The sequence below is a fragment of the Flavobacterium suncheonense GH29-5 = DSM 17707 genome, assembly GCF_000430025.1.
GTDB lineage: Bacteria > Bacteroidota > Bacteroidia > Flavobacteriales > Flavobacteriaceae > Flavobacterium > Flavobacterium suncheonense.
On the sequence record NZ_AUCZ01000016.1, the window covers coordinates 1 to 47,064 of the forward strand.

Consider the following 47,064-nt stretch of genomic DNA (forward strand, 5'->3'; position numbering starts at 1 on the left):
TCGCCGAAAACAAAGGGATTAAACTTAGTAACACTCAAAACTCCGATCCTTATGAAAATGCAATTGCAGAGAGAATTAACCGTACAATCAAATACGAATACGGATTAAAACAAAACATCCCAGATTTAAAAACAGCCGAAAAAATGGTCGAAAAAGCCGTGGAATTGTACAACAACAGACGACTACATTTAAGCCTAAATTACCAAACTCCTGCATTTGTGCATACATCGGAAAATGTAATTTACAAATCCTATAAGTCAAATAAGAAAAAACGTATATTAGCTTAAATTTTTAATCTAAATTTTATCAACTATTTTAGGACAATACACTGACTCTAATTTTATTTGACTAGAATTCATTATTGATTTCTCTTGACCAAAAAGGTTAGAAACAAAAACAAGAAATAATATTATGTATAATTTTTTCAATTGCACTTTTTGTTTAAAGTTAAGCACAAGCTAATAGATAAATATCCCTAAAACTAACGATAAAAATCCACCCCTACAATCCCTAAATTTAGAGATATTTAAAAGTTTGGAACAACCCTGTTGCAAATCATTATTTTTTTTTCGTTTGCAACAGTTTTCGTTGCAAAACGATTTTTTTCAGCAATTTGCAACAACGCTGAAATACTTCTAAAAAAATCGCGGCTATCACTACCGATACCCGCGATTGTTGTTCTGCTGAAAACGGAGACGGGAAACTAGACCACGCCTTGCGCCAGCATCGCATCGGCCACTTTTACAAAACCGGCAATGTTGGCGCCCTTAACATAGTCGATATGGCCGCTGCCGTCCGCGCCGTATTTTACACACGCTTCGTGTATGTCGTGCATGATTTTTTTCAGACGGTCGTCTACTTCTTCCCGGGACCAGCTTAAGCGCAGGGAATTTTGCGACATTTCCAGACCCGAGGTGGCTACGCCGCCCGCATTCGAGGCTTTCCCGGGTGCAAAAAGAATTTTTGTTTTATGGAATACCGCAACGGCTTCGGGGGTACACGGCATGTTCGCGCCTTCGGCTACACAGCTACAGCCGTTACTCGTTAATACTTTTGCATCGCTTCCGTCCAATTCGTTTTGAGTGGCACAGGGTAGTGCAATATCACATTTTACTTCCCACGGGGTTTTTCCGGCTATGAATTTTGCCTTTGGATATTTTTTCACGTATTCGCTGATTCTGCCGTACTGGACGTTTTTCAGCTCCATGACAAACTCCAGTTTTTCGGCATCGATACCCGCTTCGTCGTAAATATAACCCGAGGAATCCGAAAAGGTTACAACTTTACCGCCCAGCTGGATTACTTTCTCCGCCGCATATTGCGCCACATTTCCGGAACCAGACACCACCACCGTTTTTCCGTTGATGTTCTCCCCACGGGTTGCCAGCATGCTTTGGGCAAAATACACGCAACCGTAACCGGTCGCTTCGGGACGGATTAACGAACCGCCGTGGGAAATGCCTTTTCCGGTTAACACGCCCGTAAACTCGTTGCGGAGTTTCTTGAATTGCCCGAACATATAGCCTACTTCGCGTCCGCCTACGCCGATATCGCCGGCCGGAACATCGGTATCCGCACCGATATGGCGGGAGAGTTCGGTCATGAAGGTTTGACAGAAGCGCATGACTTCATTGTCGGATTTGCCTTTGGGATCAAAATCAGAACCGCCTTTTCCGCCGCCCATCGGTAAGGTAGTCAGACTGTTTTTAAAGACCTGCTCAAACGCCAGAAACTTCAGGATGCTCAGGTTTACGGACGGGTGAAAACGCAACCCGCCTTTATACGGCCCAATCGCCGAATTCATCTGGATGCGGAAACCGCGGTTAATCTGTGTCCGGCCTTTGTCATCCACCCATGCCACGCGGAACATGATGACCCTTTCCGGTTCGACCATGCGCTCCAAAAGCATCTTGCCTTTGTACTTTTCGTGGGCTTCGATAAAAGGAATAACGGTTTCGGCCACTTCATGGACCGCTTGCAGAAATTCGGGTTCGTTGGGGTTTTTCAGGGCTACTGCCGCAAGGAAATCGTTTACTTGTTTTGACATAAATGGATTGGTTAGTGTGTTGATTTCCATAAATGTACAAAAAAAGCGAACCGTTTGGTTCGCCTGTTATTTATTTTCCGGGAAATTCCGGTTTGCGTTTTTCCAGAAAGGCGGTAGTACCTTCTTTAAAATCTTCGGTACCGAAACACTCGCCGAACGCTTTGATTTCGGAGGCGAAGCCGTTTACACCGTCTGTATAGTTATCGTTAATCACCTTAATCGCTTTGGCAATCGCCACACTCGAATTTTTGGCGATGCGCGCTGCAATTTCTTTGGTAAAGTGCAACAATTCTTCCTGGGTAACCACATGGTTGACCAAGCCGTAGTTCAACGCGGTTTTGGCGTCGATCATCCCGGCGGTCATAATCATTTCCATCGCGCGGCCTTTCCCGATTAACTGCGGTAAACGCTGGGTTCCGCCATACCCCGGAATCACACCTAAAGTCACTTCCGGCAAGCCCATTTTAGCGTTTTCCGAAGCCACACGGAAATGAGAAGCCATCGCCAGTTCCAGTCCGCCGCCCAACGCGAATCCGTTTACGGCGGCAATGACCGGTTTCTTAAGGTTTTGCACAAAATCAAACAGTTTTTCCTGCCCTTCTGCGGCCAAAACGGTTCCTTTTTCCACCGAAAAATTGGCAAATTCCGAAATGTCGGCACCGGCCACGAACGCTTTTTCCCCGCTTCCGGTAACGATAATCACTTTTACAGTGGTATCGTGTTCCAGGGTCCCGAAAGTGTGGTGCAGTTCTTCAATAGTAGCTTTGTTCAAGGCGTTTAACTTCGCCGGACGGTTGATGGTAACCACCGCAATGCCGTTTTCTTTTTCAATTAGGATGTTTTCGTAGGTCATGATTGTTATGTATTTATAATGGGAAGCGTTACGGTAAATTCGGTACCGGCTTCCGGTTCACTTTCAAAATCGATGGTGCCGTGGTAACTTTCCACGATATTTCTGATAATCCCCAAGCCCAAGCCCATACCGCTGGTTTTGGTGGTGAATTTAGGTTCGAAAATACGATTTTTATTTTCAATACTGATGCCTTTTCCGTTGTCTTTCACAATGATTTTGGCATTTTCTCCTTCGCGGAAAACCGTTACCACCACCAACGGGTTCACTTTGTCTTCCGGGATGGCCTGAATCGCGTTTTTCACCAGATTGGTAATGATCCGGATGAGTTGGGTACGATCTATTTTGGTGATAATTTCCGGTTCGGAAGCCTCAAAACGGATAAAGTCTTCGGTAAAAATATCGAGTGCCAGCTGCACCACATACACGATGTTGAGCGTTTCGTTCTGTTGTGCCGGCAAGGAAGCAAAATTTGAAAAAGCCGAAGCCACCGAACTCATGGTGTCGATTTGCTGAATCAGGGTTTTGGAATAATCGTCCATTTTCTGCTTTACGTTCGGATCGTTCGGATCGAATTTCCGCTGAAAACTCTGCACGGTCAACCGCATCGGCGTAAGCGGGTTTTTGATTTCGTGCGCCACCTGTTTGGCCATTTCGCGCCAGGCTTCTTCCCGCTCACTCTGCGCCAGTAACGCGGCACTTTCTTCGAGTTTGTCGACCATCGCATTGTACGCCGATACGAGGGATTTGATTTCTTTACTGGTGGATTCCAGCTGGATTTTTTCGTTCTTTTTGTAGAACTGTGTCTGTTGTAACTTCTCGCTGATGGTTTGCAGCGATTTGGTGATGTAACTCGACAAAAAGTACGCAATCACAAAGGAAATCAGCAACATAAATCCGTATACCTGACTGAACCGCATCAGGAAATTTTTTACTTCATTTTCGTAAAAACTGGTTTCTTCCACATACGGCAAATTGATGATACCCAGCGGTTTGAACTTGGTGTCTTTCAGATAACTGTAGGACGAACGGTATTTCTGTCCCTGAACCATCTGCAAATCCACGAACCTTTTGCTTGGAGAAGACTGTATGATTTTAAGGATAATCGGCTGAATGGGTTTGGCCACTTTATCAATCGTAAAGGCGCCTTTGGAAGAAATGAGCAGCTTCCCGTTCAGGTCATAAATATTGATTTCCAGACTGTGGATGTTGGCCAACTCGTAAATTTTGTCCTTAAAAATCAGCGGTAAGTTTTCCGTTGTGAGCGGATAGGTCGTGGTAGACAGGATGTAGTTGATGTGCTCGGTAATGGCATCTTCTTTGCGCTCCAGACGGTCCTGATGGTAGTCGCGGGCTTCTTTCCGGAACTGATAAATCGATACGGCCGCTATTAAAACCGACGCAATCAGGGTTAAGAAAATCATCGAAAGGAAAATTCTCAACCTTAGGGAAAGCTGCGTTATTTTAAAAGCATCCGGCATTTACTGCTGATTTTTCTCGCGTATCTTTTTATAGAATTTATAGCCCAACATCAGCAGCACGGAAAAAAGGATGATTCCAATCACGCCGTACACCCAGTTGATTGCATCTTTCAAAATCACCAGAAAAACAACGGCAAATAGGATAATCGTGGCCCCTTCATTCCACAAACGGAAAAAGGACGACGAGTACTTAACCTCATCTTTTTGCAGCTGCCTGAAAATCTGATGGCATTTCAGATGGTATAAATATAGTAAAAAGACAAATCCCAATTTTACATGCATCCACGGCATTTTTAGCCAGGCATTGCCCAACGTGGTTCCGAAAAGCATCAAAAAAGCAAAAATACTGGCTAAAACGGCACTCGGCCAGGTGATAATGTACCAAAGGCGATACGCCATCAGCTGGTATTGTTTTACCAAAATGCTTTGTTCGGGCTCGGGCTTCAGTTTCGCTTCCGCATGGTACACAAAAAGCCGAACGATGTAAAAAAGTCCGGCGAACCACGTGATTACAAAAATCAAGTGGAGGGATTTTATGTAGTTGTAGTACTGATCCATTGTCCGTTTTGCTCCCAATTGTTAATCCAGTTGGCCACTACCTGACACCATTGGTCGTCGTCGTTTAAACACGGTATGGTTAAAAACGACTCGCCACCGTTTTCGAGAAACTCTTCGTTGGCACGAATGGCGATTTCTTCCAGTGTTTCCAGACAATCCGTTACAAAGGCTGGGGTTACCACCGCTACTTTTCTGATGCCCTGTTTCGGATAGTTGTTTAACACTATATCGGTGTACGGTTCCAGCCATTTGTCTCCGGCTAAGCGGGACTGGAAGGTTACATAATATTTGTCTTTCGGAATTTGTAGCTTCTCGGCTACCAGACGCGTGGTTTCATAACAGTGGGTACGGTAACAGAATTCAGCTTCGGGCGTTCCAACTTCGCAACACATTTTGTCGGTTTCAAACTTTTTGTGCTTTTTGGTGGCGTCGGTTTTACGGACATGACGCTCCGGGATGCCGTGGTAGGAAAACACCAGTTTATCGTAGTCGTAATTCCCCAAATGCTTTTTCATGGAATTCGCCAGGGCTTCGATGTAATCGGGCTGGTTGTAAAACGCCGGCACGTCAGTAATTGTCATGTCGGGAAATTTCTTTTTGCGGATTTCTTCCGCCAGCACCAAAATGGTTAAGGTAGACGCCATCGCATACTGCGGATACAACGGAAACAGCAACACCTCGCGCACGCCTTGATCGTAAAGCTCCTGCAAACCGGTTTCGATGGAAGGTTTTCCGTATCGCATCGCCAAAGCTACCGGCACTTTTGCCTCTTTTTTAACTTTTTCGTGCATTTTCTTAGAAAGGACAATCAGCGGGGAACCTTCTGGGGTCCAGATTTTCTGATAGGCTTCTGCCGAATTCTCAGGACGCTTTCTCAGGATAATCCCGCGAACCAGCAATGCCCGCAGCAAATACGGTACATCGATTACGTATTTGTCCATTAAAAATTCGTCTAAATATGGCTTAACGTCTTGTGGCGTCGGACTCTCTGGCGATCCTAAATTGACCAGTAAAACTCCCTTCATTTTGTAATTTTTTTCAAAGGTAAGACAATTATCGGCAATTTAATTTCCGCTGCTTTATTTTTCCTTTCCTACAATAACGCTTTTTTGCAACTCGTCGAAACTATTCAGCATTTCATAGAATATCGCTGTTTTTTTGTTAATGTTTGAATTTTTTGTCAATAAATTTAGCTTTAAATAAAAAATGTGCAACGAATATCATTTATGGGTTATCGTTTTGTAAGAGTGAATTCGACACCTTTTTTGTTTGGAAAGATTACCAAAAACAATAATGCATTTTCAGGATGATTCTTTGTATCTGATTGTAAAATTATTGACGGTAATTGTGGCTAATACGTGAATTCTTTTTTAACATTTTGATCTTACAAGGAGTAATAATTAAAATCCCAAATGCATGAGAAACTTTTACACCCTAAGTACATTCCTATTGTATTTTTCTCTTAGCGCTCAAACCGGGGCCGTGGGTATAGGAACTTCCAATCCGCAGCAAAAACTTCATTTAGACAAAAGTATCGGTACGCTTCGGATCGAATCGCTCGATAAAGACAACAATACCCGCAACGGAGGCAATCTGGAACCCGGAGGAACCTATCCGCTTTACGCAGATAGTAACGGCGTACTGACTTTAGCTTTGCAAACCCTGGCAAACAGCGACGGCAGCGATGCCATCGACCATGCCACTATTCCTACCGCTTCCCTAAAATTAACAACCGGTGATGCAGACGGCAAAATTGATGCAACATTTTTTACGTACACCATTACAGTTAACCGGGCGGCCACTTTAGAGGTAAAATACAGTTTGAGCTTTGAAGTATATCAAACCGATCTTCTGCTGACCATGATACGCGACGGTGGCGCCAGAAGAATTTCCACCTATTACACCCTTAATAACGGAACCCGAAGATACGGTCAGGCTTCCCGTTGTTACCTAAACCGAAACATTAACAATCCCGCACCTTATAGTTCTACAGACCGGATTGGAGCTACCGGACAACTCTACAATTCCAGCACTACCTATGTACAATTAACGCCTGGCACCCATACCCTGAATTTTAAAGCCGAAGTCTCATCCAATCTGCCTTCCCAAGCGACTTATGTAAGGCTTGCGATCGATACGGATTCTGTCTTCATGCGTCTTTACTAAACCTTATCAACTATGAAAAAAATTGTTTTTTTATTGTTTCCGCTTGGGCTGACCGCTCAGGTGGGAATCGGGACTGCAAATCCGCAGGCGACTTTACATGTGGCCGGAAACAGTTCTACCATACGAATTGAGAGCTTAAACGCTGTAAACAGTCCCGCATTTAACGACGGCATCAAACCTGCTCATGCTTTTGTTACCGCTTCGGGAGATGTTACCCTAAACCCTTCTTCGGAAAACGAAATAGGACCCGGCGGCATCATAGCACCTATCAACTTCTTATTTACCGACAACAATTTCATCCCTAACGGTGTTGCCAACCGCGGGTTGATTGTAAACAATCCCACCGCTTCAACCACCGCTACCGGATTGATTTCGAAAGTTAATTTCAGTGCGGCTGCCACGGCGCTTATTGAAGTGAAATACAGTATTTCCGTGTTGCTTTCCAGTACTGATTTAAACGTATCGCTTACGCCTTTTAACGATATCTCGGCGAGAATCTATAAAATCTATTTCTGCATCGATATTAACAACGACGGCCTGGACGCTACGGAACTTTCCAAAAAATACGGTTTAAACGCCCAGAATTATTCTTCTGACAATCAAGGAATTTTAGGTTATACATATACCAATGGTCACGGTTATACCACTATCCCCTCCGGAAACCATTCCTTGCATTTCTTTGCCGAAACTATAGATGGTGTCAGCAAATTTACCAGTGCCGGTTTTGGCGGTGCGGAAGATCTTTTGAGAATACGAATCTATAATTAATGTCCTATGAGAAAATTTTACACTTTTTTATTACTAACGCCTTGCTATTTCTTTGGACAGGTTGGGATTAAAACCAACAACCCGCAGCAAGGTTTGCACGTCGCAGGAGCAACTTCAACGGTTAAAATAGACGGTTTAAAGTATCCCGACAATCCGAACAATTTAGGACCGGGCAATTCCAGCCGTGTTTTTGTCGACGCAAATGGCGATTTGGTATTAGGCACAGCCCAAAACAATATTGCGGTGCTTTTCGATTCGGAAAATTATCTGAAAGACGAGCGCGATCCAAGCAGAAATCAAATTACGCAACACGGTTATGGCGACGGATATTCTTATGCCGGTATTCCGAATGATATTCCCAATTCAACCTTTACCTTAACAGAACCTGCAATCGTCGAGATTAATTACGCGGTTTCCTGGAACATTGAAAAAAATGCCAGTACACGCATAAGCGATGGTCATGCAAGAACCGTACAAACACTTATGTATTTCCGTTCCGGAAGTTATTTAGGCCCTGTTGTTACCCATGATTTAGACGGGAATCTGATTGGTGGCAGCTTTGAAATCGACAACGGTACTTCAACTATTGGCGGCGGTCTTGGGATATCCGGACAATACTATACCAACAACGACGCTTCAAGAGGGGAAACAGACGACTTTCACAACACTGGCAGCGATTATGTTAAACTCCCGCCAGGGACATACTGTCCTATGTTTTCGGCTCAATTGGCAGTTTCAGATACAAGTGGTTCCGGATCGATGAAATTGTATTTGGGAACCGGGAAGGATGAAGTCCAGATTATTGCACATTATTACAATTAAAAAAACCTTTTACAGAAGCAACCCTATATGGGTTGTTTTTTTTTATTTTCATTAAATCAAATTGTTATAAAAATGTAATTTAATTTGTTTTTATAACTGTCATTTATAAAACAGTGTTTTTTTCTTTGAAAAAAAATTTTTAAAAAATATTTCCATCCGGTTGTTATAAAGTTTAATCCCCTCAGTTTTTTCCTTATAATTTTTTTATTGACATTTGGAAAGCCCTTAAATCACTCTCTTTTTAGAGATATTTTGCATGTTTTACAATTGCTATTTTTTTAGGTTTAATGCTTTAATTTTGTTATTTATTTTAATTATTCTGTTTTTTGTTGTTTTTTCTTCAAAAAATTAATATTTTTAATAAATAATCACGCAACCTAATACCCAAATTTGTATCTAATATGTAAAAGCCCTCTAATACTAACCCAAAAAAACCAAAGAGCATGAGAAACACCTACATTCTATTTACACTGCTTCTTTGCAACTCACTACTTTCCCAAACCGGATCTGTAGGGATAGGCACCACCAACCCACAACAAAAGTTACATTTAGGTAACAGCGTTGGAACGTTACGCGTGGAAAGCCTAGACAAAGACAACAACATTTACAACGGAGGGAATACAGAGCCCACAGGAACTTATCCCTTGTATGTAGACAGCAACGGCGTACTTTCTTTACATTTGGAAACCCTAGCCAATAGTGACGGAAGCGACGCAATCGACCACACTACAATTCCCCAATCCAACATTCGCCTTACCACGGGTGATGCAGACGGGAAAATTGAAGCCACCTTTTACACCTACACCATTACAGTAACCCGTCCAACCATTTTAGAAGTTAAATACAGTGTTAGCTTCGAAGTTTTCCAGACAGACACCCCACTAACAATGATTCGTGATGGTGGAGCACGTCGCGTTTCCACTTATTACACACTTGACAATGCCCCTCGAAAATATGGCCAGGCATCCCGATGCTACATGAACCGAAACATTAACAATCCTGCCCCATACACCTCATTAGAACGAATTGGCGCTACCGGGCAATTGTACAACTCCAGCACTACTTATGTTCAGTTAACAACCGGTACACACACCCTGAACTTCAAAGCAGAAGTTTCTTCTAATTTACCTTCCCAGGCTACTTTTGTCCGTATGGCAGTAGATACCGATTCTGTATTCATGAGATTATACTAAAACCGTATCGCTATGAAAAAACTACTACTTCTTTTTTTTCCTGCGGTGCTGAATGCACAGATAGGAATCGGAACAGCTAACCCTACTGCAGATTTACATGTGGCGGGCAATACTTCAACCATTCGCATTGAAAGTCTGAATGCCGTAAACTCCCCTGTTTTTAATGACGGGGTTAAACCTGCCCATGCCTTTGTGACAGCTTTGGGAGATGTGACCATCAACCCTTCTATCAATAACGGTGTTGGACCCAATGGTGCTATTGCTCCAATCAATTTCTTAATGACCAATCAGAATTTTATTCCTAACGGTCCTAACAACAGAGGGGTAATCGTTAACAACGACACTTCTGTTACCACTGCAACGGGTTTGATTTCAAAAGTAACTTTTTCCTCTCCGGCTGCTGCATTAATCGAAGTAAAATATGGCATAACCGCTATGGTATCCAAAACAGACTTAAATGTTGCGTTGACTCCTTTTAATGATATTTCTGCACGGGTATTTAAAATCTACTTCTGCATTGACATCAACAACGACGGACTGGACGCCACAGAATTGTCAAAAAAATACGGATTAAACGGTCAATGCTATGCTTCTGATGATCAAGGAATTTTAGGTTACTCCTATACCAACGGTCACGGTTACACCAATATTCCTCCCGGAAATCACGCGTTGTACTTCTTTGCCGAGATCATTGACGGAATCAGCAAATACACCAGCATCGGATTTGGCGGTGAAGCAGACCTTTTAAGAATTCGCATTTACAACTAAACCCAAAGCTAACCATGAAAAAATACCTCTACTCACTATTTTTACTACTCCCTGCGTTCCTTTTGGGACAAGTGGGAATTAAAACCACCAACCCACAACAGGGATTGCATGTAGGTGGTGCTAACTCAACTGTTAAAATTGACGGGCTTAGTTACCCAACCAACCCCAACAATTTAGGACCAGGAAATTCCAGCCGTGTGTTCGTGGACGCTAATGGAGATCTGATTCTTGGTACCGCTCAAAACAACATAGCCATTCTGTTCGATGCGGAAAATTATCTGAAAGACGAGCGCGATCCGAGTATTAATCAAATTACCCAACACGGTTATGGCGACGGATATACCTATGCCGGAATCCCGCGGGATATTCCAAATTCTACGTTTACCTTAACCGAACCTGCTATTATAGAAATCAATTATTCCGTTTCCTGGAACATTGAAAAAAATGCAAGCACAAGAGTTGGAGACGGACAGGCCAGAGCCGTACAAACATTAATGTATTTCCGGTTAGGCAGTTATCTTGGCCCGGTTGTAACCCATGATTTAGACGGCAACCTGATTGGAGGGGCTTTTGAAATTGACGGAGGCACTTCCACAATCGGTGGCGGTTTGGGAATTACCGGACAATACTACACCAACAACGAAACAGGCAGAGGCGAAACCGAAAACTTCCACAATACCGGCAGTGATTATGTAAAACTTCCTCCGGGTACGTACTGCCCTATGTTTTCAGCACAGTTAGCGGTTTCCAACACCAACGGAGCGGGAGCGATGAAAATGTATTTGGGAACCGGGAATGATGAAGTACAGATTATAGCACACTATTACAATTAAAAAAAGCGGTCAACTGACCGCTTTTTATATGTTTTATATGCTTTTCTCCAACAAATACTTTTTGGGCGTCGTCCCGAATTTCTTCTTAAACGCCGCAATGAAATGACTCGCAGTACTATACCCTATCTTTAAACCAACCTCGTTTACATTGTACGAACCGGAATCCAACAAACGACGCGCGTATTCCATTTTATAATCAAACAAAAAGCCGTAAACGGTATCGCCGTAAATCTGTTTGAAGCCCATTTTCAGTTTTTTCAGATTTAAGCCTACCTCATCGGCCAACTCCTGTAATCCAGGTGGTTCGGCCATATTGGCAATTACGATTTCTTTCGCTTTTTTCAGTTTCTTTACATTTTCTTCGTCGATTAGAAACGGACACTGTTCGGCATTCGGATCTTCGTTGCGGTTGAAAAACAAACTCAGCAATTCATACCCCTTGCCCTTATAATACATGTTTTTTATCGACGGATTCAGCGTATAATGAAACATCTGATTCAGCACAATGGCCATCGACGGACTGATGTTTTCTTCTCCGTAATACTTCTTATCGCTGTTTTCCTCGCTCAAAAAAGGTATATGTTCCGCCTGTTCCGAAAACAGACCGTGAAACTTCTTAATCGACACCAAAACGGTAATCACCCACGACTTGGGGGCGATTTCCATCTGAAGCGGCAGTTCTTTCTGCGGATTGTACAGTAAAAGCGATTTTTCTTCCTTCAGCTCCAGCGCATAATTGCCCTGATTGAAGATGAATTTCGCACTGCCCTTCAACCCGAAATGAAACTGAATCAAACCCGTATGTACCTGACGTTCAAAACGAACCGTTTCTTCCGAATCGTTCTGAAAACGCAGCAGTATAAAATCTTCCTCAATTTTTATCTCTTCGGTAGCACTCATAGCGGTATTTTTTTGCAGCATTCTTCAAAGTAATATGAAATTTTTATTTAGAATCACTCTAAATAAAAACTTTCTGAAGCCTTGATTTTCATACAAATTTAAAAGAAATAACGCGAAAAAGACAAATTTGTCCAAAAAAATCCCTGAGCGACATAAAAAGAACTTCCAGCGTTATTTTAATAAAAATACAGCGAGTACATTTGTTTAACTTTTAAGGAGAAAGTGAAAAAGAATGGAAAATAACACGATATCAAAGCCTGCTTCGTTCTATGTTGTTGGATTGAGCTATAAGAAAGCAGACGCCGAGATTAGAGGTAAATTCAGCCTGGACCCCGAGGCCAAAGCCAACTTACTAAAGCAAGCCAAAGATAACAATATTAGCAGTTTACTGGTTACTTCCACCTGCAACCGTACCGAAATTTACGGTTTTGCCGAACATCCGTTTCAATTAATCAAATTGCTTTGCGACAATTCGCAGGGCACGGTAGAAGATTTTCAGAAAGTGGCTTACGTCCATAAAAATACCGAAGCCATCAGTCATATGTTCCGCGTGGGAACCGGTTTGGACAGCCAGATTTTAGGCGATTTTGAAATCATTAGCCAGCTTAAAAACAGCTTCATCGAAAGCAAAAACGCCGAATTGACCAACAATTATCTCGAAAGGCTTACCAATGCGGTCATTCAGGCCAGCAAACGCATCAAGAACGAAACGGAAATTTCTTCCGGAGCCACCTCGGTATCCTTTGCCGCCGTTCGCTATATTTTTAACAACGTCGAAGACATCCCGAACAAAAACATTCTGCTTTTCGGAACCGGAAAAATCGGGCGAAACACCTGTGAAAATTTGGTCAAACACACCAAAAACGAGCACATCACCCTTATCAACCGCACCAAAGACAAAGCCGAAAAAATTGCCGGCAAATTCAACCTGATTGTAAAAGATTACGCCGATTTGCAACTGGAAATCCAGAAAGCCGACGTTTTGGTGGTGGCTACAGGCGCTCAGAACCCGACCATCGACAAAGCCATCCTGAATCTGAAAAAACCTTTGTTGATTTTAGATTTATCGGTACCGAAAAACGTACACGAAAACGTGCAGGAACTGGAAGGCGTGACGCTGGTACACATGGATCATTTATCGCAAATGACTGACGAAACGCTGGAAAACCGCAAAAAACACATTCCGGCCGCCGAAGCGATTATCGAAGAAATCAAAGACGAATTCATCAGCTGGACCAAAGCCCGGAAATTTGCGCCAACTATTCATGCCTTAAAGGAAAAACTGAACACCATCAAGGATAAAGAGCTGACCGCGCAACGCAAAAAAATCAGCAATTTTGATGAAGAACAGGCGGAGCTCATCAGCAACCGCATCATTCAGAAAATCACCAACCATTTTGCCAATCATCTGAAAGACGACAACACTATGGTAGACGAAAGCATCCAGTGGATCGAGAAAATTTTTCAGATAGCAACCGTAAAAAATGACTAAAAAAATACGCATCGGAACCCGTGACAGCGAACTGGCGCTTTGGCAGGCACACACTGTACAGCACCAGTTGCAGCAATTAGGGTATGCCACCGAAATAGTAGCCGTGAAATCTACCGGTGACATCATCCTGGACAAACCTTTGTACGAACTGGGCATCACCGGAATTTTTACCAAAACCCTTGATGTAGCGATGCTTTCCGGGAAAATCGATATGGCCGTACATTCCATGAAAGACGTACCGACGGCTTTACCGCAAGGCATAGTGCAGGCCGCTGTTTTAGAACGCGCCAACACGGTTGACCTTCTCGTTCACAAAGGAAATTTAGATTTTCTAAACGGCGAAGGAACCGTAGCTACCGGAAGTTTACGTCGTCAGGCGCAGTGGCTGAACAAATATCCGCAACACCAAGTGGTGGATTTGCGCGGCAACGTGAACACCCGCATGCAGAAATTGCAGGAAAACGACTGGAACGGAGCGGTTTTCGCCGCGGCTGGTTTGGAACGCATCAATTTAAAACCGGAAACGTATATTAATCTGGACTGGATGGTTCCGGCTCCGGCACAAGGCGCGATGGTGGTTGTTGCCATGGAAAACGACGAATTTGCCTTAGACGCCTTAAGTCAGCTGAACCATATCGAAACGGAAATCTGTACCTATATCGAACGCCAGTTTTTGAGAACTTTGGAAGGTGGCTGTACCGCTCCGATCGGGGCATTGGCCAAATACGACGAAGAAAACGATACCATCAATTTTCACGGCGTTCTGTTTTCCATTGACGGACAACAGAAGTTCGAGATCCAACGCACATTCGATATTTCCGAATGGAAAAAGCTGGGCTTCAACTGTGCCAAAGAAATTTTAGACAACGGCGGTTCGGAATTAATGGCCGACATCAAACTGAAACTGAAAAAATAATGAGTGCTTCCGTTCGCATACTGTCTACTAAAAAATTGCTGCCCAATCAGAAGCAGTACCTTTTGAATGCCGGATTTTTAGTAGTGGAAGCGGATTTCATCACCACCAAACCCCTCGCTTTCGATTTAAAAAATATAAATGACAAGTTGATTTTCAGCAGCCAAAACGGCGTGGAAAGCATTTTACAGCATCCGAACGTTGCCGAACTGAAAGGAAAAGACGTTTTCTGCGTCGGTCTCAAAACCAAAGCGTTACTGGAAGCCAACGGTTTCAACGTGGTAGCGTATACCGGTTATGCGGAAGATTTGTCCGAAATCATCACACTGGTCTATCCGCACAACACCTACACATTTTTCAGCGGAAATTTACGTCGCGACACTTTACCGGAAACTTTGAAAGCTGCCGGAGTGGTTTTCAACGAAATCACCGTGTACGAAACCGTTTTAACGCCGCAAAAAATCGACACGAAACCAGACGGCATCCTGTTTTTCAGCCCTTCCGGTGTGGAAAGTTATCTGAAACAGAATAAAATTACCAAAGAAATCGCTTTCTGCATCGGAAACACTACTGCAGCAGCAGCGCAACAATCGGGATTCAAAAATATCGTAATCGCCAATCAACCTACCGTTGAGAACACGATTATCCAATGTATAAACGAATATAAATAATACTTAGCAATTTAGGCACTTTGTCACTTTGCAACTATATTAAGAAAACATGATTAAAAACGACCTATTTCTAAGAGCTTTAAAAGGAGAAACCGTAGAACGCCCACCGGTGTGGATGATGCGTCAGGCGGGAAGATATTTACCGGAATTTCGTGCGTTACGCGACAAATACGATTTTTTTACCCGTTGCGAAACCCCGGAACTGGCTGCTGAAATCACCGTACAACCGATTCGCATCGTAAAACCGGATGCCGCTATTTTATTCTCGGATATTTTAGTAGTCCCAAGAGCGATGGGTATTCATGTGGAACTGAAGGACAATATCGGACCGATTATTCCTGATCCGATCCGTTCGATGGAGCAGGTAGAAAAAGTATTTATTCCAAATATCGAAGAACGTTTAGGCTATGTGATGGACGCCATCAAACTGACCAAAGAAATGCTGAACGACGAAGTGCCGTTAATCGGTTTCGCCGGTTCGCCCTGGACGATTTTCTGCTATGCCGTGGAAGGAAAAGGCTCCAAAAGCTATGATACCGCGAAAGGATTCTGTTTTTCCAATCCGGTGGCGGCGCATGCTTTATTACAGAAAATTACCGATACCACCATCTTATATTTAAAAGAAAAAGTAAAATCCGGAGTGAACGCCGTACAGATTTTCGATTCCTGGGGCGGCATGCTATCACCAACCGATTATCAGGAATTCTCCTGGCAATACATCAACCAGATCGTGGACGCTTTAGCCGAAGAAACAGAAGTAATCGTGTTCGGAAAAGGCTGTTGGTTTGCTTTGAATGAAATGTCGAAATCGAAAGCGTCGGCTTTAGGAGTAGACTGGACGTGTTCGGCCAGAAATGCGCGTTATTTAACAGGAGGAAATATCACCTTACAAGGAAACTTTGACCCTTCAAGATTGTTGTCACCAATTCCGACCATCAAAAAAATGGTACACGAAATGATCGACGAATTCGGCAAAGACAAATACATCGTAAACTTAGGCCACGGTATTTTACCGAACATTCCGGTAGATCATGCCAAGGCGTTTGTGGAAGCAGTGAAGGAATATAATCAGTAGGCAGTCGCAGTTTTTAGTTAACACTCATGAGAAAAAAAAGTATAGCATTAATCATTTTAAGTAGCCTTTTGGGTGGTTGCTTGATTTCTCACGGACAAAATCTGGAAAAAGATAGCCTTAAAATTCAAAAATATATTAATAAAAAATTCAGTACACCAATCGTTTTTAGGATTACTGAAAAGGCAAAGGTGGATCAAATTGATGCTTACATCACTAAAAAAATAGCCCTTAAAGCAAAAAAAGAAGCGGACGAAAAAGCAAAGTATGATGCGGCAATCGGCAGGCGTTATATGCTTGGAGATAAATCTACTATTCCTGCAATTGTTGAAATTCTCGAAAGTAAAAACAAAGACAGCATCGACAATTTGTTTGTCGAGATGGACAGGGGCTACAAGGAAATCAGAACTTCGTTTCAGCTTGACCAGCCTGTTAAAAATGCTGTTTTTAATCTAATTACAAACGAAGAACTTGAGCATTTAGTAGTACAATATTTAGGTTACAACAACATTGAAGGGCATACCGCTTTATTTGAAGACAGACTGCTTTCCGGAAAATCCACCGATAACGAAAGGCTTTTTTACTGGTTAGGAAATGAAGCTAAAAGCGAAAAAGCGATAGATTATGTTATCAAACTATCCCAAAACAGCAATGCTTCTCCCGAATTGCATTGGATAAGAGAAGGAATCTCCGGTTATATGGAAAAAGGTTCTGAAAACTCAAAAAAGAAAATCTTAAATCTGGCTTACGATTATATCGACAAAAACCCTATAAAAAGAGAAGATTTTAAAAAACCTAGCGAGGAAAATTTTTATTCTGCTTATGTTTTAAAACTTGTATTAGCACAAATAATCGTTGAAAACGGAGACGGTGAAAGAGCCAAAAAAATCATTTCTTCTTTAGAGCAGTTAATTCACAACGAACCAGGTGATGAAGACACGAAAAGAGTTTTGCTCAAAGGAATTGATTTATTCAAATTGCGTTACAAAACGGACCCGGAAAAAGTCGAAGCAATCAAACCGTTTCTTAGCGATTCTGAGCTTTATTTTGAAGCCTTAGAAACTATAAAAAAAGATAAATTTCTTTTTGAAAATGAAACCATCAAAAATCTTGTTCTTTCAAACTTTGAAAAATTAGGTTTTCAGGATGATTACTACTCTCAAAAACTTATTGACTTTTACAAAGGCCTTGAGAAAGCATACTTTTACAACCTTGCTGACAAGAACATTCAGTCCGAACCTCTTAAAATAAGACTGAAAAAAGAATTTGATATCGACAATAAAACTTTTGAAGAAATAAATAATGATTTGCACATGATAGGAATAATTGACAGACCTATCTCCCAAGAACAAATTGAAATCTACAAGCAAAAGGAATTTGCCAATGACGATTTAAATTCTATTCACACCTGCCTGGATATTGCTAAAATAAGTCTTGCTTTTGATGTCGAAGCAAGTACGATTCCTGTCGATTACGATGTGCTTTTAGCAGATTTTGCATCCATTTCCAACCATAAAATTTCAGGAATTAAATCGTATCTCCAATTTAAATGGAATGAGGATGAAAACAAAGGATATTATCAGTTTTTAGTACACTATAAAAACAATTGTTATGTAATGATTCCTGAAGATTCCGGAGACTGGTATGACATGGAAACCTTTAATAAATTATTGGATCTAATTGTGGAAGACACCGGCATCAAGGAAAATTTCTATTCCGTTTACACCGGAGATCAAACCGCTTTTTACTTATTTGGGGAGAAAGAAAAAATAAATCTCCTTAAAGAAAAATACAACCTTGAAGCAAATGATGAAGAAGGCTTAAACTTCGATGAAAATGAAGAATAAATTTTACCAATACATACAAACCCTCCAAGACCAAATCTGTAAAGGTTTGGAAGACATGGACGGCCAAACGAAATTCCGTCAGGACTTATGGGAACGACCGGAAGGCGGTGGCGGAAGAACCCGTGTGCTTGAAAACGGTAACGTTTTTGAAAAAGGCGGCGTAAACATTTCCGCGGTACACGGCGCGTTGCCGGTAGCGATGCAAACCTATTTCGGGGTGGGCGAAGTCGATTTTTTTGCCTGCGGACTGAGCTTAGTAATTCATCCGAAAAACCCGATGGTACCGACCGTACATGCCAACTGGCGCTATTTTGAAATGTACGACAAACAGGGGAATATCGTGAACCAATGGTTTGGCGGCGGTCAGGATTTAACGCCATATTATTTGTTTGAAGAAGATGCCAAACACTTCCACCAAACCTGTAAAACGGCCTGCGACAAACACAACCAGGACTTCTATCCGAAGTTTAAAAAACAGTGCGACGAGTATTTCTGGAATGCGCACCGTAACGAAGCAAGAGGGATTGGCGGTTTGTTTTTCGATCATCTGAAAGCAACTGAAGAAATGAGCATGGAAAACTGGTACACTTTCGTAACCGAAGTCGGCAACAGTTTCTTATCGGCGTATATACCAATCGTGGAAAAAAGAAAAGATTTACCTTATACAGAAGCCAACCGCACCTGGCAGGAAATCCGTCGAGGGCGTTACGTGGAATTCAATCTGGTACACGACAAAGGCACGTTGTTCGGTTTAAAAACCAACGGAAGAATCGAATCGATTTTGATGAGTTTACCTCCGCATGTGCAGTGGGTATACGACCATCATCCGGAAGCGGGAAGCGAAGAAAAAAAGTTAATTAACGTATTAAAAAAACCAATTGCATGGATTTAATCGTCCATTATCAATTATAAATTATTAATTGCTATGTATCCATTACACAGAGGAAGAAGACTGAGAGTCAACGAATCCATACGTAGTATCGTACGCGAAACCAGTTTAAGTTCGGCCGACTTTATGTTCCCGATGTTCATCGCGGAAGGCGAAAACGTAAAAGTAGAAATCCCTTCCATGCCGGGGATTTACCGTCGTTCGATTGATTTAACGGTGGAAGAAATAAAAGAATTGTTCGCTTTAGGCATCCGTGCGGTAAACATTTATGTAAAAGTAAACGACAACTTAAAAGACAACACCGGAAAAGAAGCCTGGAACCCGAACGGCCTAATGCAACAAGCCATTAAAGCCATTAAAACGGCTTGCCCGGAAATGATCGTAATGCCGGATGTGGCGCTGGATCCGTATTCGATTTACGGCCACGACGGAATTATCAAAAACGGTGACGTAGCCAACGACGAAACGGTGGAAGCGTTAGTAAAAATGGCCGTTTCCCATGCACAGGCCGGAGCCGATTTCGTAGCCCCAAGCGACATGATGGACGGACGCGTGCTGCGTTTGCGCGAAGGTTTGGATTCGGCAGGTTTTCAGAATGTAGGGATTATGAGTTATTCGGCGAAATATGCCTCGGCGTTTTACGGCCCATTCCGTGATGCGTTGGACAGTGCCCCGAAAGAAGCTGATATCGAAGTGCCGAAAGACAAAAAAACCTATCAGATGGATTACGCCAACCGCATCGAAGCAGTGAAAGAAGCTTTAATGGATGTGGAAGAAGGCGCTGATATGGTGATGGTAAAACCGGGAATCGCGTATTTGGACATTGTTCGCGAAGTGAAAAACGCCGTGAATGTTCCCGTAACGGTTTTCCATGTTTCGGGTGAATATGCGATGATTAAAGCCGCATCCGAAAGAGGCTGGCTCGACCACGATAAAATCATGATGGAACAGCTGATGTGTATCAAACGGGCCGGCGCGAGTTTGATTTCGACCTATTTTGCCAAAGAAGCCGCGATTTTGTTGAACAAATAAATTCACCGCAGATTCACAGATTTTAATAGAATCTGCGAATCTGCGGTAAAACTAAAAAAATGAAAAATACTATTCCTTTTTTAATGTTGTTGATGGCCACCTTCTTACTGGTGTCCTGCAAAAACGAAAAAAAAGAAAAAGCAGCTTTGTATCCGGAAATTAAAAAATCACCCGAAGAAGTCGCTTTGGCTTTAGGAAAAGAAATTTTCGACGGCAAAGGGATGTGTTATTCCTGCCACAAACCTAACCAAAAAGTGATTGGTCCGAGTGTAGCGGATATTGCTAAAATCTACAAAGAAAAAGGCGCCAGTATCACAGATTTCCTTACGGAAAAGAGCGGCCCGATTGTGGAACCGACGCAATACAGTGTGATGAAAACGAATTTCGCCATCACCAAAAACCTACCGGAAGACGAACTGAAAGCGCTTGAAACCTACATACTGAGTTTCTCGAAATAATATATTGTCCTCTTCGGAGGACTTTTTTGTTTTACAAAATGTAATGTTTATTTGTCTTTTTGGAAATTATGTTTTACATTTGATATCATCATTTAAAATCAATCATCATGAAAACGAACTTTTTATTTCCGAATGCTTTAAAAAAGCCAAGCCTGCTGGTATTGGTACTTTCCTTTCTGGGGCTGGTTTTTGTTTTAAACTTTAACGACGACGAGGCGGTACAATGGCAAGCCAACATATTTGCGCTGATGAACGACGAAGGTTTCAAAGGCCCTTTTTATTTCCGCTGGATTCAAAACAACATCCTCGACGAACTGGTGATGCTGCTTTTTATTGCCAGCGGTTTGGTCTTTGCCTTTTCCAAAGAGAAAACCGAAGACGAAATGGTCGCCAAAATCCGTTTGGAAAGCCTGGTTTGGGCCACCTATCTGAACTATGGCATTTTAGCGTTTTGCATCCTTTTCATCTACGGATTGCCGTTTGTGAATGTGATGCTGTACAACATGTTCACCTTACTGATTTTCTTCATCATCCGCTTTCACTGGATGTTACACAAATCCACTAAATTTGCCGAAAATGAAGAATAACGTAAAAGTACAGCGCGCCATTTTCAACCTCACTCAGGCAGAACTGGCGGAAAAAATCGGGGTAAGCCGACAGACCATCAACGCGATTGAGGCGGGAAAATATGTTCCTTCCACAGTCTTAGCACTGAAGATAGCCAAGCTGTTTGAAAAATCCGTAAACGACATCTTTGAATTGGAAGCCACGGACTAATTTGCTATCTTTAGCAGATGCAAACCGTCTTTATCAATACTCCGTTGGGCACCGCCAAAATCAAAGGCGATGAATTGGGCGTTTCGGTGATTTCGATTCTTCAGGAAGGCGAAATTTCGAAAACGATTCCCGTTGAACTGAAAGACGCCGTGAAACAATTGCAGGAATATTTCGAGGGAAAACGTACCACTTTCAATTTCCCGATCAATCCGAAAGGGACCGAATTTCAGCAGAAAGTCTGGAAAGCGCTTTTGGAAATCCCGTACGGCAAAACCACTTCCTATCTGGAGTTGTCCAAAAAATTAGGCGATGTCAAAGCGATTCGCGCCGTAGCATCCGCCAATGGGAAAAACCCACTTTGGATTGTCGTGCCGTGCCATCGCGTAATCGGTTCCGACGGTTCACTGACCGGTTATGCCGGTGGTTTGTGGCGCAAGAAATGGTTGCTGGAACATGAAAATCCTTTGAAACAGCAAAGTCTTTTTTGAAAATTCCAAAACCTTATAAACTATTTGAGTTCTTTAATTAGGTAAAAACTTTGCGGTCTTTGCGGTTAGAACACTGATAACCAATCTTTCAATTATTGAAATTTTCCAAAAAAACCAAAAGTTTATCCAATAGCCCCGATGGGAGCAACTACCGTGTAGTGCGGACAGCGGGAACAGGGCTTCCAAAAATTCCCGAACCTTTCGCTCCAAAAAATTGACAAGCTAAATCTAATTTGTGTAAATTCGTGGAATTCGTGGTCTAAAACTAAAACTATGACTTTCCTGAAAAAATTCCTGAAATGGTTCCTGATTGTTTTCGCCGGAATCATCCTGCTGATGTACCTTTTTGATGTAGATTACCTGCTTCGCGCCGTCCGGACGATTTACTTCCGCGGCTACACGACGGCATTTTTGGACGATTATACGCATTTCCCCAACCGAGAAATCAAAAAAAGCGTTGGACAACCCTGGGCGATTGCCAAAGATTACAATTCCGTTCCGGCTACTGAAGCCTTAGACAAAGAACACAAAGAACTGGGCACCGTGGCCTATCTGATCATCAAAAACGACAGCATCTGGCACGAAAGTTATTTTGACGGCTACGGAAAAAATTCCAAGTCGAATTCGTTTTCGATGGCAAAAAGTGTGGTTTCCGCAGCTTTGGGAAAAGCCATCATGGAGGGAAAAATCAAGAGTTTAGACCAGAAAGTAACCGATTTCTTCCCGGAACTTAAAGGCGAATTTGCCAAAGACGTAACCGTGGGCGATTTGTCGTCGATGGCTTCCGGACTGAGCTGGGACGAGAAATACTACAGCCCGTTTTCCATCGTAACCCGGGCCTATTTTGACAGCGATTTAAAGAAAGTGATTTTAGGTTTGAATGTAAAAGAAAAACCCGGACAATCCTTCAAATATTTAAGCGGCGCCACGCAATTACTGGCAATGTGCATCGAAAAAGCCACCGGGGAATACTTATCCGATTACGTTTCCAAAAATTTCTGGCAACCGATGGGCGCGGAAAACGAAGCGCTTTGGCAATTAGACCACGCACCGGACGGCATTGAAAAAGCGTATTGTTGCATCGCCAGCAACGCGAGGGATTTTGCCCGTTTCGGAAAACTGTACCGCGATTTCGGGAAGTGGAACGGCAAACAACTTTTGGACAGTGCTTTTGTAGCGAAATCCATTACGCCAAGATTTCCGGAAAGTCCGCAATACGGTTATGGTTTCTGGCTGCACAAAATCAACGGCAAAAAATTGTTTTACATGCGCGGCCATTTGGGCCAATTCGTGATTGTGGTGCCGGAAGACAATGTAATTATTGTGCGTTTGGGACATGTCAAAGGCCTGCAGACGGAAACCGATCCGCACAGCAACGATTTGTACGTATACTTTAACGAGGCGTATAAAATGTTGGAAAAACGACAGTAAATTTCATTTGCCGAGAATTGCACTGATTCCAACAAATTATTCGTGCTAATTCGCGCAATTTGCGGCAAATCTTAAAAAAACACTATATTTGTAATATTTTTCATATATAATCCAATCGAGAACGCTTACACACCAAACCGATGATTGAAAAAATTGCCTTAGACAACATCCTCTTTCTGGACATTGAAACCGTCCCGGAAACCGAGAATTTCAGCGACTTAGACGATACCAAAAAAGAACTTTTTACCCTCAAAACGCAATACCAGCGCAAAGACGATTATACGCCGGAAGAATTTTACGAACGTGCCGGCATTTGGGCCGAATTTGGAAAAATCATTTGCATTTCTGTTGGTTATTTCACACTGAAAAGCGACATCCGGCATTTTCGCGTAACTTCTTTTTTCGGGGATGAAATCAAAATTCTGAAAGACTTCGCCAATTTGCTGAACAATCATTTTGCACAACCACAGCATCTTTTATGCGGGCACAATGCGAAAGAATTTGACTTTCCGTTTATTGCGCGCAGAATGCTGATTCACGGCATCCCAATTCCGCAAAAACTGAATTTATTCGGCAAAAAACCCTGGGAAGTACCGCATCTCGACACCATGGAATTGTGGAAATTCGGGGATTTCAAAACCTTTACTTCCCTAAAATTACTGACCAACGTTTTGGGTATTCCATCCCCGAAAGACGATATCGACGGCAGTGAAGTGGGCAAAGTGTTTTACATCGACCAAGACATCGACCGCATCATCACCTACTGCGAAAAAGACGTGATTGCCGTGGCGCAGATTTTTTTAAAATTCCGTCGCGAAGACTTGCTGATTGAGGAGGAAATTGTTCATGTTTAGAAACTTTTTCCCGCTATCTGCTCATAATTGCCGAAGTAATCGGGGCTAGGGATTTGACCCTAAAAAGCCATACGGTGTTCTTTGTTAAAAATCGTTGCGCACTTTGCGGTTTAATAGTACATTTACCAAAAAACAGTTTTTATGGTATTGAGCAGATTTTGGCTGGTAATTTTTATTTCCTCGATTGCTTTTGTGGTTATCGGCTTGTTTTCGGGTAACAGTTACTCCATCGATTACGTACTGAACGGCAAAAAAGACGAACCGATTCTAATCGCCGAAAAATACCTGAACGAAGTTCCGGTTTTCATCAAAGACAGCCTCGAAAAAGCACCGGAGAACACCATCGTCATCAATACCGTAACATCCGATCCGGACACGACTTACGTGTATAAGAACAAAACGGTAAAAATTTTCAGTGACGTACAAAAATCGGATGGTTTACTGCCTACCTGTAAAAGCACTTTAGTGGATCTGATTCTTCCGTTAATTGCGTACCTGGCTTTTTTCTGCGGTCTCATGGAACTTTTAATTATTTCCGGCGCTTCCGGGAAATTAGCTAAAGTACTAAGCCCTGTATTTGTCAAAGTGTTTCCGAGTATTCCGAAAAACCACCCGTCGATTTCTTATATGACCTTAAATTTTGCTGCAAATTTCCTGGGATTGGATTCCGCAGCCACTCCATTCGGTTTAAAAGCCATGGAAAGTTTACAGGAAATCAATCCCGAAAAAGACAGAGCCAGTGATGCACAGATTATGTTCATGTGTCTGCACGCTTCGGGACTCACTTTAATTGCCACCTCCATTATCGGGTACCGCGCCGCTGCTGGAGCCACCAACCCAGCCGATGTAATGTTGCCGTGTATCATCACCTCACTTATAGGAACCATTGCGGCTTTTCTGATTGTGGGTGCGAAGCAAAAAATCAATTTCAAGAGTGCTTCTCTGCTGGCTGTTCTGATGGCATTAATCGCCGGAATCATTGGTTTACTGATGTATGTCAACCAGTTGGACTTAATCGGTAAAAACTATTTCACTTCCAATCTTTCCGCGTTGATATTGGTCGGAATTATTGCTTTCACGTTGATTTTCTCTTTCCGCAAGGAAAAGAAATTTACCGAGGCAAACACCACCGTTTTTGAAGCTTTTGTTACCGGAGCCAACAACGGAATTAAAACCGGAGTTACCATTTTCCCTTATGTGTTGGGAATGTTGGTGGCCATTTCTTTGTTCCGGAACAGCGGATTGTTTGAAATTATCAGCAATTGGATTGCATTTATTTTCTCCAATATGGGGGTCAGCAAAGAAATTACCGATGCGTTGCCTGTGGCCTTGCTGCGCCCTTTCAGTTCGGCAGGATCACGAGGCTTTTTGATTGATTCCATGAATACCTTCGGCGCGGATTCCTTAACCGGAAGGTTGAGCAGTATTTTCCAGTGTAGTGCCGAAAGTACCTTTTACGTCATTGCCGTTTACTTCGGTTCGGTAAACATTAAAAACACCCGTTACGCTTTAGGAACAATGCTGTTGGTGGATGTAATTTGTGTAATTACGGCGATTTTCGTGGCGAGCTGGTTTTTTCAATAAATGAGTTTTTTAGTAGATTTTGCTTCGGAAATGGCTTTGCAAGGAGCTTATTCACTCTTTAAATGGATTGGAGTTATTTGTAAGTGGCTTTTCTATTTAGGTAGAAAACCTGTTTCCGTCATTACGCATGAGAATTGGAATCGGAGAATCGGTCTTTTAGTTTTCCTTGTAAATCTCAGCACAATACTTTATCTCCTAAATTAAATTTATTCTATATCGTAAAGAACTTAAAAACATCCTTTTGGACTTCATTAAGTTTCGCTAAATTTACGCTCCAAAAATTACTAAACTATGGACTTTCTATACCAAGACCCGTATCCGATAGTAAAAGACGATACGCAATACCGAAAAATCACTTCCGACTACGTAAAAGTGGAACAATTGGGCGACCGCGAAATTTTAACGGTTGACCCTAAAGGCCTGGAATTGTTAGCCGAAGAAGCGATGAGCGACGTATCCTTCATGTTGCGTTCTTCGCATTTGCAAAAACTGCGAAACATCATCGACGATCCCGAAGCGACCGACAACGACCGTTTTGTGGCTTACAATTTATTGCAGAATGCCGTTGTGGCTGTAGATGGTCAGTTACCTTCCTGTCAGGACACCGGAACCGCCATCGTAATGGCGAAAAAAGGCGAAAACGTGTACACCGGCGTGGATGACGGCGAATGGTTGTCGAAGGGAATCTTCAATACTTATCAGAAACGAAATTTGCGCTATTCGCAGATTGTGCCGATTTCGATGTTTGAGGAGAAGAACTCAGGGTCGAACTTACCGGCGCAAATCGATATTTATGCTAAAAAAGGAGCTTCCTATGAGTTTCTTTTCTTAGCCAAAGGCGGTGGCTCTGCGAATAAAACCTTCTTATACCAGAAAACCAAATCCTTGTTAAACGAGAAGTCTTTAGACGAATTCATCCGCGAACGCATTATGGATTTGGGTACTTCGGCCTGTCCTCCGTATCACTTGGCTATCGTAATCGGAGGTACTTCTGCGGAAGCGAATTTAGCCGCCGTAAAAAAAGCCTCTGCCGGATATTACGACCATTTGCCGACTTCCGGAAACATGGCGGGTCAGGCGTTCCGCGATTTGGAGTGGGAAAAACGCGTGCAGGAAATTTGCCAGGAAAGCCACATCGGAGCACAGTTTGGCGGAAAATATTTAACACATGATGTCCGGGTGATCCGTTTACCGCGTCACGCTGCATCTTGCCCGGTGGGCATGGGCGTTTCCTGTTCAGCCGACCGAAACATCAAAGGAAAAATTACCAAAGACGGGATTTTCGTGGAACAACTGGAAACCAATCCAAGACAGTTTTTACCGGAAACCGCACCGCATCTGGAAGCACCGGTAGAAATTGATTTGAACCGTCCGATGGCTGAAGTTTTGGCGGAATTGACAAAATATCCGATCAAAACCAGATTAAAATTAAACGGAACGTTAATCGTTGCCCGTGATATCGCCCACGCAAAAATCAAAGAATTACTGGATGCCGGAAAACCAATGCCGGACTATTTCAAAAACCATCCGATTTACTACGCAGGACCTGCGAAAACACCGGAAGGCATGCCATCCGGAAGTTTCGGTCCTACTACGGCCGGACGTATGGACGTGTATGTGGACGAGTTTCAAAAGCACGGCGGCAGCATGATTATGTTAGCCAAAGGAAACCGTTCTAAAGACGTAACGAATGCGTGTAACAAATACGGTGGTTTCTATTTGGGATCGATTGGTGGACCTGCTGCTATTTTAGCCAAAGAAAACATCCTTTCCGTTGAAGTGGTGGATTTTGAAGAATTAGGCATGGAAGCGGTTCGTAAAATCACGATTAAAGATTTCCCGGCGTTTATTATTACCGATGATAAAGGGAATGATTTTTTTGAGAACCTTTAAATTTTAGCCGCAAAGACACAACGTTTTTCGCAGGGTTCACAAAGTTAAAAATACAAAGATCGTCTTGTTCAATAAACAGACGGTCTTTGTATTTTATTGTATTATTATTTCTCCTTCGTCAGAATAATAAAAAAGCTATTCCACATACAACACCAATCCTTTCAGGTAATGCCCTTCCGGATGGTAAATATTGGTCGGATGATCCGGTCCTTGCGATAATTTATGCAATACACGGATGTTTCTTCCGGTTTCAATGGCGGCTGCAGCTATCGTATTGTAAAACAACACATCGTCGATTACCTGAGAACAGGAAAACGTAAACAGAATTCCCTTAGGCGCCAAGGACTTCAATCCGGCAATATTCAGACGTTTGTAGGCCTGAGTAGCGGTATGTTTGCTCTTGATGTTTTTGGCAAAGGCCGGCGGATCCAGTACAATCAAATCGTATTGCTGGTTGTGTTCTTTCAGAAAATCAAAAACGTCGGATGCTACGGCTTCGTGGTTGCAGTCGTCGTAGTTCAACTCCATATTGCGTTCGGCCAAAGCCACGGCTTTCTCGGAAATATCTACGGAAGTGACCAGTTGCGCTCCGGCGCTCATCGCGTAAATCGAAAAGCCTCCGGTATAACAGAACGTGTTCAAAACGCGTTTGCCGTGTGCGTAGTGCGCCAACAGTTTTCGGTTGTCCCGCTGGTCTAAGAAGAAGCCTGTTTTCTGGCCTTCCACCCAGTTTACGGCAAATAAAATGTTATTCTCTTTGGCAACCGTCTCGGGTTTATCGCCATGCAGGAAGAAATCTTTTCCGGTGTTCGGAAGGGTTCCGCTGCTTTTGCAGTAAATGGTTTCACAGTAATCGGCAAAATTGGTTTTAATCGCATCGGCGATGGCTTCCATCTGAAAGTAAATCCCGGAAGAATGCGCCTGCAACACCCAGTTTTTGTCGTAATAATCGATAATTAAACCCGGAATTCTGTCGCCTTCGCCGTGGATTAGACGAAACGCATTGGTTTCTTCGAGTTTCAACAATTTCAAACGCAGTTCCCAAGCCGATTTTAATCTGTCAGCCCAGAAATTAGTATCGAACGATTCTTTTCCGAAAGTTAAAATGCGTACGACTATGCTGCCCCGGTCGCTGAAATATCCAGTTGCCAGATGTTTGTTGTTAGCATCCACCACATCAACCATTTCTCCGTCATGGAGCTCCTGACTCACACCATATACGGCTCCACTGAACACCCACGGGTGACGGCGCTGTACCGATTTTTCCTTTCCCGGTTTTAAAATAACTTTCGGATAACTCATATACTTGTATTTTGATGCAAAGGTAAAAGAAAAAGCATCTTCAGTAGCTTTTACCAAAGATGCTTTCCCATATATTTCAGATTTTTTTAGTCGATTACCATTTCCGGAATGTCGCCTTCGATAAGCAATTCGGCTTCTGTGGCTTTGATGATGTCTTCAACCGAAACACCCGGAGCGCGCTCCAACAGTTTGAACCCTTTCGGGGTAACTTCCAAAACGGCCAGTTCGGTAACTACTTTTTTCACACAACCTACACCGGTTAGCGGTAAGGTACATCGCTTAAGGATTTTAGATTCGCCGGCTTTGTTTACGTGCATCATCGCTACGATAATGTTTTCCGCAGAAGCTACCAAATCCATAGCACCTCCCATTCCTTTGACCATTTTTCCCGGGATTTTCCAGTTGGCGATATCGCCGTTTTCCGAAACTTCCATGGCTCCTAAAATCGTTAAATCGACTTTTTGGGCGCGGATCATCCCGAAACTGAAGGCCGAATCAAAAAAACTGGCCCCCGGTAAGGTGGTAATCGTTTGCTTTCCGGCGTTGATAATATCGGCATCTTCCTCCCCTTCAAAAGGGAAAGGTCCCATCCCCAATACGCCGTTTTCACTCTGAAATTCCACGGAAATATCGTGACGCACATAATTGGCCACCAAGGTCGGGATTCCGATGCCTAAATTTACGTAATATCCGTCTTTTACTTCTTTCGCGATGCGTTTTGCAATTTCTTCTTTTCCTAAGGCCATGATTAACTTCTTTTTCGGGTGGTACGTTGTTCGATTCGCTTTTCAAATTTCTCGCCCTGGAAAATACGGTTAATCATAATTCCGGGGATGTGAATCTGATTTGGGTCTAAAGTGCCAGCCGGTACTAATTCTTCTACCTCGGCAATGGTAATTTTTGCCGCTCCGGCCATAGGCGCGTTGAAGTTACGGGCCGTTCCTTTGAAAATAAGGTTGCCGGCTTCATCGCCTTTCCAGGCTTTTACAATCGAGAAATCGGCTTTAAAGGCCAATTCCATGATGTGCATTTTGCCGTTGAACTCGCGTACTTCTTTCCCTTCGGCTACTTCGGTACCGTAGCCCGCAGGTGTAAAAAACGCTGGGATTCCGGCTTGCGCCGCACGACATTTTTCTGCAAGTGTTCCTTGTGGGGTTAATTCCACCTCAAGTTCCCCACTTAACATTTGACGTTCGAATTCGGCATTTTCCCCCACATAGGAAGAAATCATTTTTTTGATTTGTTTTTTCTGAAGCAATAACCCCAATCCGAAATCGTCTACTCCGGCGTTGTTGGAAATACACGTTAGGTTGGTGGTTCCTTTGCGAACCAGTTCGGCTATGCTGTTTTCCGGAATTCCGCACAGTCCGAAACCACCCAGCATGATGGTCATTCCGTCCTGTATTCCTTCCAGCGCTTCCTGTACGTTATTAACTTTACGGCTAATCATTGTTTTAGTTTGTGTTTGTTTTGGTTATATTAATAAGCAAGACGCCACGAAACGCGACGTCTTTGTTTTAAAAATCGAATTCATCTGTGGTGGTTTCCTCTACCTTAGTCGAGTCGGTTTCCACTTTTTTCGGTGTCCAGCAATCCACTTTGATGGAGAAATTTTCCGGTCTTTCAAAGGGTTTCTGCGACACGTTCAACGTCTTGTCTTCGTAACATTTCTTCATGAAAATCCCCCAGATCGGAAGCGCCATTGTGGCTCCCTGACCCATGTTGGTCTGTTGGAAATGGGCAGCACGGTCTTCGTTTCCTACCCAAACTCCGGCCGCTAAATTGGGCACCATTCCGATGAACCAACCGTCGGAGTTGTTTTGGGAGGTTCCGGTTTTACCCGCTATCGGATTGCGCAGATTATACGGCACGCCGGTTACTCTTGCCGATTCCGGAGCACTGCCCCAGCGCAGACGTGATCCGGTTCCGTATTCCGTTACCCCTTCCATCAGTTTAATCATGGTATAGGCCACGTCTTTGCTCATGACGTCACGCGATTCCGGTGTGGGTTGGTACACCACAACCCCGTTTTTATCCACTATTTTTTCAATTACCTGAGGTTTCATGTAAATTCCCTGATTGGCAAACGTACTGAAGGCCGCCACCATTTCTTCAACGGTAATGTCTACGGCACCCAGTGCAATCGAAGGCTGTACCGGTATTTTAGACGTTACGCCTAATTTTTTAGTCATGTCCACTACGGCTTCCGGTCCTACTTTGTCAATCAGTTTGGCCGAAACCGTATTGATGGAATTCGCCAAAGCGGATTTCAGATTCACCATACCGCGGTAATTTCCAGTGGAGTTTTTAGGCGACCAGTCGGCATCGATGCCGTAACGGCCTTTCGGCATGGTAAACGGTGAATCGTAGATGGAATCACAAGGAGACATTTTTAATTGCTCGATAGCCGTAGCATACAGGAACGGTTTGAATGTAGAACCTACCTGTCTGGCTCCCTGTCCTACGTGATCGTACTGAAAGTGTTTGTAATTGATACCGCCCACCCACGCTTTTACATAGCCGGTTTGAGGTTCCATCGCCATCATTCCGGTTTGCAGAAAATGCTTGTAGTAAATAATGGAATCGTGCGGACTCATTAAAGTGTCTTTCTCGCCTTTCCAGGTGAAGACTTTCATCTTAGTTGGCACTTTAAACGATTTTACAATCTTATCTTCGTCAAAGCCTTTTTCCTTCATGATTCGCCAGCGCTCGGAATTTTTCATGGCACGGTTGATAATCATTTGGGTTTCTTCCGGAGTAATTCCGGTAAAAGGCGCATTGGGATTGCTTTTTTGACGTTTGTTGAATTCCTGTTGCAGGTTGGCCAAATGGTCGGTTACCGCTTCTTCGGCATATTGCTGCATTCTGGAATCGATGGTGGTATAGATTTTCAAACCGTCGCGGTAGATGTCGTATTCGCCTCCCCCGTCTTTTTTAGGATTCTCTTTTACCCATTTTTTCAGAAAATCCCGCAAATATTCTCTGAAATACGTTGCCGTTCCTTCAATATGACTCTCTGGAGTGAATTTCAAAACAATCGGTTGCTTTTGAAAATATTCTTTTTTCTCCTTGGTTAAAAAGCCGTTTTTTTCCATCTGGTGCAACACGACGTTACGACGTTGTGTAACTTTTTCCAATCGTCGACGCGGATTGTACAACGAAGGGTTTTTCAGCATTCCGACAAACATCGCCGCTTCGTCAACCGTTAAATCTTTTGGTTCTTTATTCAGATAGATTTTAGCCGCCGAACGAATTCCTACCGCATTGTTCACGTAATCCACGGTGTTGAAATAGTGGGCAATGATTTCCTGTTTGGTGTACTGACGCTCCAGTTTGGTGGCAATAATCCATTCTTTTGCCTTTTGAATGATACGGAACGGCAGAAATTTAGATCCTTCTCCGTGAAAAAGGTTTTTGGCCAACTGTTGGGTAAGCGTACTGGCTCCACCGCTGCTTCCTAAACTCAAAGCCGCACGAAGGGTTCCTTTGGTGTCGATTCCGGAATGTTCGTAAAAACGTTCGTCTTCCGTGGCGATTAAGGCCTTTACCAAATGATCCGGCAATTCGGCATATTTTACCGGAGTTCGGTTTTCCAGGTAGAATTTCCCTAAGGTTACCCCGTCCGAAGAAATAATTTCCGTTGCCACATTGGAATTCGGATTTTCCAGTTCATCAAACGACGGCATGGAACCGAACAAACCCCAGGAAGCAAAAAGGAAAAATAAAATCACTCCGCCAAAACAGTAGAAAAACAGTTTCCAGAACTTTTTTATGTAAGACGAAAAGTCTTCTTTTTTAGTGTTGATTTGAGCCATGGCTATTTTGTATTTTCAATTCTAAAACCAATTTCAGAAATACCAGGCAATTGTTCCATTCCGGCCACCTTACCGGTTTCACGAACCGCCTGCTCGATACTTACGACATATTTTCCGGGTTTGGGAAATTTAGCCTTTTCCTTATACCACAACTTGCTTTCCTTTACATCGGAAAAACCATCACCCATTAAACTTCCGTCCGGGTGGGCCATCAAGTACTCTAATGTATCCACCTTGGTTACGCCGTCGGGCTGCAGCATCGAGATAATCAGAAACAGGTTGTTAAACGGATAATCATTGTTGTTGCGGATGTTGACAAACATATTGTACTTGCTAACCGTATCTTGCTGCTCAAAAGAGAATACAATTTTTTGCTTTTTATGCCAGGAGCCGTCAATTTCGCGGTATTCGTCAAAAACGCGCTTCTTATCACAGGATACCAGTAACAGTACAACTGCCAATGCCAGCAGCAAGCCGTTATTCTTTAGGCGTGTTTTTATCATTGGATGGTCGGTTTCGGTTGGGTTTATGTCTTTTCTTGTTGCGTTTTTGCGGCTCTGCAGCACTGTCGGTTTGTTCTGCCTGTTTTGATCGTTCCGGTCGTTCTCTGCGTTCGCCCCGCTCATTTCTGGCCGCTTTTTCCGTTTGCGGTTTTTCCGGTTTGTCTGCTTTTTCAACCGCAGCGCCAGGGCGTTTTTTATTCGGTCTTTTCTTTTTCTTCGGCTGGTCAAAACGCGTAAGGCTGTCTTGTCCCACCACATTTTGGAAATTTTTCTCCTGAGAAGCGGTTTCCTCTACGGCAAACTCTTCCAGAGAAGCCACCTTTTTCTTTTCCTTGTTCAGCGCGATGATTTCTTTCACCTGCTCCACTTTCAGCATGTGCCAGTGAGCGTAATTATCGGTGTAGGCAAACCACATCAGACCTTTGAAAATATCCAGTTTCTGACATACCGCATCGCCTTTTTCCGTATACAACTTGGTGTCCATTTCCGGAAAACCTTTCAGAGCATCTAAATAAGTATCCAGTTCGTAATTCAGACAGCATTTCAGTTTTCCGCATTGCCCGGCTAATTTCTGCGGATTCAGCGACAATTGCTGGTAACGCGCCGCGGAAGTGTTCACGCTTCGGAAATCGGTCAGCCAAGTCGAACAGCACAATTCGCGTCCACAGGAACCGATACCGCCCAAACGCGCCGCTTCCTGACGGAAACCCACCTGCTTCATCTCGATGCGGATGTTGAATTCTTTGGCGAAATCCTTAATCAGCTGACGGAAATCCACACGGTCGTTTGCCGTATAATAAAATGTCGCTTTGGAAGCATCGCCCTGAAATTCAATGTCGGAAATTTTCATCTCAAGTTTTAAGGCAATGGCGATTTCACGCGCGCGCACCTTCATCGGTTCTTCCCGGTCGCGGGCTTCGCTCCAGATATCGATGTCTTTCTGTGATGCTTTTCGGTACACTTTCGGCACTTCGCCTTCCGGATTTACGCCTTTTTTCTTCATCTGCACCTTTACCAGTTCGCCGGTTAAGGTTACAATTCCGACGTCGTGACCCGGTGAAGCTTCCGTAGCCACGATGTCGCCAATGGACAGGGTTAGCTTTTCGGTGTTTCTGAAGAATTCTTTTCTTCCGTTTTTAAAGCGTACTTCCACACAGTCGAAAGGCTCCTGACCTCCCGGTAAACTCATGTTGGAAAGCCAGTCGAAAACCGTTAATTTGTTGCAGCTGTCGGTGCCGCAAGTCCCGTTATTTTTACATCCGCGCGGTGTTCCGTCTTTGGAACCCGTGGAACAGTTGGTACATGCCATAGTTTTGAGTATATCGTGGTCATCCGCCGCAGCGAACTACTTGGTTCGTAATTATGTTTTGTGTGTAAAGATAGTATTTTTTAGTTGCAAAGCCACCATATGAAAAGTTGTAATCTTCTTAAAGTTTGAAATCAAAAAACCTGCCGCATTCTAAAAACGCAGCAGGCTCAATTTAAGTATTTTATCGTTACAAAATAATGTTTTTTTAGGTGGTTTTCACCGAAATGATGCGTACCGGACAGGCTTTTTCCGCCAGTTCACAGGCTTCTAAAATGGCGTAATCGTGCGATTTTAACGTATGGAAGCCGCGGGTGTTGACCGATTTCAGCAAAACGGTTTTTCCGTCTTTTTTGGACATCTGAAACTGGGCCGGCGCCATTTCCACACAATAATTGCACCCGATGCACTTCTCGCGCTGTAACGTAACGACTACCATCAGGCTTCCACAATTTTATACAACTTATCGGAAAGACGGATGCGAAACGGCAGTTTGAAAGTACAACTGTCGCCTTTGGTCGCTTTTTCCGCTATTTTTTCATTCACATACATCTCGCCGATGACCATTTCCTGCGCACCGGTGCTTGGACCGGTAATTAAAATCTTATCACCTTGTTTGATGTCGTAGGCTTCGATTTTAAATTCGCCGATGCCGGCTTTCTGAAAGAAATGCACGCCTTTGCCCACGTATACTTTTTTCTGGGTGGCACTCGATCCCGGATTGTCGCTCCATTCGCCTAATTTCTGCCCCAGGTAATAACCCGACCAAAAACCGCGGTTGTAAACGGTGGACAAATCTTCCATCCAGGCGTTGATTTTTTCTTTGGTGAAGGTGCCTTCGTAATAGGCATCAATCGCTTCGCGGTAGGTTTTCACAACCGTAGCCACATAATCGGCGGCACGGCCCCGTCCTTCTATTTTCAGCACTTTGATACCGGAATCGATGACCTGATCGAGAAAATCCAGTGTACACAAATCTTTGGGCGACATCATGTACTCGTTATCGATTTCAATTTCAAAACCGGATTCCTGGTCGATCACGGTATATTTTTTACGGCAGTTCTGCTTGCAAGCGCCCCGGTTGGCCGAAGAATTGTGCGAATGCAGGCTCAGGTAACATTTCCCCGAAACCGCCATGCACAAGGCACCATGTCCGAAGATTTCGATTTCCACCAGATTGCCGGACGGTCCTTTGATTTGTTCTTTTTCGATCTCGTCGGTAATTTTCTTCACCTGTCGCAGACTCAATTCGCGCGACAACACGATGGTATCGGCAAACAGACTGTAGAATTTTACGGTTTCGATGTTCGTCACATTCAACTGGGTGGAAATGTGTACTTCGATGCCCATGGTTTTCGCCGCCATGATGACCGCCTGATCCGAAGCGATTACTGCTGTGATGCCGGCTTCTTTGGCTTTGGTCAGCAAGGTTTTCACTACCGACAAATCGTGGTCGTAAATAATGGTATTGAGCGTTAAATACGTTCTGACGTTTTTCGCTTTACAGCGGCGGGCGATTTCCGGCAAATCGTCTATCGTGAAATTCACCGTAGCGCGCGCTCTCATGTTAAGTTGTTCTACACCGAAATAAACCGAATCGCAACCGTTGTCTAAAGCAGCCTGTAAAGATTCGAAATTACCGGCCGGAGCCATTAACTCAATTCTTCCTGTAGTGGTCATTTTAACTTAGCAATTTAAACAGTTTGTCGGAAGCCCGTACTTTAAAAGGAACGGAAAAAGTGACTTTGTCACCTGCTTTGGCGGTGGCGCTTTCCTGTCCGTTTACCAGTAATTTTTCCACTACCAGTTGCTTTTCGCCGGTTGTCGGCCCCTGAATCAGGATTTTATCGCCGGCCTGCAGTTCGTGGTTGGTGATGGTAAACTGCCCTACCTGCGCTTTGGAATAATAATGTTCGCCCTTGCCCACCATTACTTTTTTGACGGCGATGCGCTGGCGAAGGGTTTTGGGTTTTTCGTTTTCCTCGGTAGCCTGCGCTAACGGGATGCCTTCCAGAACACCTGATTTTTTAAATTTCAGGGATTCCGATTTTCCTTTGCGGAAAATTTTATTGCCCACCTGTAGTCCTTTTCGCTTGCGGATCTGATCGGCCAAAGGCAAATGGATGGTTTCCTGGCATTCGGTCGAACAGCAGTTTTCCATCGCTTCCATACATTCGTCGCACTGAATGAACAACAAGTGACAGGCATCGTTGGCACAATTGGTATGGTTGTCGCACGGTTTTCCGCATTGGTGGCATTGTGCGATGATATCGTTGGTGATGCGTTCTCCCAAACGGTGATCGAAAACGAAATTCTTTCCGATAAATTTGCTTTCCAGACCTTCTTCTTTAATCTGCTTGGCGTAGTTTATGATTCCTCCTTCAAGCTGATATACATTTTTGAAACCTTGGTGTTTAAAGTACGCCGAAGCTTTTTCACAACGGATCCCTCCGGTACAGTACATCACCAGGTTTTTGTCTTCTTTATAGTCTTTTAACTGTTCGTTGATAATCGGTAAAGATTCGCGGAAAGTTTCCACATCCGGCGTGATGGCGCCTTTAAAATGGCCCACTTCACTTTCGTAATGGTTTCTGAAATCCACCACGATGGTATTAGGATCGTCTAAAATGTCATTAAACGCTTTGGCATTTAAGTGAACGCCTTTATTGGTTACATCAAAGGTTTCATCGTTTAAACCGTCGGCTACAATTTTGTTGCGGACTTTCACCGTTAATTTTAAAAAGGAATGATCGTCGTGTTCTACGGCCACATTAAGACGAATCCCTTTCATGAAATCGTAGGCTTCCAGTGTTTCGCGGAACGCTTCAAAGTTTTGCGCCGGAACACTCATCTGCGCGTTAATCCCTTCTTTGGCTACATAAATACGGCCAAGAGCATCGAGCTTATTCCAAGCTACAAATAAATCGTTACGAAATTGTTGAGGGTCTTCAATGTGCGCGTACTGATAGAAAGACAAAGTAAGACGCTGCTGACCGGCTTGGTCGATAAGCTCTTTTCTTTCCTCTGCGCTTAAGGTGTTATACAGTTGCATGCTATAAACGTTAAGTGAGATTTTACAATATGAGGAACTCTAAATGGAAGAATTCGGGTGCAAAGTTACAGTTTTAAAATTAATTTCAAAACCTACTGACAATCAGAGGACTAAAAATAAATCCGATTGTTGATAACATCTTATTGGCAACTTAAAAAAAAGCAGTATTTTTAGCAAAAATTATAAACCATGAGTTCAGAGAAAGAAGCAAAATTAAAAGCCTTACAACTAACCTTAGACAAATTGGATAAAACCTACGGAAAAGGGACGGTAATGAAATTAGGTGATGCAGCAGTAGAGGAAGTGGATGCCATTCCTTCCGGCTCGCTGGGCGTGGATTTGGCGCTTGGCGTTAACGGTTATCCGCGGGGCCGAATCATTGAAATTTTCGGACCGGAATCTTCGGGTAAAACCACTTTAACCTTACACGCCATTGCTGAAGCTCAAAAAGCAGGAGGTTTAGCCGCCTTTATCGATGCGGAGCACGCGTTCGACCGTTTTTATGCCCAGAAATTAGGCGTTGACATCGATAATTTGATTATTTCACAACCCGATAACGGGGAACAAGCTTTGGAAATTGCTGAAAACTTAATCCGTTCTGGCGCTATTGATTTAGTAGTGATTGACTCCGTAGCCGCTTTAACGCCGAAAAGCGAAATCGAAGGCGAAATGGGCGACTCCAAAATGGGATTGCACGCGCGTTTGATGTCGCAGGCATTGCGTAAATTAACCGCTACCATTAATAAAACGAACTGTACCGTTTTCTTCATCAACCAGTTGCGCGAGAAAATCGGGGTGATGTTCGGAAATCCGGAAACCACAACGGGAGGTAATGCCCTGAAGTTTTACGCTTCGGTACGTATCGACATCCGCAAATCCACCCAAATTAAAGACGGGGAAAATGTATTGGGGAACCGTACGAAAGTAAAAATTGTGAAAAACAAAGTAGCACCACCGTTCCGTACCGCGGAATTCGACATTATGTACGGCGAAGGGATTTCCAAAACCGGTGAAGTGTTGGATTTGGCTGTGGAATTTGAAATCATCAAAAAGAGCGGTTCGTGGTTCAGCTACGGCGACACCAAATTAGGTCAGGGCCGCGATGCCGTGAAAGCGCTGATTAAAGACAATCCGGAACTGATGGACGAACTGGAAGAAAAAATCAAAGAACATATTAAAGCACAGAATGCCTAATATTTTAAAACCCGAAAAATTTTTCGGGTTTTTTTATCTGTGACGCAACCTTTTACCTTTTTTGCATCTATATAAGAAACAAGCGACCCTTAGTATAAAATGAAAAAATTATTTTTTATAGTAACTTTTATAGCTTTTGCTTTGTCTTCCTGTTCTTCAGACGACGGACAAGAAGATGTAACATACGAGCTTTTGCCAATACAGGAAGTAACACTTCCCTCTACTTTTAAAACAAACCAAGACAATATTATTGAGGTTCGGTTTTTAAGACCAACCACCTGTCATGGCTTCAATAGTTTTTATTATGAAAAAGAGGGAATGACGCGAACAGTGGCGGTTGAAGCAATTGTGTTTAACGGCAACGAATGCGAACCGTTAACGGAAAGTATTGCCACACAAAATTTAAAATTCAGACCGGAAGCAACCGGAGAATACACCTTTAAATTCTGGCAGGGAAAAGACGAACAAGGAACAGATATTTTCTTAACCTTTCAGATTTTGGTAGAACAGTAACATTTAAAACTATTTTGGGAATCGATCAAATAATACAAGGCTGTCAGAAGAAGGATGTGGTTGCTCAGGAGCAATTGTACAGACTTCTTGCACCTAAATTATTTGGGGTATGTCTAAAATATTCGAGAAATCAAACCGAGGCAGAAGACAATTTACAAGACGGTTTTTTACTGATTTTTGATAAAATCCATCAGTTCCAGTTTAAAGGTTCTTTTGAAGGATGGGCGAAAAGAGTGGTAATCAACAATGTTTTACAAAAGTACCGGACCGAAGGGGTTTTTGAGATTGTACACGAAAACATTCCCGATACTCCAACCGTAGAAGTAGACGACGAAGCTGTTTCGATGGAATACCTGGTCAGTATCATTCAGCAATTGCCGGACCGGTACCGCTTGGTTTTCAACTTATATGTAGTAGACGATTATTCACATAAAGAGATTTCTGAAATGTTAAATATCACCATCGGAACCTCAAAATCCAATTTGGCAAGAGCCCGGATGATTTTAAAAGACAAAATCGAATCGCAACAAACCAATCATAAATTTCCGAACGCAAAATGAGCGAAAGACAAAACATAGACAGACTCTTTCAGGAAAAGTTCAAAGACTTTGAAGCAACCCCTTCCGATAAGGTTTGGGCCAACATTCAGCGTCAGATGAACAACAATGAGAAGAAAAAAGCACCGGTACTTTTGCCTTTATGGTTAAAGATGTGCGGTATTGCGGCTGTTTTTCTGATTGGTTTTTCCATTGGAAGTAACCTTTTCTTCCATACACCGCAAAACAACGGAGATGTGTCATCTGCCAATGAGGCAACTGCTGATACGGAAAAAGACACTAAAAATACAGACCACTCAAAAAGCAACGATGTTTTAAACAAGGAATCTTTTAATCTGGACGCCAATGCTATAACATCTGCTTCAAAAGAAAAAGAAACGACAACTGTAGGGACCCAAAGCCAAAATAAAACACAAACCGGCACCAAAACTTTTGATTTTGACAGCACGCAAAACACTGCGAATCAAACTCATATGGCTTCAAACAAAAGAACTTCTAAACAAAGAACTTTTAGCCAAAAGTCTGCAACTTCAGTTGTAGCGGTTTTGGAGGACAACCGTAACGGTTCCACTGTTTCAAATTCGCAAAATACAACCGAAGGGGAAATCAATAAAGCCAATCCTGACACTGCCTTGGGCCACAACCTGAATAAGGCAGCACAACCAACGGTTTTTCAGTCCAATGATGCTAATTTTGTAGCCCCCAAAACCAATGAACCGGAGTTTGTGCCTGAAAACAGCGCCGATTTATTATTCGACAACCCAAATTCGAAAGTAGCCTTTGAAGTAGGAAAAGAACGGTATACCGACAAAAAAGAACGCGGTATTTTAAAGAACAGCCAACTTCCGAACAATAGAAAAACCACGGCAGATCCTTCAGAATCGTTGCTGACTAAAGATGAGAATTTACTGAAAAAACCGTTGAATCCAAAAACTGTTGTGGCATCTGCCAAAGATTCCCTTCCAAGAGCCAAAGGAAAGGAAATGCTAAATCCTCTTGATCAGCTTTTAAAAGAGAAAGAAGCGCAGGAGAAAGAAGAGCAAAAGCAAACCGCTGCAAAAAACAAATGGCTGGTAAGTTCCAAAGTAACACCAATCTTTATGAATGCCAGCGGAAACAATTCAGCAATCGACAAACAGTTTGACAACAACGGAAAAAGTTACGAGACTACTTTCAGTTACGGCATGGGCATCAGTTATGCCGTTACAGACCGTTTATCGGTGCGCGCCGGGGTTCATTCCTTAAACATGAAATACCGTACGAACGATATTATTTACTATCAGTCGAAAGAAGGGCGTCACATTGAGAACATCCGTCGCAATGAAACCGGAAACTCGATACAAATCGAAGACAAAGACAACCGCGCAATGGCTTTCAACGATTCGGGTCTTGTAACACAAAAAACAAGTGGTGCCATCAGCCAGCAAATGGGCTATATCGAAGTTCCTACTGAAGTATCCTACAAAGTACTGAACAAAAAATTCGGAATTGAAGTCATTGGCGGTTTGAGCACCTTGTTTTTAACACAAAACAATATTTCCCTGATTTCAGCGCACAGCGACATGAAAATCGGAGAAGCCAGCAACCTGAACAATATCCATCTCAGCAGTAATGTTGGGTTAGGTTTCAAGTATTCGTTCAGCAAATCGTTTGAAGCCAATATGGAACCGATGTTTAAATATCAGATCAATACATACCGTAACAACGCCGGTGATTTCAAACCGTATTACATGGGGGTTTACACCGGAATTAGTTACCGTTTTTAAAAGTTAGTTAGTTAAGTTTTTTAGTTAAGTCCGTTTCTTTCGTGGTGGTTAGAAACGTAAAAAGGCACTCTTTTTGGGTTAAGAGTGTCTTTTTTATTTTAGTTACTTACTGCTTTCGAAAACTTCCAGCTGATTCAGGATGATACTGCGAACCTCATTTTTAATGTCGGCTTTATGCTCCAGTGATTTTCCCTTCGTTTCGACCGGTTTATGGATTTTGATTCTCATTTTTCCGGGACTTCCGCTAAAAAACGTAAACGAAAACCGCTCCTTCACATCCCCAAACGTCATGGGTAAAATCGGCAACTGATGCTCGATGGCAATCCGGAAAGCGCCGTCTTTAAATTCATCCAGCATAATGCTTTCGTCTTCCGGCACACCGCCTTCGGGAAAAATACAAATACTCAACCCCTGATTGATGCGTTTTTGGGCGCGTTCAAAAACCGCAAAACGACTTTTCGAACTGCTGCGGTCCACCAAAATACAGGTGCGTTTGTAAAAGAACCCGAAAATCGGAAGTTTTACCAACTCTTTTTTTCCCACAAACACAAACGGATTGTCCTTTACCAAAAGCAGCATCAGCATGACATCCATCATCGAGGTATGATTGGCCACCAGCATGTAACTTTTGTGCTTTTCCAGTTCGTAGTCTTTCTCCACCACATAATAGAAACCCATACCGTATAAAATAATGCGGGCCCAAAAACGCGCTAACACGAAAAACTGCGGATACGTTTTTTCCGAAAGGATGGTTAGAAACAAAAACGGAAACAAAACGATAATCGGAACGGTTACCAAAATGTAAAACCAGATGCGCCAAAGCGTCCAGAAAATAATTTTTAAAACTTTCATAGACCCAAAAATAGCAATTCAGACGAAAGATTTTAGCAAAACAATTACCTTTGCGAAAATATTTTTACAATGGCAAAAATCTTAACCGGTGTTCAGAGTACTGGAACACCACACTTAGGAAATCTTTTGGGCGCAATTATCCCGGCTATCGAAATGGCCGCAAAGCCCGAAAACGAATCGTTTCTTTTCATTGCCGATTTGCATTCGGTAACCCAGATTAAAGACGGGAAAACGTTACGGGAAAACACCTACAGTGTGGCGGCTACCTGGCTGGCATTTGGTTTGGATGTTAACAAAGTGACGTTCTACCGTCAGAGCGATGTACCGCAAACGGCGGAGCTGTCCTGGTATCTGAGTTGTTTCTTCCCGTTTCAGCGTTTGACGTTGGCCCACTCTTTCAAAGATAAAGCCGACCGTTTAGAAGACGTGAACGCCGGGTTGTTTACCTATCCGATGTTAATGGCCGCGGATATTTTATTATATGATGCGAATTTCGTTCCGGTAGGAAAAGACCAGTTGCAGCATTTGGAAATTACCCGTGATGTGGCGGCGCGTTTCAACCATCAGATGGGCGAAACCTTTGTATTGCCGGAAGCCAAAATCGAGGAAAACATCATGATTATACCGGGTACCGACGGAGAAAAAATGAGCAAATCGCGCAATAATTTCATCAACATTTTTTTGGATGACAAGGCACTGCGCAAACAAGTCATGAGCATCGTGACTGACAGTACACCGCTGGAAGCGCCGAAAAACCCGGACACCTGTAACGCTTTTGCCCTCTACCGATTACTGGCAACACCGGAACAGACCGAAACGATGCGGGCCAATTATTTAGGCGGCAATTACGGTTACGGACATGCGAAACAGGCCTTGTTTGAACTCATCCTGGAAAAATTCAAAACAGAACGGGAAAAATACAATTATTACATCAACAATTTAGACGAACTTGACCGACTGCTGAAAATAGGCGCCGAAAAAGCACATCAGGTGGCTGATGGTGTTTTGGCAAGAGTCCGCGAAAAATTAGGCTATTAATCCCTTGCAGAAGCGTTCCTGACCGGAGCGCTTTTTTTATACCGCTTCAAAGGATTTTCCGGGTAACGGCCGGATGACGCCTTTCATTTCCATGCCAGTCAGCAAACCGGAAATTTTATGGACGGGCAGGCGGCATTCCAAAGCGATGATGTCCAGCAATTGCTTTCCGTTTTTCTGGAGGTAGTCGTAAACCTGTTGTTCTTCCGGTTCGAGCGACACGAAAAGTTGCTGCTGAAGCGGTGGCTTTTTGGAGGATGTTGGTTCCAGTTCCCAATTCAGCATGTAAACCAAATCGGCTGCTGATGTTAACAGATTGGCGCGTTGCGTTTTAATCAGCCAATTGCAGCCCTGACTGTACTTGTCGGTGGTGCGTCCGGGTACGGCAAAAACGTCACGGTTGTAGTCGTTGGCGATGTTGGCCGTGATGAGCGAACCGCCTTTTTCGGCACTTTCAACCACAATTGTTGCTTCGGAAATTCCGGCTACGATACGGTTGCGCTTCACAAAATTCTCCCGTTCGGGACTGGAAATACTCCAGAATTCCGTTAAAAAACCGCCGTTTTCCTCCATTTTACGGATGTATTTTTTGTGGGCTTTCGGATAGATCTGATTGAGGCCGTGCGCCAAAACCCCAACGGTCTGCAAACCGCAATCGAGCGCCGCCTGATGCGCGACAATATCAACTCCGTAGGCAAAACCACTTACGATTACAGGATTTAAAGGCGCAAGGTCTTCGATGATCTTCCGGGTAAAATCGATGCCATAACCGGTAACCTGACGCGTTCCCACTATGGAAATGATTTTCCGCTGTTTGAGGTTAATATTGCCGGATTGGAACAAAACTGTTGGACCGTCTACGCAATGTTTCAGCCTTTCGGGATAGGCTTCGTCCTGATAAAAGGCATAGTCGAGTTGTTCCTTTTCGATAAAAGCCAGTTCGGATTCGGCGAGTTGGAAAACGGATTTGTTCTGAAGGTTTCTGAGCAGCACTTCCCCGATCCCGTCGAGGGCAGCCAGTTGAGATTTCCTGGCGGCAAACACTTTTTCGGCGGAACCGCAGTGGCGGATGAGTTTTTTGGCAAGGATGTCTCCTATTCCTTCCACTTTGAGCAGGGCTAACGTGTAAAATAATTCGGATGTGGTCATGGCATATAATAAAGGTCAAAGAAAATCAAATTTTACAAATTTTGAAATAAAATGCTTACAAAAATTAAAATAGTTCCCTTTTTAGCCCCGATTTCTTCACAACATATATTATGCAGAGGATTTCAGAGAACACTTCGTGTTTGCAGTGGCACGAAGTACAGCGGAAAGCGGGAAATGCGTATCCAAAAAAGCCTAACCCATTCGCTCCTAATTGCTTACCTTAAAATTTTAAATTGTTAATAAAATTTGTTGATAATTTTTGGCTGCGCATCTTGATTACTTAAATTTGTAACTATGAAGATTGAAAACTACATCGCAGCGCTTTTGTATCGTTACCAGTGTGTTACGGTTCCGGGTTTTGGGGCATTCCTTACCGAAATCCAGTCGGCACAGCTGCATGACGCTACCAATACGTTTTTTCCGCCTAAAAAAGTGGTGTCGTTTAATCCGCACCTTAAAAACAATGACGGTTTGCTGGCCAATCACATCGCATTACAGGAGAGAATCTCCTATGACGAGGCCGTGAAAACCATTCAGACTGAAGTGGCACATTGGACAGAGCAACTGCAGCACCGAGAAACCGTATCGCTTAAAGACATTGGCAGCATCTCGGTAAATTCGGAATGGAACTGGGTTTTTGAACCGGTTAGTTCGGTAAATTATCTGGCCGATTCCTTTGGGTTGAGTACCGTGGTTTCGCCTGCAGTAAAACGCGAAGTCTTCAAAGCACAGGTGGAAGAACTGGAAGAAAAAGCACCAATTGTTTTCACTCCGGAACGCAGGAAAAATTATTCCTTTTTAAAATATGCTGCCGTTTTTGCAGTGCTGTTAGGCTGTGGCGGAGTGGCGTACCACTATCAGCACGAGCAACAAGTGGCCAACGAAACCCTGATGGCACAAAAAGCCGTACAGGAAAAAGTACAGCACAAAATTCAGGAAGCTACGTTTTTTATTGAAAACCCGTTGCCGGCCGTTACCCTGAACCTTAAAGAAAATGTCAAAAAACCGTATCATGTGGTCGCGGGTTCGTTCCGAAACGAAGCCAATGCACAACGCATTTTCGACGAATTAAAAACCATGGGATACGAACCTGTCCGGCTGGAAAAAAACGGGTTTGGCCTGTACCCGGTTTTATACGGCAGTTATGCAAGTTATGCCGAAGCGCAAAACCAGATGAAGACCATTCAGAAAACGCACAACAAGGAAGCCTGGGTGCTGATCAAAGAATTATAAATTGCGAAATCCTCAAAATTGAGGATTTTTTTATTCCCAGATTGCTAACTTTGCAAAAACAATCCGAATGCAAGCAAAATTTCCATCACAATCCCTAACCACCTTAACCGATTTGGTGTTACCCGGTGAAACCAACCCTCTGAACAATTTGTTCGGTGGCGAACTCTTAGCGCGTATCGACCGTGCGGCCAGTATTACAGCCCGAAGACATTCGCGTAGAATCTGCGTAACGGCGTCGGTAAACCATGTGGCGTTCAACCGTGCGATTCCTTTGGGTGCCGTGGTTACCATTGAAGCCAAAGTATCGAGAACGTTTACCAGTTCTATGGAAATTGTAATTGACGTTTGGACCGAAGACCGCGAATCGGGCATAAAAAACAGTGCCGGTACCGCCATTTACACGTTTGTAGCCGTGGACGACACCGGTAATCCGGTTCCGGTTCCGCCGATTATCCCGCAAACGGACGAGGAAAAAAGTCGTTTTGATGCCGCTTTGCGCCGCAAACAACTGAGTTTAATCCTGGCCGGAAAAATGAAGCCTTCTGAAGCTACGGAATTGAAAGCGCTTTTCGCAGGGGCCTAACCAAAAGTAATTTATTCCCGACAACAAAAGTCTATAATAGAAAAGCGCCCAGGAAAATTGGGCGCTTTTTTATAACGTATTGTAAGTCGTTTATTTCTTCACAATCAAGAATTCCGAACGTCGGTTCTTAGCGTGTTCCTCTTCGGTACATTTTTCGCAAGCTACCTTCGGTTCGCTCTCCCCGTAGCCTTTGCCCGAGATTCTGTCTTTGGCAATGCCTTTAGAGATTACATACTGAACCGTCGATTTGGCTCTGCGCTCCGACAGGTTCATGTTGAACGCATCCGATCCGCGGCTGTCTGTGTGCGATTTCACCATGATAACCATCTCCGGGCTGTTCTTCATCACCTGAACCAGTTTGTCTAACTCAAACGCCCCTTCTCTGGTGATGTTGCTCTTGTTGAATTCAAAGAAGAT

The 47,064-nt window shown here is 43.3% G+C and carries 47 protein-coding genes; 29 read left to right on the plus strand and 18 right to left on the minus strand.

Annotated elements, in window-relative coordinates; all coding sequences use genetic code 11:
* Positions 1 to 287: integrase core domain-containing protein (locus tag G498_RS14900; protein WP_035754182.1), on the plus strand; the 287-nt coding region annotated here is incomplete at its 5' end.
* A gap of 416 nt (positions 288 to 703) precedes the next feature.
* Here G498_RS14900 and gdhA read toward each other — a convergent pair.
* The 5 genes from gdhA to hemH all read right to left on the minus strand — a co-directional run bounded on the left by gdhA (position 704) and on the right by hemH (position 5,961).
* The gene (gene gdhA, locus G498_RS0109005; protein ID WP_026980878.1) at positions 704 to 2,047 is read right to left on the minus strand and encodes an NADP-specific glutamate dehydrogenase; all 1,344 of its coding nucleotides are present in this window, start codon (positions 2,045 to 2,047) and stop codon (positions 704 to 706) included.
* 70 nt (positions 2,048 to 2,117) lie between these two features.
* A complete protein-coding gene (locus G498_RS0109010) occupies positions 2,118 to 2,900 on the minus strand; it encodes an enoyl-CoA hydratase/isomerase family protein (RefSeq protein ID WP_026980879.1) in 783 nt (260 codons plus the stop codon).
* Between the two features lie 5 nt (positions 2,901 to 2,905).
* Positions 2,906 to 4,378 carry an ATP-binding protein gene (locus tag G498_RS0109015; protein ID WP_026980880.1) on the minus strand — a complete coding sequence of 491 codons (1,473 nt, stop codon included), beginning with the start codon at positions 4,376 to 4,378 and terminating at the stop codon, positions 2,906 to 2,908.
* Positions 4,379 to 4,936: a CopD family protein gene (locus tag G498_RS0109020; protein WP_026980881.1), complete on the minus strand. Its 558-nt coding sequence runs from the start codon at positions 4,934 to 4,936 to the stop codon at positions 4,379 to 4,381.
* Positions 4,912 to 5,961, minus strand: coding sequence for a ferrochelatase (gene hemH, locus G498_RS0109025; RefSeq protein ID WP_026980882.1), 1,050 nt, complete (start codon positions 5,959 to 5,961; stop codon positions 4,912 to 4,914). The genes G498_RS0109020 and hemH overlap by 25 nt, the downstream gene beginning before the upstream one ends.
* Positions 5,962 to 6,352: 391 nt before the next feature.
* Here hemH and G498_RS0109035 point away from each other — a divergent pair, with 391 nt between their 5' ends.
* The 6 genes from G498_RS0109035 to G498_RS0109060 all read left to right on the plus strand — a co-directional run bounded on the left by G498_RS0109035 (position 6,353) and on the right by G498_RS0109060 (position 11,486).
* Entirely contained in the window at positions 6,353 to 7,102 is a 750-nt protein-coding gene (locus G498_RS0109035) for a hypothetical protein (RefSeq protein WP_131387709.1), read from the plus strand.
* Positions 7,103 to 7,114: 12 nt separating this feature from the next.
* On the plus strand, positions 7,115 to 7,870 hold the full coding sequence (locus G498_RS0109040) for a hypothetical protein (RefSeq protein WP_026980884.1): 756 nt from the start codon (positions 7,115 to 7,117) through the stop codon (positions 7,868 to 7,870).
* A gap of 6 nt (positions 7,871 to 7,876) precedes the next feature.
* A complete protein-coding gene (locus G498_RS0109045; RefSeq protein WP_026980885.1) occupies positions 7,877 to 8,692 on the plus strand; it encodes a hypothetical protein in 816 nt (271 codons plus the stop codon).
* A 443-nt stretch (positions 8,693 to 9,135) separates the two neighbouring features.
* Positions 9,136 to 9,885, plus strand: coding sequence for a hypothetical protein (locus G498_RS0109050; protein ID WP_131387708.1), 750 nt, complete (start codon positions 9,136 to 9,138; stop codon positions 9,883 to 9,885).
* A gap of 12 nt (positions 9,886 to 9,897) precedes the next feature.
* Positions 9,898 to 10,653, plus strand: a complete 756-nt coding sequence (locus tag G498_RS0109055; RefSeq protein WP_026980887.1) for a hypothetical protein — start codon at positions 9,898 to 9,900, stop codon at positions 10,651 to 10,653.
* Between the two features lie 14 nt (positions 10,654 to 10,667).
* Positions 10,668 to 11,486: a hypothetical protein gene (locus G498_RS0109060; protein ID WP_131387707.1), complete on the plus strand. Its 819-nt coding sequence runs from the start codon at positions 10,668 to 10,670 to the stop codon at positions 11,484 to 11,486.
* Between the two features lie 33 nt (positions 11,487 to 11,519).
* On the opposite strand, the gene G498_RS0109065 is transcribed toward G498_RS0109060, so the two are convergent.
* Positions 11,520 to 12,386 carry an AraC family transcriptional regulator gene (locus tag G498_RS0109065; RefSeq protein ID WP_026980889.1) on the minus strand — a complete coding sequence of 289 codons (867 nt, stop codon included), beginning with the start codon at positions 12,384 to 12,386 and terminating at the stop codon, positions 11,520 to 11,522.
* Positions 12,387 to 12,618: 232 nt separating this feature from the next.
* On the opposite strand from G498_RS0109065, the gene hemA reads away from it, so the two are divergent.
* The 15 genes from hemA to G498_RS0109145 all read left to right on the plus strand — a co-directional run bounded on the left by hemA (position 12,619) and on the right by G498_RS0109145 (position 27,787).
* Positions 12,619 to 13,878, plus strand: a complete 1,260-nt coding sequence (gene hemA / locus G498_RS0109070; RefSeq protein ID WP_026980890.1) for a glutamyl-tRNA reductase — start codon at positions 12,619 to 12,621, stop codon at positions 13,876 to 13,878.
* A complete protein-coding gene (gene hemC, locus G498_RS0109075) occupies positions 13,871 to 14,794 on the plus strand; it encodes a hydroxymethylbilane synthase (RefSeq protein WP_026980891.1) in 924 nt (307 codons plus the stop codon). Before hemA ends, hemC begins: the two co-directional genes overlap by 8 nt.
* The gene (locus G498_RS0109080; protein ID WP_026980892.1) at positions 14,794 to 15,462 is read left to right on the plus strand and encodes a uroporphyrinogen-III synthase; all 669 of its coding nucleotides are present in this window, start codon (positions 14,794 to 14,796) and stop codon (positions 15,460 to 15,462) included. Before hemC ends, G498_RS0109080 begins: the two co-directional genes overlap by 1 nt.
* A 49-nt stretch (positions 15,463 to 15,511) precedes the next feature.
* Positions 15,512 to 16,537 carry a uroporphyrinogen decarboxylase gene (gene hemE, locus G498_RS0109085; protein ID WP_026980893.1) on the plus strand — a complete coding sequence of 342 codons (1,026 nt, stop codon included), beginning with the start codon at positions 15,512 to 15,514 and terminating at the stop codon, positions 16,535 to 16,537.
* A gap of 188 nt (positions 16,538 to 16,725) precedes the next feature.
* A complete protein-coding gene (locus G498_RS0109090) occupies positions 16,726 to 18,381 on the plus strand; it encodes a hypothetical protein (protein WP_131387706.1) in 1,656 nt (551 codons plus the stop codon).
* A complete protein-coding gene (gene hemF, locus G498_RS0109095; RefSeq protein ID WP_026980895.1) occupies positions 18,371 to 19,273 on the plus strand; it encodes an oxygen-dependent coproporphyrinogen oxidase in 903 nt (300 codons plus the stop codon). The genes G498_RS0109090 and hemF overlap by 11 nt, the downstream gene beginning before the upstream one ends.
* A 33-nt stretch (positions 19,274 to 19,306) precedes the next feature.
* Positions 19,307 to 20,302, plus strand: a complete 996-nt coding sequence (gene hemB, locus G498_RS0109100; protein ID WP_026980896.1) for a porphobilinogen synthase — start codon at positions 19,307 to 19,309, stop codon at positions 20,300 to 20,302.
* A 59-nt stretch (positions 20,303 to 20,361) separates the two neighbouring features.
* Positions 20,362 to 20,760 (plus strand): c-type cytochrome, encoded by a 399-nt coding sequence (locus tag G498_RS0109105; protein WP_026980897.1) that lies wholly within the window; start codon positions 20,362 to 20,364, stop codon positions 20,758 to 20,760.
* A 107-nt stretch (positions 20,761 to 20,867) separates the two neighbouring features.
* Positions 20,868 to 21,347 carry a hypothetical protein gene (locus G498_RS0109110; protein ID WP_026980898.1) on the plus strand — a complete coding sequence of 160 codons (480 nt, stop codon included), beginning with the start codon at positions 20,868 to 20,870 and terminating at the stop codon, positions 21,345 to 21,347.
* The gene (locus G498_RS0109115; protein ID WP_026980899.1) at positions 21,337 to 21,537 is read left to right on the plus strand and encodes a helix-turn-helix transcriptional regulator; all 201 of its coding nucleotides are present in this window, start codon (positions 21,337 to 21,339) and stop codon (positions 21,535 to 21,537) included. The genes G498_RS0109110 and G498_RS0109115 overlap by 11 nt, the downstream gene beginning before the upstream one ends.
* 17 nt (positions 21,538 to 21,554) lie before the next feature.
* A complete protein-coding gene (locus G498_RS0109120) occupies positions 21,555 to 22,025 on the plus strand; it encodes a methylated-DNA--[protein]-cysteine S-methyltransferase (RefSeq protein ID WP_026980900.1) in 471 nt (156 codons plus the stop codon).
* A gap of 273 nt (positions 22,026 to 22,298) precedes the next feature.
* A complete protein-coding gene (locus G498_RS0109125) occupies positions 22,299 to 23,456 on the plus strand; it encodes a serine hydrolase domain-containing protein (RefSeq protein WP_026980901.1) in 1,158 nt (385 codons plus the stop codon).
* 140 nt (positions 23,457 to 23,596) lie between these two features.
* Positions 23,597 to 24,310, plus strand: coding sequence for a 3'-5' exonuclease (locus G498_RS0109130; RefSeq protein WP_026980902.1), 714 nt, complete (start codon positions 23,597 to 23,599; stop codon positions 24,308 to 24,310).
* Positions 24,311 to 24,451: 141 nt separating this feature from the next.
* Positions 24,452 to 25,894 (plus strand): nucleoside recognition domain-containing protein, encoded by a 1,443-nt coding sequence (locus G498_RS0109135; RefSeq protein ID WP_026980903.1) that lies wholly within the window; start codon positions 24,452 to 24,454, stop codon positions 25,892 to 25,894.
* 291 nt (positions 25,895 to 26,185) lie between these two features.
* Positions 26,186 to 27,787: a fumarate hydratase gene (locus tag G498_RS0109145; protein WP_026980905.1), complete on the plus strand. Its 1,602-nt coding sequence runs from the start codon at positions 26,186 to 26,188 to the stop codon at positions 27,785 to 27,787.
* Positions 27,788 to 27,922: 135 nt separating this feature from the next.
* On the opposite strand, the gene G498_RS0109150 is transcribed toward G498_RS0109145, so the two are convergent.
* The 9 genes from G498_RS0109150 to trhO form a co-directional block, all read right to left on the minus strand.
* Positions 27,923 to 29,089: a class I SAM-dependent rRNA methyltransferase gene (locus G498_RS0109150; RefSeq protein ID WP_026980906.1), complete on the minus strand. Its 1,167-nt coding sequence runs from the start codon at positions 29,087 to 29,089 to the stop codon at positions 27,923 to 27,925.
* 86 nt (positions 29,090 to 29,175) lie between these two features.
* Entirely contained in the window at positions 29,176 to 29,835 is a 660-nt protein-coding gene (locus G498_RS0109155; RefSeq protein ID WP_026980907.1) for a 3-oxoacid CoA-transferase subunit B, read from the minus strand.
* A 2-nt stretch (positions 29,836 to 29,837) separates the two neighbouring features.
* On the minus strand, positions 29,838 to 30,539 hold the full coding sequence (locus G498_RS0109160; protein WP_026980908.1) for a CoA transferase subunit A: 702 nt from the start codon (positions 30,537 to 30,539) through the stop codon (positions 29,838 to 29,840).
* A 67-nt stretch (positions 30,540 to 30,606) separates the two neighbouring features.
* On the minus strand, positions 30,607 to 32,904 hold the full coding sequence (locus G498_RS0109165) for a penicillin-binding protein 1A (RefSeq protein WP_026980909.1): 2,298 nt from the start codon (positions 32,902 to 32,904) through the stop codon (positions 30,607 to 30,609).
* 2 nt (positions 32,905 to 32,906) lie between these two features.
* Complete coding sequence (locus G498_RS0109170) at positions 32,907 to 33,407, minus strand: gliding motility lipoprotein GldH (RefSeq protein ID WP_035744915.1); 501 nt, start codon at positions 33,405 to 33,407, stop codon at positions 32,907 to 32,909.
* Entirely contained in the window at positions 33,382 to 34,716 is a 1,335-nt protein-coding gene (locus G498_RS0109175) for a PSP1 domain-containing protein (protein WP_026980911.1), read from the minus strand. Before G498_RS0109175 ends, G498_RS0109170 begins: the two co-directional genes overlap by 26 nt.
* 205 nt (positions 34,717 to 34,921) lie before the next feature.
* On the minus strand, positions 34,922 to 35,152 hold the full coding sequence (locus G498_RS0109180) for a ferredoxin (protein ID WP_026980912.1): 231 nt from the start codon (positions 35,150 to 35,152) through the stop codon (positions 34,922 to 34,924).
* Positions 35,152 to 36,393 carry a peptidase U32 family protein gene (locus G498_RS0109185; RefSeq protein WP_026980913.1) on the minus strand — a complete coding sequence of 414 codons (1,242 nt, stop codon included), beginning with the start codon at positions 36,391 to 36,393 and terminating at the stop codon, positions 35,152 to 35,154. Before G498_RS0109185 ends, G498_RS0109180 begins: the two co-directional genes overlap by 1 nt.
* A gap of 1 nt (position 36,394) precedes the next feature.
* Positions 36,395 to 37,765 carry an oxygen-dependent tRNA uridine(34) hydroxylase TrhO gene (gene trhO / locus G498_RS0109190; protein WP_026980914.1) on the minus strand — a complete coding sequence of 457 codons (1,371 nt, stop codon included), beginning with the start codon at positions 37,763 to 37,765 and terminating at the stop codon, positions 36,395 to 36,397.
* 189 nt (positions 37,766 to 37,954) lie between these two features.
* Here trhO and recA point away from each other — a divergent pair, with 189 nt between their 5' ends.
* The 4 genes from recA (at position 37,955) to G498_RS0109210 (ending at position 41,795) form a co-directional block, all read left to right on the plus strand.
* On the plus strand, positions 37,955 to 38,959 hold the full coding sequence (recA, locus tag G498_RS0109195) for a recombinase RecA (protein WP_026980915.1): 1,005 nt from the start codon (positions 37,955 to 37,957) through the stop codon (positions 38,957 to 38,959).
* Between the two features lie 99 nt (positions 38,960 to 39,058).
* Positions 39,059 to 39,472 carry a hypothetical protein gene (locus G498_RS14905; protein WP_051269822.1) on the plus strand — a complete coding sequence of 138 codons (414 nt, stop codon included), beginning with the start codon at positions 39,059 to 39,061 and terminating at the stop codon, positions 39,470 to 39,472.
* Positions 39,473 to 39,486: 14 nt separating this feature from the next.
* Positions 39,487 to 40,032 (plus strand): RNA polymerase sigma factor, encoded by a 546-nt coding sequence (locus G498_RS0109205; RefSeq protein ID WP_026980916.1) that lies wholly within the window; start codon positions 39,487 to 39,489, stop codon positions 40,030 to 40,032.
* Positions 40,029 to 41,795, plus strand: coding sequence for a hypothetical protein (locus tag G498_RS0109210; protein WP_026980917.1), 1,767 nt, complete (start codon positions 40,029 to 40,031; stop codon positions 41,793 to 41,795). The genes G498_RS0109205 and G498_RS0109210 overlap by 4 nt, the downstream gene beginning before the upstream one ends.
* Positions 41,796 to 41,897: 102 nt before the next feature.
* On the opposite strand, the gene G498_RS0109215 is transcribed toward G498_RS0109210, so the two are convergent.
* Entirely contained in the window at positions 41,898 to 42,647 is a 750-nt protein-coding gene (locus G498_RS0109215; RefSeq protein ID WP_026980918.1) for a lysophospholipid acyltransferase family protein, read from the minus strand.
* Positions 42,648 to 42,716: 69 nt separating this feature from the next.
* Between G498_RS0109215 and trpS the strand changes: the two genes are divergently transcribed.
* Positions 42,717 to 43,685 carry a tryptophan--tRNA ligase gene (gene trpS, locus G498_RS0109220; protein WP_026980919.1) on the plus strand — a complete coding sequence of 323 codons (969 nt, stop codon included), beginning with the start codon at positions 42,717 to 42,719 and terminating at the stop codon, positions 43,683 to 43,685.
* A 36-nt stretch (positions 43,686 to 43,721) separates the two neighbouring features.
* On the opposite strand, the gene dprA is transcribed toward trpS, so the two are convergent.
* The gene (gene dprA, locus G498_RS0109225; RefSeq protein ID WP_026980920.1) at positions 43,722 to 44,831 is read right to left on the minus strand and encodes a DNA-processing protein DprA; all 1,110 of its coding nucleotides are present in this window, start codon (positions 44,829 to 44,831) and stop codon (positions 43,722 to 43,724) included.
* 294 nt (positions 44,832 to 45,125) lie between these two features.
* Here dprA and G498_RS0109230 point away from each other — a divergent pair, with 294 nt between their 5' ends.
* Together G498_RS0109230 and G498_RS0109235 are read left to right on the plus strand one after the other, a co-directional pair.
* Positions 45,126 to 46,064, plus strand: a complete 939-nt coding sequence (locus tag G498_RS0109230; RefSeq protein ID WP_026980921.1) for an HU domain-containing protein — start codon at positions 45,126 to 45,128, stop codon at positions 46,062 to 46,064.
* 67 nt (positions 46,065 to 46,131) lie between these two features.
* Positions 46,132 to 46,647 carry an acyl-CoA thioesterase gene (locus G498_RS0109235; RefSeq protein ID WP_026980922.1) on the plus strand — a complete coding sequence of 172 codons (516 nt, stop codon included), beginning with the start codon at positions 46,132 to 46,134 and terminating at the stop codon, positions 46,645 to 46,647.
* A 90-nt stretch (positions 46,648 to 46,737) separates the two neighbouring features.
* Here the strand turns inward: G498_RS0109235 and G498_RS0109240 are convergent.
* The coding region (locus G498_RS0109240) for an OmpA family protein (protein ID WP_026980923.1) at positions 46,738 to 47,064 on the minus strand (327 nt) is incomplete at its 5' end.

Bases quoted from the DNA above. Each gene is read 5' to 3' on its own strand.
- G498_RS0109055 (WP_026980887.1), top strand. From the start codon at position 9,898: ATGAAAAAACTACTACTTCTTTTTTTTCCTGCGGTGCTGAATGCACAG.
- dprA (WP_026980920.1), bottom strand. From the start codon at position 44,831: ATGACCACATCCGAATTATTTTACACGTTAGCCCTGCTCAAAGTGGAA.
- G498_RS0109120 (WP_026980900.1), top strand. From the start codon at position 21,555: ATGCAAACCGTCTTTATCAATACTCCGTTGGGCACCGCCAAAATCAAA.
- G498_RS0109155 (WP_026980907.1), bottom strand. From the start codon at position 29,835: ATGGCCTTAGGAAAAGAAGAAATTGCAAAACGCATCGCGAAAGAAGTA.
- G498_RS0109110 (WP_026980898.1), top strand. From the start codon at position 20,868: ATGAAAACGAACTTTTTATTTCCGAATGCTTTAAAAAAGCCAAGCCTG.
- hemC (WP_026980891.1), top strand. From the start codon at position 13,871: ATGACTAAAAAAATACGCATCGGAACCCGTGACAGCGAACTGGCGCTT.
- G498_RS0109235 (WP_026980922.1), top strand. From the start codon at position 46,132: ATGCAAGCAAAATTTCCATCACAATCCCTAACCACCTTAACCGATTTG.
- G498_RS0109115 (WP_026980899.1), top strand. From the start codon at position 21,337: ATGAAGAATAACGTAAAAGTACAGCGCGCCATTTTCAACCTCACTCAG.
- G498_RS0109185 (WP_026980913.1), bottom strand. From the start codon at position 36,393: ATGACCACTACAGGAAGAATTGAGTTAATGGCTCCGGCCGGTAATTTC.
- hemF (WP_026980895.1), top strand. From the start codon at position 18,371: ATGAAGAATAAATTTTACCAATACATACAAACCCTCCAAGACCAAATC.
- G498_RS0109125 (WP_026980901.1), top strand. From the start codon at position 22,299: ATGACTTTCCTGAAAAAATTCCTGAAATGGTTCCTGATTGTTTTCGCC.
- hemH (WP_026980882.1), bottom strand. From the start codon at position 5,961: ATGAAGGGAGTTTTACTGGTCAATTTAGGATCGCCAGAGAGTCCGACG.
- G498_RS14905 (WP_051269822.1), top strand. From the start codon at position 39,059: ATGAAAAAATTATTTTTTATAGTAACTTTTATAGCTTTTGCTTTGTCT.
- hemE (WP_026980893.1), top strand. From the start codon at position 15,512: ATGATTAAAAACGACCTATTTCTAAGAGCTTTAAAAGGAGAAACCGTA.
- trhO (WP_026980914.1), bottom strand. From the start codon at position 37,765: ATGCAACTGTATAACACCTTAAGCGCAGAGGAAAGAAAAGAGCTTATC.
- G498_RS0109040 (WP_026980884.1), top strand. From the start codon at position 7,115: ATGAAAAAAATTGTTTTTTTATTGTTTCCGCTTGGGCTGACCGCTCAG.
- G498_RS0109215 (WP_026980918.1), bottom strand. From the start codon at position 42,647: ATGAAAGTTTTAAAAATTATTTTCTGGACGCTTTGGCGCATCTGGTTT.
- G498_RS0109010 (WP_026980879.1), bottom strand. From the start codon at position 2,900: ATGACCTACGAAAACATCCTAATTGAAAAAGAAAACGGCATTGCGGTG.
- G498_RS0109105 (WP_026980897.1), top strand. From the start codon at position 20,362: ATGAAAAATACTATTCCTTTTTTAATGTTGTTGATGGCCACCTTCTTA.
- G498_RS0109015 (WP_026980880.1), bottom strand. From the start codon at position 4,378: ATGCCGGATGCTTTTAAAATAACGCAGCTTTCCCTAAGGTTGAGAATT.
- G498_RS0109130 (WP_026980902.1), top strand. From the start codon at position 23,597: ATGATTGAAAAAATTGCCTTAGACAACATCCTCTTTCTGGACATTGAA.
- hemB (WP_026980896.1), top strand. From the start codon at position 19,307: ATGTATCCATTACACAGAGGAAGAAGACTGAGAGTCAACGAATCCATA.
- G498_RS0109045 (WP_026980885.1), top strand. From the start codon at position 7,877: ATGAGAAAATTTTACACTTTTTTATTACTAACGCCTTGCTATTTCTTT.
- hemA (WP_026980890.1), top strand. From the start codon at position 12,619: ATGGAAAATAACACGATATCAAAGCCTGCTTCGTTCTATGTTGTTGGA.
- G498_RS0109065 (WP_026980889.1), bottom strand. From the start codon at position 12,386: ATGAGTGCTACCGAAGAGATAAAAATTGAGGAAGATTTTATACTGCTG.
- G498_RS0109135 (WP_026980903.1), top strand. From the start codon at position 24,452: ATGGTATTGAGCAGATTTTGGCTGGTAATTTTTATTTCCTCGATTGCT.
- G498_RS0109170 (WP_035744915.1), bottom strand. From the start codon at position 33,407: ATGATAAAAACACGCCTAAAGAATAACGGCTTGCTGCTGGCATTGGCA.
- G498_RS0109050 (WP_131387708.1), top strand. From the start codon at position 9,136: ATGAGAAACACCTACATTCTATTTACACTGCTTCTTTGCAACTCACTA.
- G498_RS0109060 (WP_131387707.1), top strand. From the start codon at position 10,668: ATGAAAAAATACCTCTACTCACTATTTTTACTACTCCCTGCGTTCCTT.
- gdhA (WP_026980878.1), bottom strand. From the start codon at position 2,047: ATGTCAAAACAAGTAAACGATTTCCTTGCGGCAGTAGCCCTGAAAAAC.
- G498_RS0109080 (WP_026980892.1), top strand. From the start codon at position 14,794: ATGAGTGCTTCCGTTCGCATACTGTCTACTAAAAAATTGCTGCCCAAT.
- G498_RS0109165 (WP_026980909.1), bottom strand. From the start codon at position 32,904: ATGGCTCAAATCAACACTAAAAAAGAAGACTTTTCGTCTTACATAAAA.
- G498_RS0109230 (WP_026980921.1), top strand. From the start codon at position 45,126: ATGAAGATTGAAAACTACATCGCAGCGCTTTTGTATCGTTACCAGTGT.
- G498_RS0109150 (WP_026980906.1), bottom strand. From the start codon at position 29,089: ATGAGTTATCCGAAAGTTATTTTAAAACCGGGAAAGGAAAAATCGGTA.
- G498_RS0109210 (WP_026980917.1), top strand. From the start codon at position 40,029: ATGAGCGAAAGACAAAACATAGACAGACTCTTTCAGGAAAAGTTCAAA.
- G498_RS0109180 (WP_026980912.1), bottom strand. From the start codon at position 35,152: ATGGTAGTCGTTACGTTACAGCGCGAGAAGTGCATCGGGTGCAATTAT.
- G498_RS0109160 (WP_026980908.1), bottom strand. From the start codon at position 30,539: ATGATTAGCCGTAAAGTTAATAACGTACAGGAAGCGCTGGAAGGAATA.
- G498_RS0109145 (WP_026980905.1), top strand. From the start codon at position 26,186: ATGGACTTTCTATACCAAGACCCGTATCCGATAGTAAAAGACGATACG.
- G498_RS0109020 (WP_026980881.1), bottom strand. From the start codon at position 4,936: ATGGATCAGTACTACAACTACATAAAATCCCTCCACTTGATTTTTGTA.
- trpS (WP_026980919.1), top strand. From the start codon at position 42,717: ATGGCAAAAATCTTAACCGGTGTTCAGAGTACTGGAACACCACACTTA.
- G498_RS0109035 (WP_131387709.1), top strand. From the start codon at position 6,353: ATGAGAAACTTTTACACCCTAAGTACATTCCTATTGTATTTTTCTCTT.
- G498_RS0109175 (WP_026980911.1), bottom strand. From the start codon at position 34,716: ATGGCATGTACCAACTGTTCCACGGGTTCCAAAGACGGAACACCGCGC.
- recA (WP_026980915.1), top strand. From the start codon at position 37,955: ATGAGTTCAGAGAAAGAAGCAAAATTAAAAGCCTTACAACTAACCTTA.